Genomic DNA, 57,671 nt, shown 5'->3' with positions numbered 1-57,671 from the left:
GAAGTGTTCAGCGCCGGATTGACCGGCGCCGCGCAGCAGCGCTCGGTGGACTTCGCCGACCTGCCGGCGGAAATGGTGGCTGCCATCGCCGTGCACAAGACGGCCGCGGCCGACCAACTGGAAGGCGGCGTGGGAGGCTCGGTCGACCTGCGGACGCGCCGCCCCTTCGATTTTGGCGGCCGCCTGCTGAACGCCACCGCGCGCCAGGTGCGCGGCGACCTGGCCGGCGGCAGCGCTCCCCAGTTCAGCGTGCTGGGCAGCGGGCGGTGGCGGCTGGGTGGCGGCGAGTTCGGCGCCTTGCTCGGCCTGTCGAGCCAGCGCCGCGCCTGGCGCGAAGACCAGAAGTCCAGCGGCAACCCGGTCCTGCGCAGCGACCTGGTGCCGGGCGAGAGCGTGGTCGCGCCCAACGGTGGCACGGAAGGGGCCAGCCGGGGCCGCCGCCGGCGTGAAGCGGGCAACTTCGCCCTGCAATGGCGCCCGCGGCCGGACCTGGAACTGTATGCTGAAGGCAGCTTTGCCCAGTTCAAGACCCTGCAGGATTCCTACCAGGTGAGCGCGAGCGCCGCGCCCGGCGTCGTGCCCGGCAGCGTGTCTCTGTTCCCCGGCACGCCCTACCTGCAGGGCGTGACCTGGATTAACTCTTCGCTCAGCGTTCTCAGCTTTGCGCGTGACACCGTTAACCGCGACCGCCAACTGGCTGTCGGGGGCGCTTGGCGCAGCGGCAACCTGGCCGTGAAGGGCGATATCAGCCGCACCAGCGGCTACCAGAACCTGGTCTTTTCCGGGGCGACCCTGGGCGCCACGGTCCCGCAGTTCAGCCAGGATTGGCGCAGCGGGATTCCCGCCACGTCCTACGTCTTTGCCGCCGCCGATCCGGGGCGCTATCGCTACGTCAACATGCTGTACACCCTGCGCCCCTTCAACGGCGCACTGGATGCGGCACGCGTCGATGTGGAATGGACCCGTCCGGGCAGCTTTCTGCATGCATTGGTGGCCGGCATGCGCGTGGCGCGGCGCAGTGCCGATAACGGCAGCGGCGTCATCGCCGCCACAGCCGCAGCCAATGTGCCGCCCGGCGGCCTGACCGATACCTTGGTGGCCAGTCCGGCGGGAACCCTGTTCCCGGGGCAGGGCGCGGCCAGCCTGGACGGCTACCTGGCCGCCAGCCTGGCGCTGGCGCGCGACCCAATGGGGCTGCGCAGCCAACTGCGCGTCACGGCCCCCGTACCCAGCAGCGGCGCGCCGGGCATCTGGTCGTTCAGCGAGCGCAATACCGCAGCCTGGCTGATGGGCAGTTTCCGCGTCGCCAGCCTGCCGCTGGACGGCAATGTCGGCGTGCGCGCCGTGCGCGTGCACGGCGAAGGGCGCGGCATGCGGCTGGCGCTGGGCGGCGGCTTTGCCCCGGTGGTGATGGACAGCAGCGGCACCGACTGGCTGCCCAGCGCCAACCTGCGCTACCGCCCGGATGCCGACAGCGCCTGGCGCGCCGCGGCGTCGCGCACCATGGCCCGGCCCACCTTCGACCAACTGCAGCCTTCGCTGACGCTGTTTCGCAACGTCATCAACCCGGCCGGCAGCACGGGCACCGCGGGCAACCCGGCCCTGGGGCCATTGCGCTCGCGCAACCTCGACCTGGCATGGGAGCGCTACCTGCCCGGCCAGGGCATGCTGACGGCCACCGTGTTCTGGAAGTGGGTGGACGGGTTTGTCCTCAGCCGCACCGCGCCGGAAAGCTACGACGGCGTGAGCTATCAGGTGACCCGGCCGCAGAATGCCAACCCGGGCCGCGCCAAGGGTGCGGAACTGTCGTACCAGCAGTTTTTCGACGGCTTGCCCGATGCCTTGCGAGGCCTGGGTGTGCAAATCAACTACACTCTGGTCGACAGCGCCACCCCAAGCGCTGCTGTGGGCGCCAACATTCCGCTGCAAAACCTGTCGCGCCAGAGTGCAAATGCCGTGCTGATGTACGAACAGGGACCCTGGTCCGCGCGTGCCGCCTACAACTGGCGCTCGCGTTTCCTGGCAGGCACGTCCACCATTGCCGGCATGGGCACCTTGCCGCAATACGTGGAAGGTTATGGCTGGCTTGACGCTTCGCTGCGCTACCGGCTCAGCGAACGCTGGTCGCTGGCGCTGGAAGGCAGCAACCTGCTGAATACCGTGCGCCGTGGTTATTACAGCGTACCGGAGCGCCACCAGTCCAGCTGGATGAACGACCGCCAACTGGCGGTCAGCGCAACGATGCGTTTCGACTGACCCAGGGCGCGGGCGTGCTATTGTAGCGGACGCACGGTCGCGGGTAATCTTCGCAATGTGAAACGAGCCAGCAGGCAGGACGCTGGCTCGTTTCCATTCCGATCCAAGTCGCGGCAAACACCGCCGTTGCACCGCCGGAAATTGGTTTTGCCGCCATCAAGACCAGTTCCCAGGTTGCGGCCATGTGTCGATGGCGGCCCTTTGGGCAAAAGGCCCACCCAGGAACCCGCCGCACTATCAGTCGGCCAGGAGCCGATGGCAGTGCGGCAGGAACCCTTCCTTCCGCCTGGGCGGCGGCCAAAGGCCGGGAAAGTCAGCGCGTGGTGTAGCGCAGCGCTGGCAGCGCAGGCGAGGCTGCGGATGCGGCAGTTGGGGCGGCGAACTGGAATGCGCTGACGGACTGCGCCAGGAGGATAGCCTGCTGCTGCAACACGTCCGATGCGGCGGCAACCTCCTCCACGACGGCGGCATTTTGCTGCGTCGCCTGGTCCATCTCGGCAATGGCCTGGTTGATCTGCTCAATGCCGCTGCTTTGTTCCTGGCTGGCGGACATGATTTCAGCCATGATGTGGGTGACACGGTTGACGCTGGCCACGACATCGTCCATTGTCGAGCCGGCTTCGGCGACCAGTTTGTTCCCGTTTGCCACTTACGCGACGGAGTTGTCGATCAAGTGCTTGATTTCCTTGGCGGCAGTGGCCGAGCGTTGCGCCAGGTTCCGCACTTCGGAGGCCACCACGGCAAAGCCGCGGCCCTGTTCGCCGGCGCGCGCGGCCTCCACGGCGGCGTTCAGCACCAGGATATTGGTCTGGAAGGCGATGCCGTCGATGACGGCGATGATGTCCACGATTTTCCGCGACGATGCCTGGATCGACGCCATCGTCTCGACCACTTGCGTCACGACGGCGCCACCTTGGGCGGCAACGTCGGACGCGGACTGGGCCAACATATTGCCCTGGCGCGCGCTGTCGGCATTCTGTTTAACCGTCGCCGTCAACTGGCCCATCGACGCCGCAGTTTCCTGCAGGGCGGCGGCCTGCTGTTCGGTGCGCGATGAGAGATCCAGGTTGCTCGCGGCAATCCCGCCCGACGAGCTGGTAATCGCGTCGCTGCCGGCGCGCACCTAGCGCACGATGTGCAGCAGATTATCGCGCATCGTCTTCATGGCAAAGAGCAGGCTGGCGCCGTCGCCTTCCCGCGTCCGCACGGACCTGGCCAGGTCGCCGGCGGCGATCCGCTGCGCGATTTCCGCCGCATGCTCCGGCTCGCCACCGATGGAACGCTCGATATTGCGGATCACTAAAGTGATGATGCCGGTCAGCGCAATGCCGGCCACGATGAGCAGGATGCCAGCCTGCCAGAGGTCGCGTTGGAATGCATCGCTCAGGTCATCGAGGTAGACGCCGGTCATGAAGGTCCAGTCCCAGGGCTTGTAGGTGAGGATGTATGCCCCCTTGGGATACAGCTGCGTCTGGTCCGGATGGCCGGGTTTCGGCCACACGTATTCGAGCCAGCCTTCGCCCGCTCCCTTGGCGATGGCGGCGACGTTCGCAAAGATAAGCTGCCCTTGCTGATCCTTGAACCCGGACAAGTCCTTGCCCGTCAATTCGGTCTTGATGGGATGCATCAGCATCGTCGGGTGCGAGTCGAGGACGGCGAAATAGCCGTCTTGCCCGTAGCGCATGGCCTTCAGCCTGGCCAGCGCCTGTCGTTTGGCTTCGGCCAGCGGCAAGGCGCCCGCGTCCGCGAGGCTGGCAAACTCCTTCACGGTCGACATGCCAACGTCGGTGGCAAACTTCAGCGCGATCTGGCGCTCTTCGAAACGGCGCGCCTTGTTATGGTAAATGCCGACCGTGGTGACGCTTAACAGGCACAGCCAACTGATGATCAATGGAATGAAGAGTTTTTGGCGGAAAGTGAATTTCATAATGGTGAGCTGAGCGTCAGGCGATCAGTCCGATGTCGGGGCTGGCCATCAATTGCGCGATATCGACCAGGATCAGCATGCGTTCATCGACCATGCCCAGGCCGGTCACATAGGCGATGTCGAGCGCACTGCCCATGGGCGGCGCAGGCTTGATCTGCTCCAGCGCCAGGGTGGTCACGTCCGAGACGCTGTCCACCACCATGCCCATGGTGCGGCCCGCCACGTTCAGGATGATCACCACCGTGAACTGGTCGTAGCTTGGCGTGCCGAGGTTGAGCTTGATACGCATGTCGAGGATGGGCACGATGATGCCGCGCAGGTTGACCACGCCCTTGATATAGTCCGGTGCGTTGGCGATCCGGGTTACCGTGTCGTAGCCGCGCAGTTCCTGCACTTTCTGGATATCGATACCATATTCCTCCTGGCCGAGGGTGAAAGCGAGGAATTCGAGCTGCCGGGATGGCGTCCCTGCAGACGCCGGTGCATCGCTTTCCGCCGGCATTAAACTGATTGTCACACTATGTCCTTTCGGTGAGCCTTGATTGACGGCAGCCGCTTGCAAGGGCGACCGCGCTGGCACCCAAGGTAGCGCTTTTTTTTTTCGCGGGTAATCAGCCGATCTTGATTTGTGCGTAGGGATTTCCCGATCGTCGCGGCCGCCCGCACCCGGTACCCCATGCCTGCGCGGATCCCTACCGGATTATCAGGATCGCCTGATACCGCGCCGCCGCAGAGTTGGCGATGATGTCGCTTGTTCGAATTCCTTCTTTCCGCTGTTCAAATCATCGTGGCAAACTTCCCAAAGCTGCTCCTGGCGCTGTTCGGCGTGCTCACCCTTGGTGTCTACTGTAGCGCTGGTGCCAGCGTGCCCACCCCTATCGAAGCTTGGCGTAGCCAGGTGGCGCAGACTCGTCAACTGGCGGAAAACGATGTGCCGCGTTCGTATGAAAGGGCGCGCCAGTTGCTGGCCGCGATTCCGTCCGGCGCGGCGCCGGCGGACCGGATCCGGGCCCTGAACCTGCTGGCGCGCACCGAAGCGAACATGGCGCGGACGGCTGATGCGGAGCAGCATGCCCGCCAGGCCCTGAAGCTGGCCGCTGGTGCGGGCGACCGCGTGGGCCAGGCGGAAGCGGAACTGAATCTCTTCTTCACTTCCGTCTACTCGGCCCGCATTGAGGGCATGCTGGCGGCGGCCAAGCACAGCGTCGAATTGCTGAAGGGCGTCAACCGTCCCGACCTGCTTGGCGAAGCCCTGCTGCGCATGGCGATGATGTACCAGCGCTACGACATGATGCAGCAGGCCATGGAAATGGCGATGCAGTCGATGGACATTGCGCGCAGCAGCCGCGACCCGCATGCGCTGGCGTATGCCAACCAGGGGCTGGCCTTTGCCTACCGCTCCGGTGGCCACTTCGAGTTGGCGGCGCAGCATTACGCCAGCATGCGCGAACAGGCCCGGCTGGCCGGCTCGAAGCTGATCGAAGCGGAGGCGATCGCGGGGCTGGCCTCGGAACAGGTCCGCCAGGGCGACCTGCGTGCGGGTGAGCGGCTGGCGCGCGAGGCGCTTACCCTGGTGCGCACCACCGGTGCGCCGTTCAATCAGAATGGGCCGGCCTATACCTTGGCCGACCTGTTGCGGCGTCAGGGGCGCTATCCGGCGGCGCAGGCGATCCTGGATGAAATGCTGGAGCTTAACGAGCGCCACGGGAATCCGCTGAGCCAATGGTATGCCCTGGTTGCGCGCAGCAACAATTTCCTGGACATGGGCAACCTGCCGGCCGCGCGCGCGGACGCGGAGCGCAGCTATGCTCTGGCCAAGCAGATCGGGATTTCCCTGTATCTCGGCGAGAGCACCAAGTGCCTGGCGGCCATCGCCGCGGCCAGCGGCGATCACGCCCGCGCTTACGCGCTGACGCAGAAGGCCATCGAGATGGCGGCCAGCGCCAATCGCAGCAAGATCGGCACGCAGGCCCTGGAACTAGCCGAACGCTATAAAGTGGAGAGCAAGCAGCGCGAAATCGATGACTTGCTCCACCGCAACCGCGCGCAGAGCGACGAGCTGCGCCTGCGCATGCTGCAACAGGGCTGGCTGTGGACTGTGGCTGGCGGCAGCGGCATCGGCCTGGCGGGGCTGGCCTACTTCCTGCTGCGGCTGCGCCGTTCCAAGCGCGAGATCGACCAATTGAACGCCAGCCTGGAGCTGCGCGTACAAGAGCGCACGGCCGAGTTGCGCCAGCAGACCCGCTACATGCGCACGTTGTTCGACCTGCTGCCGGTCTGGGTCTGGCTCAAGGATACGGATGGACGCTACCTGTCGGCCAACCAGCCCAGTGCGGAGGCCTACGGCCAGTCGGTCGAGGCGATGATCGGCCAGTCCGACCACGACCTGTGGCCGCATTTGCGGGCCGACCTCCTGCGCGCGGACGAACTGGACGTGATGATGAGCCGCAAGCGCAGGCTCGTTGAGCGCGAGGAGCTGCTGCCCGGCGCCACTGAAGCGACTTGGATGCAAACCTACCATGCGCCGGTGTTCGACGAAGACGGCACGGTGCTGGGTACGGTGGGGGTGGCGCGCGACATCAGCGACATCCGGCGCAGCCTGCAGGTGGAAGCGGCGCGCGCGCGCGTTCACGAATGCATGGCACAGGGCCGCGCCTTGGGCGAGGTGCTGGCCCTGGTTGCGGCCTACGTCGAAACGGCCAACCCGGCGCTGCGCTGCATGATTTCGCGCCTGGATGGCGGCGACGGTGGCCAGCCGGACGTGAGCGAGCGCCCGAAGGACTGGTGGGAGTTGGTGTGCAACCCGGCGGGCGAAGTGCTGGGCCGTATCGCGATCGGCCGCGCCGTGCCCGGTACGCCGTCCGCCGAAGAGCTGGAACTGGTCGCACATGCCTGCGACTTGGCCGCCATCGCCATCGACCGCAAGCGCATCGAGGAGCAGTTGCAGCACCATGCGGCTTACGACGCCCTGACCGGCCTGCCCAACCGACGCATGTTCGGCGAGTGCTTGCGCGCCGAGATGGCGCGTGCCGAGCGCTGCGGCAGTGCGCTGGCCGTGATGTTTGTCGACCTGGATCATTTCAAGGAAGTCAACGATTCCCTCGGCCACCATATCGGTGACAGCCTGCTGGTGGAAGTGGCGCACCGCATCCGCCAGTTGGTGCGCGCATCGGACGTGGTGGCGCGGCTGGGGGGCGACGAGTTCGTGGTGATCCTGCCCGATTGCGGGGATGAGTTGCAGCAGGGCCGCGTCGCGCAAGGTGTGCTCGATGCCGTGCGCAAGCCGATCGAGCTGGACGGCCAGACCTTGTATGTCTCGGCCAGCCTGGGCATCGCCAATTATCCGGCCGACGCCGACAGCATCGACCAGTTGATCACTTATGCCGACCGCGCCATGTATGCGGCCAAGGAGGAGGGGCGCAACGGCTTCCGCTTCTTCACGCTACCCATGTACCAGCAAGCCAAATCGCGCATGCTGCTGGCCAACGACCTGCGCCTGGCGCTGTACCGGGGCCAGTTCCAGGTCTGGCTGCAACCGATCGTCGATCTTGTCAGCGGGCAGGTGGCCAAGGCCGAGGCGCTGTTGCGCTGGATGCATCCCGAGCACGGCATGGTGCCGCCCGACGTGTTCATTCCCATCGCGGAAGAGACGGGCATCATCGTCGAGATCGGCGACTGGGTGTTCCGCCAAGCCGCCGCCGCGGCCAAGCGCTGGCTGGACCAGCGCGGCGGGAAGCCGTGCCAGGTCAGCATCAACGTTTCGCCGCGCCAGTTCAGCCATGGTGTCCCGGTCGACAGCTGGATCGGAATCCTGCGGCAGCTGGACTTGCCGGCGCAATGCGTGGTGATCGAAATCACGGAAGGCATGCTGTTGAGCGACCGCGCTGGCATTATGGACGAGCTGGCACGCCTGCGCCAGGCCGGCATGGAGCTCGCGCTGGACGACTTCGGCACCGGTTATTCAGCCATGGCCTACTTGAAGAAATTCAACATCGATTACCTGAAGATCGATCGCTCCTTCGTGCGGGACCTGGACACCGATGCCAGCGACCGCGCCATCGCCGAAGCCATCGTGGTCATGGCCCGCAAGCTGGGCCTGAAGACCATCGCCGAGGGCGTGGAGACGGCGGAGCAGCGCAACCTGCTGGCGTCGGTGGGCTGCGACATGGTGCAGGGTTACTTGTACGCCAAGCCCGTGTCGACCGCCGAATTCCTGGCGGCGCAATCAGGTCTTTCCGCATGAGGGGCGGCGTGCCTGCCCTGAGCCATGCGGCAGCCCGCCTGCGGTATTTCATGCGCGCGATCCGGCTGCTGGCGCTGGCATGGATCCTGGGCATGACGGCGGCGCCGGCGCGCGCGCAGCAAGTGCCCTTGCGCTATTTCACCCAGCAGGATGGCCTGGGCAACATAGCGCTGAACACGCTGGTGCAAGACCGCACCGGATTCCTATGGATAGGCACCGAGAACGGTGTGTTCCGCTACGACGGCGCGGAGTTTAAGCGCTATGGCCAGGAGTCGGGCTTGCGGGGCGCCTATGTCAGCGACATGCTGGTTGACGCGGCAGGGCTGCTCTGGGTCGCCACCCCGGAAGGCTTGTACCGCCGCGCGGGGGAGCGCATGGTTCCGGTCCTGCACGACGGGCGGCGCCTGCCAGTCAGGCCGGGCAGCCACTTGGCGGCGCGCGCTGACGGCACCTTGCTGGCCGTCAGCGGCAGGCGCCTGCTCCAGGTGCGGCAGATGAAGGAAGCATTTGCCGTCAGCCCCTATTTTTCGGCCGGACTACTGGAGCGCCATGCGGAACTTGCAGATATCGAGGGCGTGTGGGACGATGGCGGCGGCACCATCTGGCTGGGCTGCGGCAAGGCGCTGTGTGCCGTCGGCGCCGACGGGGTGAAAGTATGGGGCAGCGCCGCCGGGGTTCCCGCCGACGCCTGGCTGCGGATGGCGCGTGGCCCGGACGGCACGCTGTGGGCGCGCGGCGCACACCGCATCATTGGGCTGCACGCCGGCGCGGCGCGCTTCGTCGACCGCACGCCGCCCGGCAATGTCCTGTCCAAGACCGGCACGATCGGAGCCCTGGCCTTCGACCCCGACGGCAACCTGGTCAGCGGCACCGACCGCGGACTGGCCCGCCGGCGTCAGGGGCGCTGGCAACTGCTCGACGAGCGCCACGGATTGCGGGCGGGGGGCGGTATCGGCGCCGTGCTGGTCGACCGCGACCAGGGCATTTGGCTGGCGACACGCGGCCAGGGCCTGATCCGTTGGCTGGGAGACGCCAACTGGGAAAACTGGACGACAGCGCAGGGCTTGCCCGATAGCGTGGTGCTCTCGTTCGCGCATGAGGCGAACGGCGAGGTGATCATCGGCACGCGCTCGGGCCTGGCCGCGCTCGACGCTGGTGGCGCGCGCCTGACGCGGACGGACCCGCATGCCACCCATCAGTGGTCCACCATGGTGTACGACCGCGGCGGAACCTTGTGGGGGGCAACATATACCGGCGAACTGCTGCGCAAGCGCGCGGGCGGGGCGGCGCAGCTTCACCAGCAGGGGTTGCCGCCGGTGATGCGCGCCCTGGTTGACCGTGATGGCCGGCTGTGGCTGGCGACTACCGGCGGCGTGTGGCTGCTGCCGCAACCCGGGCAAGGCGGCCGCGCGCGCCACCCGGATGACGCCCCGGACGAGCTGCGCCGGTCTTACTTCCGCGAGATTTGCCAAGGCGCCGACGGCGCGCTATGGTTCCTGTCCGAACACGTGCTGTGGCGCAGGCACCAGCGGCGCTGGCTCAGCTATCGCCTGTCGGCGCAGGATGGTGCCGTGTTCGAGGCGCTGGCCTGCGGCAAGGACGGCGAGTTCTGGCTGGCGAGCGGCAACGGCGGCTTGTGGCGGGCGCGCCTGGGGCCCCATGGCCTCAGCACGGAACCGGTGCCATCGCCGATGTTGCGCGGGAAAAACCTGTTTTCCCTGCTGCTGGATCGGCGCGGCTGGCTCTGGGGGGGGACCGATGCTGGCATCGTGGTGTGGAACGGCGCCCAATGGCGCCAGTTCCACAGCCACGACGGCCTGGCATGGGACGACCTGAATGAACGCGCCATCGACGAGGCCCCGGACGGCACGATCTGGATCGCCACCAGCAATGGCGCCTCGCATATTGCCCGTCCCGAGCGCCTGTTCGCGCCGCACAAGGTGGCGCCGCTCATCGAAGAGGCCAGCCGCGATGGCAGGGTGCTGGCGCTGGCGCCGGACCTCGCCCTGCCGTGGTCGTCGGGCGCCCTGCAGTTCAAGTTGGCCAGCCTGAGCTTCCAGTACCGGGACAGCCTGCGCTACCGTTACCGGTTGGCGGGCCTGGAGCAGGACTGGTCGACCACGGTGGTGCCGGACATTCGCTATGCGGCCCTGGCGCCGGGGCGCTACCGCCTGCAGTACCTGGTCGAGAACACGGGAACCGGCGCCCGTTCGGCGGTGGCGGAACTGGCGCTCAGGATCAGGCCGCCCTGGTGGCGGACGCCCGCCTTCATCTTGGCATGCGGGCTGTGCGCGCTGGCGGCGCTGGTGCTGGCGCACCGCTACCGCCTGCGCCGGCTGACCGCGCGCAACGCCCGGATGGAACAACTGGTGCGCGCCCGAACGAGCGAGCTGGAGCAGCGCACCCGCGAGCTGGAACTGTCGCGCGAAGCGTTGCGCCTGCGCGCCATGCAGGATGGCCTGACCAAGGCCTGGAATCGCACGGCCATGACGGAGCTGATCGAAAGCGAGCGCAGCAAGGCCATGCGCGATGGTAGTTCCTTCCTGCTGGTGTTGCTGGACCTGGACCACTTCAAACAGGTCAATGACAGCTACGGACACCCGGCGGGCGACCGCGTGCTACAGGAGGTGGTCGCGCGCCTGAGCGCGGGTGTGCGCGGCTATGACCAAGTCGGCCGCTTTGGCGGCGAGGAGTTCATCCTGTTGCTGCCGGAGCTGGCGCGCGCCAGCGGCCAGGCGCGGCTGGAATCCTTGCGCGCCGCGATCGCCGCCCATCCCGTCTCCATCGCGGACGGCTTGTCCATCGCCGTCACGGCCAGCTTCGGCGTGGCTGCCTTCGATCCGCGCGAGCAGGTTTCCATTGCCGAGCTGGTGGCGCGCGCCGATGCCGCGCTCTACCTTGCCAAGGGCCAGGGGCGCAACCGAGTGGTGTTTGCGGCCGGCACACCAAGCTAGTGGCGCGTTCGGGATTTCCTGACGACGGTCAGTACTTCCCTAGCATGGAATCATCCCGCCCTGATGCCGCGAGCGGGGAGTTAATGCAAGAATGCTCGTTTGAGTAAGCAAAGGAATTTTCATGACAGGAGCAGTATCGGATCCGGCCCGCAGCGCCGGACGGAAAAGGTCCTCACGCCGCCAGGGAGAATGCCCGTGTTCAGGAATCTGAAGCTTGCCGGCAAGCTGGCGCTGGGCTTCGGCAGCGTGGTCCTGTTGACGCTCATGGTCGCCCTGCAGGGCTTGGGCAGCACTGGCCAGGTGGTCGGGATGCTCGACCATCTCTACAACAATGCGCTGACGCCGATCAAGGATGTCGCCAACGCCAATATGCAGGCGATTTACCATAACCGCGGACTCTACGAGCTGGCCGACGAGCCGGGCGCGGGCGAGCGCGCCAAGATCAGTGCCAGCCTCGGCGGCAATGTCAAGGCATTGAACTCCTTGCTCGGAAAATACCGGAAAACTCTGCTGACGCAAGCTGAAAAGGACTTGTTGGCGCAGTTCGACAAGGTATGGCCGGCATATGCGGCGGTGGCGCAGCAGGTGCTGCTCCTGCTGGAGGAGGACAAGCACAAGGAGGCAAAGGAACTCCTGAACGGCCGCGCGGCGGCAAGCTTCCAGGCGGCGGACGACGCGCTGAGCGCATTGGTCGACATTAACGACAAGCTGGCGCAGCAGGCCTATGCCGACAGCAGGGCCGTGGCGTCCAGCGCGAAAATGACTGCGCTGGCGCTGGCACTGGCGGGCATGGTGGTTAGCGCCATGCTGGGCTACTGGATTATCCGTTCGATTGCGCGCCCGATACAGGCGGCCGTCGCCGTGGCGCGCACGGTCGCCGCCGGCGACCTGAGCAGCTGCATCGAGGTGTCCGGCCAAGACGAGGCGGGCCAGTTGCTGGCGGCGCTGCGCGACATGAACGGCGCCCTGGTGCAGATCGTGGGCAGGGTACGTGGCGGCACGGACCTGATCGCATCGGCCGCGCACCAGATCGCCATGGGCAATGCCGACTTGTCCTCGCGCACCGAGGAACAGGCTTCATCGCTGGAGGAGGCCGCTTCCTCCATGGAGGAGATGACCGCCACCGTGCGCCACAACGCCGACAGTGCGCGGCAGGCCAGCCTACTGGCGCAGGCAGCCTCCGAGGTCGCTGCGCAAGGCGGCGCCGTGGTCGGCGAAGTCGTGGGCACGATGATTGGGATTAATGCGTCCGCGCGCAAGGTGGTGGACATCATCGGCGTCATTGACGGCATCGCATTCCAGACCAACATCTTGGCGCTGAACGCGGCTGTCGAGGCGGCCCGGGCGGGCGAACAGGGGCGGGGCTTTGCCGTCGTCGCAGCCGAGGTGCGCAGCCTGGCGCAGCGCTCGGCCGCCGCAGCGAAGGAAATCAAAGTGCTCATCGACAATTCGGTGGCGAAAGTGGATGCGGGTAGCAAGCTGGTCGATGAGGCCGGCCTGACCATGCGGCAAGTGGTGCAGAGTATCGGCCAGGTGCGCGACATCATCGGGGAAATCAGCTCGGCAAGCCAGGAACAGACTGCTGGCATCGAGCAGATTAGCCAGGCGGTCGCAGCGATGGACCAGGTGACGCAGCAGAATGCGGCCCTGGTCGAAGAGTCGGCCGCTGCCTCCGGGGCGCTGCAGGTGCAGGCCAATGCGTTGCTGGAAGCCGTGGCGGTGTTCACGACCGGAGAAAACGCCGCGGCGCACCCGGCACCGCCGCCCAAGGCCCCTGCCACGCCCCGCAAGGCAGTGCCGCAGCGCCCGATGCTGGCGACCACCACCGGCGCAAATGAAGAATGGGAGGCATTTTGAACTCGAATCTACGATTTGCCGGTGGCGATCTTCTTCAGTGCATCGACGCCAGGAACGGCAGCCTCCGGGCCGGGATCGACTGATGGGAGACGTATGAAACTTCGGATTGCATTGCTGGCGGTCTGCTCGCTGGCACAGGCGGCATGTGCGGCGGACGCCGATGTCACACCCTATCGCCCCTCGGTGTCGTCGCCGGCCCAATTGCCGGCGGCCGGCCAGCTTGAGCTTGAACTCGGCGGTCTGGCGGCGCGCCAGGCGGAAGGGCACCGCTACAGCCTGCCCTTCACGCTCAAGTACGCCTTCAGCGAGGAGTGGGGGGTGCTGCTGGGCGGCGAGGCCTGGGTCTCGGCAGTGGAGGGGGGGGCGCGCCGTGGGCGCAGCCTTGGCGATACCAGCGTCGCGCTCAAGCGCGCCGTCGCCGTGCGCGAAGGGACCGCCCTCGGTCTCGAGCTGAGCATGAAGCTGCCCACGGCGCAAGGCAGCAATAAGGCGGACTACGGTGTCAACGGCATCCTGAGCCAGGACCTGTGCGGTTTCCACTTGGATGCCAACCTGAACCTGGTGCGCATGGGCGCGGCCGATGCCGCTGCAGGCAGCGTGCAGCGTGGCGCCTCGCTGGCGGCATCGCATGTGCTGGCTGCGGGCTATTCCGCCGTGGTCGAATGGGGGGGCATGCGGCGGCATGGCGTGCGCAGTACGGCGCAGTTGCTGGTGGCCGTGTCGCACAGTGTGAGCGGCAAGCTCGTCATCGATGCTGGGTTGGCCAAGGGACTGACGTCGGCGACGCCGGCATGGTCCATGTTTACTGGCGTGGCGGTCGCGTTGCCCAGGTAACGCCTTCAGTCCAAAAGCAGGGAGAGTGCAATGATACAGACGAGAAAAACGAAGCATGACGTGGCCGTGCACAAGACGGGGCACGCACAATACCTGACCTTCTTGCTGAGCGGCGAAATGTTCGCCATCGGCATCCTGTCGGTCCGGGAGATCATCGAGTATGGTGGCCTGACCAGCGTACCCATGATGCCCGCCAGCGTGCGCGGCGTCATCAACCTGCGCGGCGCCGTGGTGCCAGTGCTGGACATGGCGGTGCGCTTCGGCATACCGGTGAACGACGTGACCCGGCGCAGCTGCATCGTGATCGTCGACATTGAATGGGATGGGACGCAGCAGGTCGTCGGGCTGGTGGTGGACGCGGTCAATGCCGTGCTCGATATCGACGCCGCCGCCATCGAGCCCGCGCCCGCCTTCGGCGCGAAGCTCCCGACCGACTTCATCGAGGGCATGGGCAAGGTCAATGGCAAGTTCGTGATCCTGCTCAATGTCAGCCGCGTCCTGTCGGTCGATGACATCGCGGCGCTCGCCGGTGCTGCCCAGCACGCGGCGCACGAAGCGTAGCAAAACGGGACGGACAATTCAACCCGGCGGCCAGCGACAGAAAATTGGCCGCCGACATGATCGCACATACCTTAGGAAAGACAGTACCAGTGAAGAACTTAAAAATCGCAATCAAGCTTGGCCTTGGTTTCATGGCCGCCATCGTGATCACGGTGATCATCGGCTGGCTCGGCATCTCCAATGCGAAGAGCCTGTCTGGCATGCTCGGCAGCATGTACGAAAACAATCTGGTCCCCATCAGCGACGTGGCCAATGCCAATATGCAGGCGATCTATTTCGACCGCGCGCTTTATGACTACGTGATCGAGACCGAAAAATCGGGCATGGATACGATAGCGGTCAAGATGGAGAAGCATAAGGCCCAGATGGGCCGCCTGCTGGAGAAGTACCGTAAGACCTTTCTCACAGACAAAGAAAAGGAGTTGCTGAGGAAGCTCGACGACGCCTGGCCACCCTACGAAGAATCTGCCCGCAAGGTCATGGCGCTCAGCTACGCGGACCGCAACAAGGACGCAATGGAGCTCATGAACGGCGAAACCACCCAGCGCTTCCAGGCGGCGGATGACCTGTTGTCGGAAATCGTCGATCTCAATGTGGAGCTTGGCAAGAAGGCCCATCTCGACGGCGCCGCGGTCGCCGCGCAAAGCCAGCAGGTGACGGTGGCATCGATCGCCGGCGCCGCGCTGCTAGCCGTGCTCATCGCCATCTTCATTGTGCGCGCCATTACCGGCCCTTTGCGTCAGGCCGTAGCGGCTGCCGACAGCCTGGCGCAGGGTGACCTGACGGTAAGGATCGAGACAAGCGCGCGGGATGAAACCGGCCAGCTGCTGCAGGCCATGCAAAACATGATCGGCAAGCTGTCGCAGGTGGTATCCGAAGTCAATAATGGCGCCCAGATGCTGGCCGGCGCTTCCGAGGAAGTCAGCACCACCGCGCAATCGCTGTCGCAGGCCGCCAGCGAACAGGCCGCCGGCGTGGAGGAAACCAGCGCCTCGCTGGAGCAGATGACGACCTCGATCGCGCAGAATACTGAGAACGCGCGGGTCACCGATGGCATGGCCAGCAAGTCCGCCGTGGAAGCTGCCGAAGGCGGCGATGCGGTGAAAGCCACGGTGGAGGCGATGCAGCAGATCGCGAAAAAGATCATGATCATCGACGATATCGCCTATCAGACCAACCTGCTGGCGCTGAACGCCGCCATCGAGGCGGCGCGCGCGGGCGAACACGGCAAGGGCTTTGCCGTGGTGGCGGCGGAAGTGCGCAAGCTGGCCGAACGCAGCCAGGTGGCGGCGCAGGAAATCGGCGAGGTGGCGTCGAGCAGTGTCGGCCTGGCCGAGCGGGCCGGCCAATTGCTCGGCACCATGGTGCCGAATATCCGCAAGACGTCCGATCTGGTGCAGGAAATCGCCGCCGCCTCGCAGGAACAGTCGGCCGGCGTCAACCAGATCAACGCGGCGGTTAGCCAGATGAACCAGACCACCCAGCAGAACGCCGCCGCCAGCGAGGAACTGGCGGCCACGTCGGAAGAGATGAGTAGCCAGGCCGAACAGTTGCAGCGCGCCATGTCCTTCTTCAAGCTCGATGCGGCACTTGCCACGGCGCCGGCTCAAACTGGACGCAAGCCGGCGGCCCAGGGCAAGAAGCAGCGTTCCATTCCGTTCACTGCGCTTCCGCCTGCCAGCGCATTCAGAACCGATGGCCTGGACGAGGCGCAGTTCACGCAATTTTGAGGCCGGGGCCCGCTTCGCCCTTGTGCGGCCGGGTGGCGCCCCCCCCTTAAACTGCTTGTTGTAAATTCAAAAAACTTCCATCCGGGCAAGTAAAATTAGGGATTTCCCTATTGGCATGTCAGGATGAATCTGTCATTCTGCAAGCTAGTGAGCGGGAGGACCGGCATGGCATGGAAGATCGGCAAGCTGGCGGCAAGGATGGCCTGTTCCGGCATGCTGCTGGGCTGGGCGCTGGCCGTGCCGGTGCACGCCCTGCCCCTGGCCGAATGGCGCATCGAGGCGCAGGCCGCGCGTATGCTGGCCGAGAACGATACGGCGCAAGCCGCCGCCCATGCAGCCCGTCTGGCGGTCGGCCTGCCGGCCACGGCGCCGGCGGCCGACCGTGCCCGCCTTCTGAACCTGCGTGCCCGCATTGCCCTGTACCGGGCCGAGACCGAACTGGCGGGGGGACTGGCCGACGAGGCGCTGGCGCTGGCCGAGCGCAGCGGCGACCGCGTCGGCCAGGCCGAGGCCAACCTGGTGATCGCCTTAAATACCGTCAACCAGGGCCGCTTCGACCGCCTGGCCGCCGTCACCAGCAATGCCGTCAAGGTACTGGAGGGGGTGGACCGCCCCGAGCTGCTGGCCGAAGCCATGCTGCGCCAGGCCATGACCTACACCCGCTTTGGCAAGTTGGAGGAATCGGTCGATGCCTGCCTGCGCGCGCTGGAACTGGCGCGCCGCAGCGGCAACGCGCTGGCCCAGGCCTACGGCCACCAGTGCGTGGCCAGTTCCTTCAACTCGGGCGACAATTATGGCGAATCGCTGGAGCACTACCGCCAGATGCAGGTGCAGGCCAGGGCCGCCAAGTCGCGCCTGCTGGAAGCGTTGGCCATGAGCGGCCAGGGCGGCGTGATTGCGGCCCAGGGCGACGTGCCGCGCGGCGCCGCCTTGATTGCCCAGGCCGGTGCCCTGTACCGGGCTATTGGCCTGCCGTTCTACCTGACCGCCAACCTGTATGCCGAGGCTAGCCAGGCGCGCCTGCAGGGCGAGCGCGAGCGCGCTATTGCCCTGCTGGACGAGGTGGAGCGCACCTACCGCCGCCTGCCCAACAATACCGGCCTGTGGTGGACGCTGACGGCGCGCGCGGGCGACAAGGCGGTGCTGAACCGGTTGGCACAAGCCGAGGACGACTTGCAACAGGCGCTGGCCATCGCGCACGAGCTGAACCTGCCGCTCTACCTGAGTGAAACGCAGCGCCAGCTGGGCCAGCTCGATGCGCGCCGCGGCGACTACCGGCGCGCTTACGAGCATTCGCTGGCGGCGGCCGACATGAGCGCCCAGGCCAACCGCAAAAAGATATCCACCCGTGTTCTGGAGCTGGCCGAACGCTACCAGCAGGAAGCGCGCCAACGCGAAATCGACGAGATGAGCCGGCGCAACGCGCGGCAGCAGGCCGAACTGCGCGAGCATGCCTTGCGGCAGCTTTGGCTGGGGACCGTGCTGGGCGCCATCCTGCTGGTGCTGGCGGCACTCGCCTTTTTCCTGCTGCGCCTGCGCCGCTCGCATCATATGCTGGCCGGCGCCAACAGCGGCCTGCGCCTGTCGCAGGAAGCGCTACAGCGCCAGACCGGCATCCTGCAATCGGTGCTCGACAGTATGGGCGACGGCGTGCTGGTGGCCGATGGGCAGGGCCGCCTGGTGCTGGCTAATCCGGCGAACGAGCGCATCGTCGGCAAGGTGGATGAGATGGCCTGGCCGCGCGCGCGCCGCTTCTACAAGCCCGACCGCAGCTCCATCTACCCGGAATCAGAGCTGCCACTGGCGCGCGCCCTGCGCGGTGAGGCCGGCGAGGGCGGAATCAGCGCTGAAATCCTGCTGGGCGGCGACGGTCTGCCGGCGCCGGGGCGCTGGCTGTATATGACGGCGCGGCCGCTGGCGGGGGCGCAGGAGGGGGCGGTGGCCGTGATTTCCGACATCACGGAACGTAAGCGTGCCGAAGAGGAAATTCGCCTCCTGAACACCGGCCTGGAAGCGATGGTGCAGCAGCGCACCGCCCAACTGCGGCAGCAGACGCGCTACCTGCGCGTGCTGATCGACACCATTCCCTGGTGGGTCTGGTTCAAGGACACAGGCAGCCGCTACCTGGCCGTCAATCGCGCCACGGCGGCCATCTTAGGTACCGGCATAGAGGCGATGGTGGGTAAGACCGATTTCGACGTCAAGCCGCCCGAGGTGGCCCAGGCGTTCCGCGATGACGACCTGAAGGTGATGACCAGCGGCCGGGCACAAACGGTGGAGGAAGTGCAGCAGGGCCCGCATGGCCCGCTGTGGGTGGAGATTTTCAAGGTGCCGGTGACCGACGAAGACGGCAGCGTGCTGGGCACGGTCGGCCTGGCGCGCGACATCAGCGCGCGCAAGGCGGCGGAAGCGGTGCGCGATGCCGCTCTGCTGGAAGCGCAGCGCCTGGCCGGCATGCGCAGCGAATTCCTGGCCCAGATGAGCCATGAACTGCGCACGCCACTGAACGCGGTGCTGGGTTTTGTCCAGTTGCTGTTGCGCGATGGCGGACTGGACGAGCGCCAGCTCGCCAGCGTGAAGAGCATCGGCGACAGTGGCGAGCACCTGCTTGGCCTGATCAACGAGGTGCTCGATTCGGCCAAGCTGGAGGCGAGCAAGCTGCAATTGTTCCCGCAACGCGTCGCGCTGGGCGCGCTACTGGACACCATCGCCGCCATGGTGCGCGTGAATGCGGTGGAACGGGGCCTGGACTTCGCCTGCGAGGCCGGGGCCGGCGTGCCGGCGGAGTTGGTGGTGGACGAGCAGCGCCTGCGCCAGGTGTTGCTCAACCTGCTGTCCAATGCCATCAAATTCACCGATCGGGGGGCGGTGCGGCTGCAGGTGATGGCGGTGGCGCCGGGGCGGCTGCGTTTTGCCGTGCAGAACAGCGGCGTCGGCATCGACCCGGGTCAGCTGAAATCGATCTTCGAACCCTTCGAACAGGTGGACGAGGCGCAGCGCCGCTGCGGTGGCACCGGCCTGGGCCTGGCCATCAGCCGCCAACTGGTGCGCCTGATGGGCAGTGAAATCCAGGTTGAGAGCCAGCGCGGGGGGGGCAGCCTGTTTTGGTTCGAACTGGAAGTGAGCGCGGTCGATGCCGGGCAAGCGGACGTCGCGCCGGCACCGGCCGCCGCGGTACCTGCAATGCCGCTGCAGTTACCGCCGCAGGAGCTGGCAACCTTGCTGCATCTGGTCAGGATAGGCAACATGCGCGCCATCCTGGCCCATGCCGACCACTTGGGCGCCCTCGATGCGCTTTACCTGCCACTGGCCGAACAACTGCGCCGCTTGGCGCGTGACTATCAGTCGAAGGCCTTGTGCAGCCTGGTCGAGGGCTTGCGCCATACGGATGCCGCGTGATGGCGGAACAAGAAAATCAGGATTTCCTGATAGGCGCCGCCTTGCCGCTCTGTCATCCTGCACTGTGGAATTCAATCGGGATGGGCATGGACGGGTGGGGCTGTGGGCGCCGGGCTTGGTGGCTGGCGTGTTTCTTGGTCTGGGGCTGGTGGCCGCTGGCTGGTGCCGCCTCGCTGGCCGACTGGCGTGCCAGCATGGAGCGAGCGGCCCTGCTGGCCGAGAACGACGTGCAGCGCGCCGGCGTGGCGGCGCGGCAACTTGCCGCCGGCCAGCCGGCTGGCGCCACGCCAGCCGACCGCATTCGCCTGCTCAACGTGCGCGCCCGCGTCATTCATTATGCGGGCGAGACCGAAGCGGCCGGGCGGATGGCGGAGGCAGCACTGGCGCTGGCTCGGCAGCACGGCGACCGCGTTGGGCAGGCCGAAGCGTATCTGGTGCTGGCCCAGAACATTGTCAACCAAGGCTCCTTCGAGCGCCTGGCCGGCGTCACAACCGAAGCGGTCAAGGTGCTGGAAGGGGTGGATCGGCCCGATTTGCTGGGCGACGCACTGCTGCGCTTGGGGATGATGTACAGCCGTTTCGGCAAGCCGGACGAGATGATCGACACCTGCTCGCGGGCGATGGAGCTGGCGCGCCGCAGCCGCAACGCCTGGGCCCTGGCCTATGGCCACTATTGCATGGCCAACGCCTATAGCAACAGCGACAATAACCAGCCGGCGCTGGAACAGTTCCACCTGATGCGGGTGCAAGCGAGGCGGGTGGGCTCGCGCCTGCTGGAAGGGCAGGCCGTGCGCGGCCTGGCGCAACTGCTGAGTGCTCAGGATCGCCAGGCTGCGGCGGTCGCCGCGCGCCAGGCCAGCACCATCTTCCGCGAGGTCGGTGCGCCCTTCTATCTGGCCGCCAGCGTGTTTGCCGAAGCCTACCAGGCCAAGCAACGCGGCGCACACGTGCAGTCGCTGGCCTTGCTGAACGAGGTGGCAGCCATTTACACGCGCCACCCGAACAACACCGGCATGTGGTGGGCGCTGACCGCGCGCAGCGCCGCCTACCAGGCACTGCAGCGAGGGGCGCTGGCCGAGCAGGACTTGTTGCATGCGCTGGCGCTGGCTGAGACCCTCGGCTTGCCGCTCTACCTGAGTGAAAGCCAGCGCCTGCTGGCCGCGCTGGAGGCCGGGCGCGGCGCCTACCGCAAGGCCTACGAACGTTCGCTGGCGGCGGCTGAGATGACGGCGCAGGCGAACCGCAAGAAGATTTCGACTCGGGTGCTGGAACTGACCAAGCGCTACCAGCAGGAAGCGCGCCTGCGCGAGATCGCCGACCTGACGCGGCGCAATGCGCAGCAGCGCATCGAACTGCGCGAGGGGGCGCTGCGCCAGGGCTGGCTGTGGACGGTGCTGGGCGTCATCGGGCTGGTGCTGGCGGTGCTGGCCTTCTTCCTGCAGCGCTTGCGCCGCTCGCACCGCATGCTGGCCGAGGCGAACGGAGGCCTGGAACAATCGCAACAGGCGCTGCGTCGCCAGACTGGCATCCTGCAGTCGGTGCTGGACAGCATGGGCGACGGTGTGGTGGTGGCCGACGGCGGCGGCCAGCTGGTGCTGGCCAATCCGGCCGCCGAGCGCATCGTCGGCATCACGCACGCGGTGGACGGCATGGCCTGGCCGCAGGACCGGCGCTTCTTCCAGCCCGACCGCAGCACCGGCTACCCGGAACATGCGATGCCGCTGGCGCGCGCGCTGCGGCGCGAAATGGACGAGAGCGGCGCGCTCGACGCCGAGATTTTCATGACCGGCGCCGGGCTGCCAGCCGCGGGACGCTGGTTGCACATGACGGCACGGCCGCTGGCAGGCCAGTTGGCCGGCGCGGTGGCGGTGATCTCCGACATCACGCAGCGCAAGCGCGCGGAGGAGGAAATCCGGGCACTGAACGCCAACCTGGAAGGCATGGTGCAGCAGCGCACGGCGCAGTTGCGGCAGCAGACGCGCTATCTGCGCGTGCTGATCGACACCATCCCCTGGTGGGTCTGGTTCAAGGATACCGACAGCCGCTACGTGGCCGTCAACCTGTCGGCGGCGCGCATGTTGGGCTTGGCGGTGCAGGACGTGACGGGCAAGACCGACTTTGACTTCCGGCGTCCGGAGGTGGCGCAAGCCCTCCGCGAGGACGACCTGAAGGTGATGGGCAGCGGCCATCAGCAGACGGTGGAGGAGTTACGGCCCTGGCCGGACGGTCCGCAGTGGATTGAGGTGTTCAAGGCGCCGGTCGTGGATGAGGACGGCACGGTGTTGGGTACGGTGGGCCTGGCGCGCGACATCAGTGCACGCAAGGAAACCGAGGCGGCGCGCGATGCGGCCCTGCTGGAAGCCCAGCGCCTGGCCAGCCTGCGCAGCGAATTCATGGCGCGCATGAGCCATGAGTTGCGCACACCGCTCAACGCGGTGTTGGGATTTGTGCAGCTGCTGCAGCGGGACGGCGGGCTGAGCGCGCAGCAGCGCTCCAGCGTCGATGGCATCGGGCACAGCGGCGAGCATTTGCTGGGCCTGATCAACGACGTGCTCGATTCGGCCCGGCTGGAAGCTTGCAAGCTGCAGCTGTTTCCGCAGCGCGTGGCGATGGCCAGCTTGCTGGAGAGGATGGCGGCCATGGTGCACCTGCGGGCGGCTGAGCGGGGCCTGGACTTTGCTTGCGAGGTGGGACCCGGCGTGCCGGGGGCGCTGCTGGTGGACCAGCAGCGCTTGCGCCAGGTGCTGCTCAACCTGCTGTCCAATGCCATCAAGTTCACCGACCAGGGGGCGGTGCGGCTGATGGTGTCGGCGGCGGCGCCGGGGCGGTTGCGCTTCGCCGTGCAGGACAGCGGTGTCGGCATCGAGCCGGGCCAGCTGGAAACCATCTTCCAACCCTTCGAGCAGGTGGGCGAGGCGCAGCGCCGCTTCGGCGGTACCGGCCTGGGCCTGGCCATCAGCCGCCAACTGGTGCGCCTGATGGGCAGCGAGATCCAGGTCGAGAGCCAGCCCGGCGTGGGCAGCATGTTCTGGTTCGAGCTGGAAGCCATGGCCGACGCGGCCGTGCTGGCTGAAGTGGCGGCGCCGGCCAAGCCGCCGCCGGCCGTCCTAGTGCCGCTGCCGGCGGACGAACTGGCGGAATTGATGAAACTGGTGCGCATCGGGAATATGCGCACCATCCTGGCGCATACTGAGCACTTACAGCGGCTCGATGTGCGCTACCAGCCCTTTGTCGACCAGCTCAGCAGCCTGGCGCGCAGCTACCAGACGCGCGCCTTGCGCCAGCTGGTCGAACGGTATTGGCAGCCGATATTGCCAGAGCAAGGAGAATGAGATGATCCGTGTATTGATCGCCGACGACCACGCTATCGTGCGTGAAGGCTTGCGCCAGCTCTTCGCCTTGTGCGGCGACCTGTGTGTGGCGGCAGAGGCCGTCAATGGGGGCCAAGTGCTGGCCCAAGTGCGCGACGGCAACGTTGACCTGGTCTTGCTGGACATGTCCATGCCCGGCGTGAGCGGGGTCGACCTGATCAAGCGCCTGCGCCTGCAACGGGACGGCCTGCCACTGCTGGTGCTGAGCATGCATAATGAATTACAGATCGCGCGCCGCGCGCTGTCGGCCGGCGCCAACGGCTACTTGACCAAGGACTGCGGCGCCGCAATGCTGACTATGGCCATCCGCAGGGTGGCCGGCGGCGGGCGCTTCATCGACCCGCGCATCGTCGAGCGCATGGTGTTTGCCGGCGAGGAGGATGGTGTCGGCGCCCCGCATGAGCAGCTGTCGACGCGCGAACAGCGAATTCTTGGCCTGCTGGGACAAGGGCGCACCGTCAATGAAATTGCCGCCGAACTGTCCATCAGCAACAAGACCGTCAGCACCCACAAGGCGCGCCTGATGCAAAAGATGAGCTTTGCCAATAATGCCGAGCTCATGCGCTATGTCTTCACGCACGAAGTGGTCGGCTGAGCCGGTCAGCATTTTTTGATTGCCGCCCGCGCCATCCTGACCCGAAAATCAGTCCGGCCCGATACGCATTGCGCCGCCGGCTGCTGCTGCGCGAGGCCCGGAATGGCTGCAGCGGCGGGGGTGTTGTCAGGATTTCCTGATGGCGGGCGGGTAATCCTGATGTCATTTTCAAGATGGCCTGATTCCAGGACCGTGCGCCAACTGGCATGCTGGAGCAAATGAGGATGAACACCATGTCACAAAGTGCATTGCAGCAGGCAGAAGAGCAGGACGGCGTCGCGCTGGCGCGCCGTCTGCACTCGTGCGACGAGGGGCTGCTCCAGGGCCAACCTGGCGAGGGCGCGCTGCATCATGTGGCGCGCGCCTACCAGGACGTGGTGGAGCATGCCAAGGACGCCATCTTCTTGCTCGACATCACTGCCGCCGGCGCCGTCTTTGTCATGGTCAACGGCGCGTTCGAGCGCGCCATTGGCGTGCACCGCACGGCGCTGTGCGGGCGCAGTGTCGAGCAGGTGCTGGCGCCCGACCTGCGCGCGGAATCCATGCAGCACTTGCGGCGCTGCGTGGCCACCGGCATGCCGACGAGTTACCTGGGCAACCTGCAGTGGCAGGGGCGTCGGCGCAGCTTCCAGCTCACCATGGTGCCGGTGTTCAACCAGCAGGGCGCGATTTGCCGCGTGGCCGGAATTGCGCACGACGTTACTGTGAGCAAGGCGGCCGAAGCGGCGCTGCGCGCGCGCGACGAGGAAATGACGGCGCTGGTGGAGCAGTCGCCCGACCATGTCCTGCGCATTGACCGCCAGGGCCGCGTGATCTTCGTCAATCCCGCCATGCTGCGCTGCATGGCGTTGCAACGCCACCAAGTGTGCGGGCGGCCGGTGGAAGCACTGCTGGCCGAGCGTGATCCTGCTTCTCGCGAGCGCTATATGCGCACGCTGTGGCAGGTGATCGCCACCGGCCGCCAGCAGGAGCTGGACATGGTCGGCGTGCCTGGGGCCGACGAGCGGTGCCGCTACGAACACGTGCACCTGGTGCCGGAACTGGACCAGGACGGCCTGGTACGCAATGTGATCTCCATTGGGCGCGACTTTACCGAGCAAAAGGAGCTGGAACACCAGCTGCACCTGCGCGAAGCGACCTTTCGCGAGCTGGTGGAGAATTCGCCGGACACCATCTGCCGCTATGACCGTGGCCTGCGCCGCGTGTATGCCAACCCGGCCCTGCTCGGCATGCTGGGTGCCGGCGCCATCGGCGTCACGCCCGGCGAGTTGCCGGGCGGGCCGGATGCCGGCGACTATGAGCGCGTCCTGGGCCAGGTCTTCGCCGACGGCCGCGAGCGCGACCTGGAGTTGCGCTGGACGGCGCATGGCAGGGCGCTGTGCTTCCAGGTCCGCATGCGCCCGGAACTGGATGTCGGCGGGCGCGTGAGCCACGTGTTGGCAGTCGGGCGCGACATCACGGAAATTGACGAGTACCGCCGCACGATCCACCGCCAGGCCTTCTACGACGCGCTGACCGGCTTGCCCAACCGCACCTTGCTGAGCGAGCGGATCGACCAGGCGATCGCCGCGCCCGTCGGCCAGTACCGCAGCTTCGGCTTGATGGTGATGGACCTGGATCATTTCAAGGAAGTTAACGACACCCTCGGCCATGCCGCCGGCGACCAGCTGCTGCGCGAAGTGGGGCGCCGCTTGCAGGCCTGCGCGCGCGGCGAGGATACAGTGGCGCGCCTGGGCGGCGACGAATTTGCCATGTTGCTGCAGGTGCCGCGTGCCGGGCTGGCGCATGTCGCCGAGAAATTCCTGGCGGCCCTCAACGAGCCGGTTGTGGTGGAGGGGCGCGAACTGTTTGTTCCGGGCAGCATCGGCATTGCCGTCTACCCGGACGACAGCTGGGACATCGCCACTCTGTATAAGCACGCCGATTCGGCCATGTACCACGCCAAGCGCCTGGGCCGCAACCACTACCAGTTCTATGTCCAGGAGCTGACGGCGAAGGCGGCCGAGCGGCTGGAGACGGAAGCGGCGCTGCGCAAGGCCCTGCGGCACGGCGAGCTGGAGCTATATTACCAGCCGCAGGTCGAACTGCGTACCGGGCGCACGGTCGGCGCCGAAGCCCTGCTGCGCTGGAACCGCCCCGGCCACGGCGTAGTGGCGCCGCAGCAGTTCATCGGCATCGCGGAAGCGTCCGGCCTGATCGTCGACATCGGCGATTGGGTGCTGGCGGCCGCCTGCTCCACCGTGGCCGGCTGGAACCTCAGCCGCGTCGAACCGCTGCGGCTGTCGGTCAACCTGTCGCCGCGCCAGTTCCTGCGCAACGACTTGGTGGGGACGGTGCGGCGCCAACTGCAACTGACCGGCTGCCAGCCGGCTTGGCTCAAGCTGGAGATCACGGAAAGCCTGCTGCTGGACGGAGACCGGAGCGTGGGCGGCATGCTGGATGAGTTGCATAGCATAGGCCTGGCGATTTCGATCGACGATTTCGGCACAGGCTATTCGGCCCTCAGCTACCTGCACCGCTTCCCGGTCAGCCAGATCAAGATCGACCGCTCCTTCGTGGGCGACGTGCCCGGCGATCGCAGCAAGTGCGAACTGGTCAAGGCAATGCTGTCGATCGCCGGCGCGCTGCGCCTGGAAACCGTGGCCGAAGGCGTAGAGACGGAGCACCAGGCCGACTACCTGGCCGAACATGGCTGCTGCCATGCCCAGGGCTACCTGTTCGGCAAGCCTATGCCGCAGGAAGCCTTCGGCCGGTTGTTGCTGGCAGCCGGCAGCGTGGGTTAGTATGACAAACCGCCCCGGAGCAGAACCCATGACTACCCCTTCTCCAGTCACCGTGCTGATTGTCGACGATACGCCCGCCAATGTGCGTGTCCTGGCCGAATACCTCGGCGGCCTTGGTTTCAATGTGACTGCGGCCCAGGATGGCGAAGAGGGGCTGGAGCGCGCGCGCTACGGCCGCCCGGACCTGGTGCTGCTGGACGCCATGATGCCGGGCTGGGACGGATTCGAGACGTGTCGCCGGCTTAAAGCCGATCCGGCCACCTGCGCCATCCCGGTGATCTTCATGACCGCGCTGTCCGATATCGGCGACAAGGTGCGCGCCTACGAGGCGGGCGGCGTGGACTACATCACCAAGCCATTCCACGCCGAGGAAGTGCTGGCGCGGGTCAACACCCATCTGGCGCTGCGCCATATGCAGCGCCAAATGGAAGAGCGCAATGTGGCGCTGGAGCGCGAAATCGACGAACGCCAACGCGCCCAGCAAGTTCTGGCGGAGCGTTCTCGCGAGCTGGCGCGCTCCAACGCGGAGTTGGAGCGCATGGCCTACATCGCCTCGCACGACCTGCAGGAGCCGCTGCGCATGGTGACCAGCTATGTGCAATTGCTGGAGCGCCGCTATATGGGCCAGCTGGATGCCGATGCGCATGAATTTATCGGCTTCGCGGTCGACGGCGCGCGCCGCATGCAGGCGCTGATCGACGACCTGCTGACCATCTCCCGGGTCGACACCAAGGGACGCCCGTTGACGCCCGTCGCGCTGGGCGAAGTGCTGGGCACCGCCCTGTGTTCGCTGCGCATCTGCATCGAGGACCGGCATGCCGAAATTCACGCCGGACCATTGCCTGCGGTGCTCGGCGACGCGGCGCAACTGACTCAGGTGTTCCAGAACCTGCTGTCGAATGCCGTCAAATTCTGCCAGGCCAGCCTGCCGCGGGTCGACATTTCCGCTGAGCGGGACGGTGCGCGCTGGCGCATCTGCGTGCGCGACAACGGCATCGGCGTGCCGGAAGAATACCGCGAGCGCATCTTCGGCATGTTCCAGCGCCTGTATGGAAGGGGGGAATATGCCGGCACCGGCATCGGCCTTGCCATCTGCCAGAAGGTGGTGGAGCGGCACGGCGGCACCATATGGGTCGAGGCGGCCGAGGGCGGCGGCTCGGTCTTCAGCTTCACCCTACAGCCGGTCGTGCTGGAGGGGGCATGAGCTGCGCCGCCGAAGCACTGGAAATCCTGGTGGTGGATGATAGCCCGGGCGCGGTACGCCTGATCGCCGAAGCCCTGCGCGACACCGGCCTGGCCCATCGGCTGCATGTGGCCGACGACGGCGAGACGGCGCTCGACTTCTTGCGCCGCCGCCCGCCCTACTGCGGCGTGCAGCGGCCCGGCCTGGTCCTGCTGGACCTGAACCTGCCGCGTAAGCATGGTTGCGAAGTGCTGGACGAGATCCGGCGCGACCCGCAACTGCGTGCCATCCCGGTAGTCGTACTGAGCACCTCGCACGCCGAGAGCGATGTGGCGCGCTGCCAGGCGCTCGATGCCAGTTGTTACATGGTCAAACCGATGGACTATGAAGGCTTCGTGGCCGTGCTCACGGGCCTGAAGCGTTTCTGGGAGTAAACAATGGAACGTGCACTGGTGCGCATCCTGCTGGTCGAAGACAACCGCGGCGACGCGCGCCTGCTGGAACAAATGCTGCACGACGCCCGCGCCCTGCGCTGGGAGCTGGACTGGGCTGACAGCCTGGAGCAGGGCATTGCCCGCCTGGAGCGGGGCGGCGTCGACCTGGTCATGCTCGACCTGGACCTGCCGGGCAGCAGCGGCATCGAAACTGTGCGGCGGCTGCGCGCCAGCGGCGCACCGCTGCCGGCCCTGATCGTGCTCAGCGGCCTGGACGACGAGGACGTCGCGCTGCAGGCCGTGCAGGCCGGTGCGGAGGACTACTTGGTCAAGGGCGAGGTTGACGGACGGCTGCTGGCGCGCGCCATACGTTACGCGCTGGAGCGCAGCCAGTCCAAGGCTGCGCTGCGCCGGGCGCATGACGAATTGGAAGCGCGCGTGGTGGAGCGCACCGCCGAACTGCGCAAGCGCGAGCAGGAGTTTCGCACGCTGGCCGAGAATGCGCCAGACATGGTGATCCGCTACGACGCGGACTGCCGGCGCAGCTACGTCAATCCCGCTTTCGAGCGCGAGACCGGCAGCCCGGCCGGCGAGGCGCTGCTCATCGAGCCGAACAAGGTGACACGGTGGCAGTTCGAGACGGCGGTTGAGGATTACAAAGGCGTACTGCGCACGGTGATGGCCAGCGGCGCAGGCACCGAGGTCTTCGTGCGCAATCTGGCGGGGCCGGCCGGCGCGCGGGACTACGCCTTCCATCTGGTGCCGGAGCGGAATGCCGAGGGCCAGGTGGTCGGTGCACTGGCCATCGGCCGGAACATCACGGCGCTCAAGGAGAGCGAACGGCGCCTGAGCGAATCGCAGCTGCAGCTGCGCCAGATGGCGGCACGCAGCGAAGCGGTGCGTGAGGAGGAGCGCAAATACCTCACGCGCGAGATCCACGACGAACTGGGACAGTACCTGTCGGCCTTAAGGCTAGGGGTTTCGGTGCTGGAAATGCAGTTCGGTGCCGGTGCCCCGGCGCTGCTGGAACGCACGCGCGCGCTGACCCGGCTGGTCGACTCCACCATCCAGGTGGTGCGCAATATCGTCGGGCGCCTGCGGCCGGGGGCGCTTGATATGGGGATTGTGTCGGCCCTCGAGTGGCTGGCCGAGCAATTCCGTGAAAACAACGATGCCAAATGCCAACTGCACGTGGATGAATCGCGGATCCAGCTGGACGAAGGACGCGCCATCGAACTGTTTCGCATCGTGCAGGAGTCGCTCACCAATGTACGGCGCCATGCGCGCGCCACGCGGGTAGACATCGCCCTCGTGGCCGATGCCGAAAATTATGTGCTCGAAGTGCGCGACAATGGCTGCGGCTTCGACTTGCTCCAGCACAAGCACCAGTCCTTCGGCATCGTCGGCATCCGCGAGCGCGCCTTGAAGCTGGGCGGCGCGGTGGATATCGAAAGCGCTTCCGGACGCGGTACGCGGCTGCAGGTGCGATTCCCTGTTATGCCCATTGCCTGACAGCGGGGGCCGGCTTGGCAAACGGGGCAGGGGGGACGCGGTCGTCGCGCGTGGATGTGGTAAGCAGGACGCGCGGGTAGTGCTTGTCTTTGAACACGTTCTGGTATGGCGATTACTTGCTGATGTAAGCCCACCGCCGGGGATCGTCCGGGTGGTCGACGTGCTGCAGCGCGTGGGCCAGCATCCTGCCGCCTTGGTCGAGCAACTCACTCCACGCGTGTGGACGACCCTGTTCGCCCGCAATCCGCTGCGCTCCGATCTTTACCAGCGCGACGAACGCCAGTCACGTCAATAACGCCGGCTGGTTACCGCTTACGCTGGCAGGACAGAAGCGCGGAATCGAGGTGGCGCTGGGCAAGGCGAAAGAGGAGCTGCGCGTGATCGAGGGCTTGATCCAGAAGGGCCGCATCAAGCGCAGCCTACTGGAGCTGCGGGTCAAAAAGGCACTATCGCGGAAGCAACTGTCACGCTTCGTCGTCACCGCAATCGGCGCGAGCGAAGAGGCGCCAACGCTGGAATGGCACGTCGATGCCGCCTTGCGGCGCGAACTGGAGCGGACACGGCTGGGCAAGCGCGTGCTGCGCACGGATCGGCACAACTGGAGCACCGGACGCATCGTTTATGTGTAAAGCCAAGTCGGAGTAGACAAAAAATGACATGCCTTATGGACAAAAGAACTGCGAATGACCTTACACATCAAGATAAGACTTGGCCGATCGTTTTCGCCGGGATTGTTTCGCTGGCCGTAGCGATGGGCATCGGGCGGTTTGCCTTTACGCCCTTGATGCCCTTGATGCTTCGCGACGGCATCATCGACATTGCCACGGGGACCGATTGGGCGGTGGCCAACTATGTCGGCTATCTGCTCGGCACATTAAACGCGTCCCGATTCGGGAACATCGCGCGGCTCGGCATGCAGCTTGGGATGGCGGGGATCGCCGTTCTTACACTAGCGATCATGTTTGTAAATCCCAGTTTCCCCTTGGCCGGTTTGGTTCTGCGTGGAGCGGCGGGCGTTTTCAGTGCCTGGGTTATGGTGTGCACCTCTGCCTGGTGCCTCAACGCCCTCGCTGCCCTGAATGCTGCCAAGGTTGGCAGCTGGATCTATACCGGCGTCGGCTTGGGCATTACCCTGGCCGGCGTGCTGACTTGGCTTGGTGGACGGCAGTCGTCAACGACGCTCTGGCTTGAGCTGGGCATTTTGGCTTGCACGGGTGGCGTGCTGGCGACGGTCTGCATGCGGAAACGATCTCAAATTTTCGCAGTGCCGGCGTCGGTCAACAAGCAGCAAATCGCCACCAATGGCGGCCGGGGAAGTTGGTCACTGGTGATTTGCTACAGCATCTTCGGCCTCGGCTACATCATTCCGGCCACATTTCTTCCCACCATGGCTAAACAGCTGACATCGGATCCGCAGGTATTTGGGCTCGCGTGGCCGATTTTCGGACTGGCAGCGGCCTTGTCCGTCGCTGCGGTTTCGGGCTGGATGTCCAGTTGGCCGCGTGCGACATTGTGGGCGCTTGCGCAAGGCAGCATGGCANGGCGGGACAGATCATGGGACCGCTGATGGTTCGCGCGATTGGCTCGGACCGGATCGCCGGATGGGATGCCATTGGTTGGGCAAATGCCGTCGCCACAGTTTTGCTTGTCGGGTCGGCAGTATGGTTGTGGCGGATGGGCAGGGCAAAATCTCGATCCGCCGTGGCGGCCATAAATCTGCCCTGAAAAAAGTTGATCATGGGCTGTCCGCTCAGGGGGCGCCAGTTGCTTTGTAGTGGCGAGCGCCGCGCCCTGGATTGGTGCGGCGCAGTATGAAATTGTATTGCGTTGTCAGTCGTTGAGCCACAAAATCGTGGGATGAATCTCGCTTAGACGAGCTTACTCGACGTTTACGGCCGTGCCGGTCGAGTACGACACCCAACGGAGACAACGACATGACCATGCAGGCCGGCAGCGCCGACGCGTACCGCGTCCAGACGCTGCAACATTCCGAGCCCTTGAGTTCCCTGGATTTCGGCGGTTGGGACTTGGATTACACGCAACTCTCGGCGGGCAGGTACGTGGGCGAATCGCAGGAAGTGCGCCTCAATGACGGGCTGCAGCTTTGTTCCGGACAGTGGAACGCGACGCTCCATCAGTGCGGCGCCGCGCAGCCCAATTGCTATGTATTCGGCATACCATACGGTATGGGCGGCGAGGGGCGTTTCAACGGACAGCGCTGGTACGGGACCATCGCCGCGTTCCGGGGCGAGCATGAGTTCGACACCCTCGTCCCGCCCATGCAACTGCTGGTGGTGAGTGTTTCACGCAATGTCTTCGCCGAGTATCTAGCGACCGTCGAGCACGTTGCGGGACAGGAATGGCTGAAGCGGGGCGCGGTGCTGATGGCGGATCCGGTCCGCTTTTCCATCGCCCACGAGGCCTTCACCGCCCTGATCGGCATCTGCCGCAACGATGCCGGCTTGATGGCCTGCCCCCAGGCGAGGGCGGGCATGACGCAGACTGCACTGGAAATCCTTGCGCCCATGATGCTCGACACCTTGGCGCCGGCGCCAGCCGCTTTCGGCGGATTCAGCCGCACGCAGATCGTGCGCCGCGCGCGCGAGTTCGCGCTCGGCCATCTCGACGAGCCGCTGCAGATCATCGACGTCTGCCGGGCGCTCGGCGTCTCCCGCCGTGGATTGCAGTACAGTTTCCAGGATGTGTTGGACATCAATCCGGTCAGCTACCTGCGCCTGCTCAGGCTCAACGGGGCGCGGCGCGACCTCATCAATGCCGGCCAGAAATCGGTGCAGGTGCAGGAAGTCGTCGCGCGCTGGGGCTTCTGGCATTTCAGCCGCTTCAGCGCGGAATACAAAAAAATGTTCAATGAACTGCCCTCCGAGACCTTGCGCCGCGCGCGGCAATTCGCGGGACACTAACCGCCTGCGCCACGCTGTGTCTCCCTGACGCGCTTTCCCAAGCGCGGGCATTCCGGGCCCTCCGGCCGAAGTCGCCCGTCTCGTTCCCGTCCAGCCCGCTCCGTCTACGTCCCGGCATTCCCGCTTGATTTCCGACCGTGCCAATTTCGGCTAACGCTCGCCAGTCGGCGTGCGTAACCTAGCCCGTGTGCCATCTCGGCAATTGGAAAAGGAAAGCGACTGGTGACTGACATGGATTTGCTTGAACGTAGATATCGCCTGCTGGGCAAGGGTGCGCCCCTGTTCTACGACGCCCCCCTGCATATCGTGCGGGGCGACGGCGTCTGGTTGTATGACGCGGACGGGAAGCCCTATCTCGACGCGTACAACAATGTCCCGGTGGTCGGGCATTGCCATCCGAGGGTCGTCGAGGCGATCGCCCGCCAAGCCTCGACCCTGAACGTGCATACCCGCTACCTGCACGGCATCATCGTCGACTATGCGCAGCGGCTGACATCCACTTTCGACGCGTCCCTGGATATGGCCGTTTTCACGTGCACCGGCAGCGAGGCCAACGACCTTGCCCTGCGCATGGCGCGAACGCTGACCGGGGGCGAGGGAATACTCTGCACGAACAGCACCTACCACGGCAACACGGCGGCGGTCGACGAGTTGTCGACCATGTTCAACGGCGGCGTGCCCGGCAGCGCCCGCGTGCGTGCGATTCCCTTCCCCGATCATTACCGGCCCATCGGCGGCCTGGCGGGCGAAGCGCTGATTGATGCCTACGTTGCGCGGGCCGCCCAAGAGATCGAGGCGTTCAAGGCGTCGGGCATCGGCTTCGCCGGCATGCTGGTCTGCCCGATCTTCGCCAACGAAGGCCTGCCACTGGCGCCCCAGGGATACCTGGAACGGGTGGCAAGTCTGGTGCGGGACGCCGGTGGCCTGGTGATTTTCGATGAGGTCCAGTCGGGCTTCGGCCGAACCGGCAAGCTATGGGGCCAGGACTACGCCGGCGTGGTGCCGGACATCGTCACAATGGGCAAGCCCATGGGCAACGGTCACCCAATCGGCGGGGTCGTGTCCAGCGCCGGGATCGTCAATGCCTTCCGAGACAAGGTGATGTACTTCAATACCTTCGGCGGCAACCCGGTCTCCTGCGCCGCCGGTCTCGCGGTGCTGGCGGTCATCGAGGATGAGCAGCTGGAGGACAATGCCCGCCGGGTCGGCGTCCACCTCGCCGACGGGCTCGCCGCGCTTCAGCGGCGCTACGAGGTGATCGGGGACGTGCGCAGCAAGGGGCTGTTCTTCGGAGTCGAGCTGGTGCTGGACAGGAAGCGGAAAACCCCCGCAGCCGCGCAGGCAGCTCGTCTCGTGAACCTGATGAAGGAGCAGGGCGTGCTGATCAGCCGCCTCGGCCCCTTCGACAACGTCCTCAAGATTCGTCCACCACTGCCTTTCTCTACGCTGAATGCGGATCAATTGCTCGGCACGCTCGACGCCTGCCTGGCTGTGTTATAGGAGCACACGATGAGCGGATTTATCGAAACCAGCCAGGAAAAGGTCCTGGCCGATCTGCAGGCCCTGGCATTGTCCTCGCTGAAGGAATGGCGCATCGACTGCGGCCGGATCACCCTGATCAAGTTCCGCGAGAACGCCGTCTTCAAGGTCTCGGCTGCGGACGGCAGGCTGTACGCGATGCGCATGCACCGCGGCGGCTACCACTCCGACGATGAGTTGCGGTCCGAACTGCAATGGATGGCGGCGCTGCAGGATTGCGGCATTGCCGTGCCGACCGTGGTTCCAACAGCCGCCGGCGAGCTGTTCATCCGCGCCCAGCCGCGAACGGCGGAGGGGACGGTGCAGATCGATTTGTTCGAATGGATCGATGGGGTCCAACTCGGCACCGCCGAGAACGGACTGGGCGGTGACACCGCCGACATCGAGAAGACCTACCGCACCATTGGCAATATCGCGGCGCGGCTGCACAACCACGGCAGCGATTGGCGCCAGCCGGAGGGATTCCGGCGCCATGCGTGGGACGCGGAAGGCCTGGTCGGCGAGCAGCCCTTCTGGGGACGCTTCTGGGAACTGGACAGCCTGACCCCGGGCCAGCGTAGCCTGCTGCTCGCCGCCCGCGAGATCGTCCGCGCGGAGATGGCGGCCATGGCGCACTCGCCGGACCATGCCCCTTGCTACGGTCTCATCCACGCCGACTTTGTGCCGGAAAACCTGCTCGTCTCGGATGACAAGATCCGTCTGCTCGATTTCGACGATGCCGGCTTCGGCTGGCATTTATTCGAGATAGCAACCGCCCTCTATTTCATCCGAGACGATCCCAACTATGCGGTGGCCCGCGACGCGCTGATTGCCGGATACCGCGAACACCGGACACTACCGGATACCGTATTGGCCAAGCTTCCCGTCTTCTTGATGGCGCGCGGCTTCACCTATCTCGGCTGGGTCCACACCCGGAAGGACACGGACGCCGCCCGCCAGCTCGAGTCCTTTGTCACGGGACTGGCCTGCGACCTGGCCACTCGGTTCATCGAGTCGTACGGCGACACCGATAAACCAGGATCGCGCTCGACGATCGACGCGTAAGCCCAAAGGGAGAACGTCAATGAGCTTGAAACCAACAACGACGGCGGAAGCGCCGTTGGAGCGATCCACGCAGCCGCTGCAGTTCCAGTCGGCCACCGAAATACTGGGGCTGCTACGCGCCCGGAAAATCGGCGCCGTCGAGCTGCTGCAGCTGCATCTGGCCCGCGTCGAGAAGTACAACCCCGCCCTCAATGTGGTCATCGCCCAAGACGCCGAGGGCGCCCTTGCCGCCGCGCGCCTGGCGGACGACAAGCCGGCGTCGGATTTGCCGGTCCTGCACGGACTGCCGATGACGATCAAGGACACCTACGAGGTTACCGGCATGCCGGCCACTTGCGGCTTCCCCTTCCTCGCCGGTCATGTTCCGCGGCAGGACGCGGACGCCGTGGCGCGCCTGAAGAGCGCCGGGGCGATCGTCTTCGGCAAGACGAACGTGCCCACCGCCGCGTTCGACTGGCAGTCCTATAACCCGGTCTATGGCACGTCCAACAATCCATGGGACTTGAGCCGCACGCCCGGCGGCTCGTCCGGCGGATCGGCGGGCGCGGTCGCCGCCGGGCTCTCGGCGCTTGAGCTCGGCAGCGACATCGGTGGATCGATCCGCTGTCCCGCCCATTTCTGCGGCATCTATGGCCACAAGCCCAGCTACGGGGTGGTGCCGTTGCGAGGGCATATTCCGCCGATGCCGGGCGAATTGTTCAGCTACCAGCTAGGCGTGGGCGGCCCGCTGGCGCGCAGCGCGCACGATCTCGAGCTGGCCCTGGACGTGCTGGCATCCCCATCCATGCTGGACGCGACGGCATGGAGCGTCCGGATTCCCGCCAGCCGCCACGAGCGCCTGCAGGACTTCCGTGTCGCCCTGTGGGCCGACGACAGCACCTATGCGGTCGATACGCGCTGCCTGGACGCCATGGAGGCCTACGCGCAGGACTTGCGCCGTCTGGGCGTGACGGTGGACGTCGTGGCGCGGCCGGATATCGACCCTGCGGCATCCTATGACACTTTTTTCAAGACGCTGCTGCAACCCATGGGCGGCGGCATGTCCCCGCAGGCGGTGCGACAGTTCCTCGAGCGGGCGGCGGCGCTGCCGCCGGACAGCAATGGCTACATCGCGCGGACCGCGCGCGTCATGGCGGCGCGGCAGTACGAATCGTTTTCCGTCGCCGAGCAGCGTGAACGCCTGTTCCGGGGCTGGCGCGACTTCTTCACGCGCTACGATCTGGTGATCTGCCCCGTGATGCCTGGCGTGGCCTATCCGCACGATCATCGCGGCGAGGATGAAACCGATCCGATCAGCGCCGCCGAGACGCGCAGCATGATGGTCAATGGTGCGCCGCACCCGTACTGGGACGGCTTGCAGTGGCCGTCGCTGGCGGTGGTCGCCAACCTGCCGGCCACGGCGGTGCCCACCGGCCGCTTCATCGACGGCTTGCCGACCGGGGTGCAATTGATCGGCCCCTATCTGGAGGACCGCACCCCGCTGCGCTTCGCGCAACTGGTCGAACGTGCGCTGGGCGGTTTCACGGCGCCGGGCGGCTACACCACCGCATGAACCACGGCGCATGAAACGCGCGACACTTTGAAAGGAATAGGCAATGACTGAACGGAATGGCCGTACCCTCGTCTTCGGCGGGCAGGTGCTGACTCAAAACGAGCATCGGGAGATCCACGACGCGCTCGTGCTCGAGGGCGACACGGTGCTGGCGACCGGCTCGCTGGCGGACATGAAGGCCTTGGCCGGTGCGTCGGCCCGCGCGCTGGACGTGGACGGCGCCTGCGTGATGCCAGGCCTGATCGACAACCACCCGCATTTCTTGCACTACGGTAGCTTCGACGTGGCCTGCGTCAAGCTGTACGATGCCCGTGACCACGACGAGATCCGGGCGCGCATCCGCGAACGGGCCGCCGTTACCCCGCGCGGCGAATGGATCGTCACCACGCCCGTGGGCGAGCCGCATTATTTCATCCGCCGTTCCTGGCGCGACCTGTCCGAGGGGCGCCTGCCGAACCGCCAGGAGCTGGATGCCGCCGCGCCGGACCATCCCGTCTGGATCCAGGCCTACGCGCCGACCTTGCCCAACGTCTGCGCCATGAATTCGAAGGCGCTCCAGATGCTGGGGTTCACACGCGAGCTGCCGGATTTCATCGACGACGTGTTCGTCGAGAAGGACGCGCATGGCGAGCCGACAGGTATCTTCAGTGGCTATGTGACCAATTACTACAACAGCAGCCGCTTCTGGCTGACGCGCGTACTGGCGCAGGTGATGCGTCCGAGCGACGACCTGTGGTACGCCGGCGCGCTGGCTGGCCAGGTGACGGCGGCGCAGCGCGGCGTCACGGCAGCCTATGAGGGGCACGCGATGAATCCGGAGCACATCGCTGGCTACCAGCGCGTGCGGGATGCGGGCCGCCTGAGCATGCGCGTGCTGACGGCGCTGGAGGCGGCGCCGCTCGCGTTCGATTTCGGCATGGGGCTGACCGACGACGGGATACGGGCCAAATTCGCACTGGCGGCGAGCTTGACGCAGACCGTGGATCCCATGTTCCGCGTCAACGGCTTGACGCTCGGGGTCGGCGGACCCGCCTCCACCGGCCACATGCCGACCGACCGGACTTATAGCGACCCGTTTGGGCGTCCGACGCGCGGCACCTCGTTCATTTCCCGAGCCATCGAACGCGAGACCATCGAGTACTGTCTGCGCAACGATCTGCGTTTGAACCTCATGCCCACCAGCGGCCGGGATCACCGGCGCTTCCTCGAGAACCTCGCGCCGTTCCTGGCCGACTGGGACGTGGGCGCCAGGCAGTGGATCATGCAGCACAACATCTTCATCGACGACGCCACGATCAAGCGCTACGCGGAGCTGCAATTCCACTTCAGCGGCACCGCGAGTTTCTGCTTCGGCAAGGGCGATATGTACCGCCAACGCATGGGCGAGCAGGCGCTCAAGGAGCTCTCGCCGTTTGGCAAGATTTTTGCGTCCGGCGCCAACATTGGATTGGGCAGCGACTGGGGACCCGCCAGTCCGTTCGAGCATCTGGCGCTGGCGGAAACCGGCGAGTTCGCCGGCTCCGGCCACCGGCACAACGGACCGGGCTATGCCATTGGCAGGCAGCAGGCACTCGATGGTTGGACCATCAACAACGCGAAGCTGATGCAGTGGGAGGGGATCGGCGCGCTCAAGCCGGGTTACAAAGCCGACCTGGCCATCGTCGACCGCAATCCGCTGACATGCGGAATCGATGAGTTGCCTGGCACGCAGGTGCTGAGGACCGTACTGGGCGGAAGGGATGTCTTCGACGCCGGCGTCTTCCGCCGCCTGGACGATGCCGAACTGCCGCCCGAGCGGGTGACACCGCGTGCGCGCTCCGCGGCGCCGGGCCGGGCGGGCGCCCATGTCTGCGGCGCGCACTGCACTCACCCCGCCTAAGGTCAGTGCCCGGCGGCCATCCGCCGGGCCCGCAGACCAACACACTCAAGAGGTCAAGCCATGACAGTATCATCCCACCGCACGCTCATCCGCAGAGGGGCCGTGCTTACTCAAAACGCGGGGCACCCCGGTGGGAGAGCCGCACCACTTCATCCGCCGCTCCTGGATCCTGTGCGGGGCCACGGCCTGGCTGCTGGCCTACATCGTCGCGCACCTGGACGTGATCGTACTGCGCCGCCGCCATCCCGGCCTGGCGCGCCCCTACCACAGTCGCTGGCTGCCTTGGCCACAATGGTTCGGAATCGCAGCGATGGTGTATTGCCTATTCCACGTTTCGCCGGAGCCGGCGTTAGCCGGCGTGGTCGATCTGTACGCCGGCGCGGTCCTGGGACTGGTGGCCCTGGCGGCCATGGGGTGGGTGAGCTGGTTCAACGGCGTGGATTGTTCGGGCACGGTGCGCTTTGACAACGCGCCCCGCGCGCCGGGGCAAAGCGATTCTTTAACAACTGGAGGAATGTATGTTTAGTTTGGAAGGCAAGGTTGCGGTGGTGACGGGGGCGAGCCAGGGCATAGGCCAGGGGATCGCCGAGGTGTTCGCCCGGGCCGGCGCCCATGTGGTGGTGGCAGCGCGCAACGCCGCCAATGGCGCGCGGGTCGCCGCCGATATCGAGCGGACCGGCGGCCGCGCGCGCTGGCTGCAAGCTGACATCGGCACCGCCGAGGGCGCCGCGTGCCTGATCGAAACGGTGCTGGGCGAGTTCGGCGCGATCGATGTGCTGGTGCACAACGCCGGGGTCTTTCCGATGGCCACCATCGACGCGCTCACCGAGGCGGAGCTCGATGAAACGCTAGCGGTCAACCTGAAGGCCGCCTTCTGGCTGGCCAAGGCCGTGACGCCGTCGATGCGCAAGCGCGGAGGCGGGCGTCTGCTGTTCACCTCGTCGGTCACCGGGCCGCGGGTGGCGATGCCGATGCTGGCGCACTACGCCGCCAGCAAGGCCGGGCTGAACGGCTTCATCCGGGCGGCCTCCCTCGAATACGCGCGCGACGGCATCACCGTCAACGCGGTCGAGCCGGGCTACATCCGCACCCAGGCGATGGACAGGCTGGTCAGCGCCGAGGAGCAGGCGCAAATGGCCGAGCAGGTTCCCCTTGGGCGCCTCGGCCATCCGCACGATATCGCCCACGCGATGCTCTACCTGGCTAGCGACGAGGCGGTCTATGTCACCGGGCAGAGCATCGTGGTCGATGGCGGATCATGCACGCCGGAGAGCGAGGTTCAGCTGCAGGGCTTCTATGCGAGCCGGGCCGCCTAGTGGTCAGCGCGGCCAGCAAGCAAAGGAGACAGCGATGCTGAACCGCAACATGATCGTCGCCGATGCCCGGGACGGCATGCCGCTGGTGGAGGAGCAATTGGGGCGGCCCTGCCGGTGCTTCCCTACCGCGAGTCCAACGCCCCCTTCGGCGGCGTCAAGCGCTCCAGGCCGGGGGGAGTTCGGACGCCACGGCCTGCAGCAGTACACCTCGATCCAGACGCTCAAGATCATGAAGGGCTAGCGCCTTTCTGAACCGCCGGCGGCGTTTTCCGTGTCTCCTCCATCGTCGGCGTTGCCTTGGCCGTCCGTTCGCGGGCGGCTTTTTTTCGCCCGTGCGGAGGGGCGGGCCGCGGCGTGATCGCGGTGCCAATTTCGGCTAACGCCGACGGCGCCGCGGCTTGTAACCTGACAGTCATCAGGATCGCCGCAGTCGCTCAACGACGCTATGGCGTCCGGAACCGGGGGCAGCCGCTTCCGACCATAAAACAACCCATCAACGGAGGAATAGGGAGATGAAACGAAAGGCAGGGTTGCGGCCCGCAGCGTGGGCCGCTCGCAGTTCGACGCGAGCAAGGAACAGGCGTGGGTCTTTCTCCGGCCAGCGCCGCGTGCGCAAGCTGCCCAACGGGTGCTGCGATACCCCGTCGCTGACGATGGTGGGCGTGGTGAGTTTCGACGAGATCGAGACATGGAGGGGCCGGCTCGACCGTTTCGACTGGAAACTGGTGGGCAAAAAGGAACGCTTCATTCCTTACAACGGCAACCGGGCGCTGCAACCCAATACCGACGCGGAGATGCTGTCCGCGCACCACGACAATCCCGATCGCATGCGCTGGGAATTGCGCCGGGTTTGGTTGGTCGAGGCCACGCTGTGGCAGGGGCAGCGCCATCAGGCGCCGAAGAGCCGCTACTACTGCGACGAGGGCAGCTGGATCTGCGTGCTGGGCGACCGCTGGGATGCGCAGGCACAGCTGTGGAAGACCATCTACGCCAACACCTTCGTCGCCCCCGAGCCCCCGGGTCTGGTCCTGAACGGTTTCGGGTTCAACGATTTGCTGTCGGGTTCGGCCTTCGTGGGCTGTTTGTTGAACAGCAAGCAGGCCCAATACATCATCAAGCCGCGCTATGACGAGGGGGACATTCACGCCCGACGCCATAGCGGGCGAGGGCGTAGGGTGACGCGCATTGCGCGCCGTCCGGCGCGAACGGAAACTGGAGAATATTGATGAACTTTGTTATTTCGTATACGACTGGCGCGGGGTGGAGGACTGCGACGGCGGCGATGCTGCTCGCGGGTGTGACGACCGCAGGCGCCGCGCCGGTGGGCGATGCCATTGACCGGCCGGCGCTGATGTCGGCGCGCGCCGCACGCGCAGTCCTGCTCGGTGCAGCACAGGCGGGCGGCCGTGTGGTCGCGGTGGGGGAGCGCGGCATCGTGGTGCTGTCGGACGATGGTGGCGCCAAGTGGCGCCAAGCGCCCAGCCCGGTGAGCGTGGCGCTCACTGCGGTGCGCTTTGCCGACGCCACCCATGGCTATGCGGTGGGCCATGGCGGCACAGTGCTGGCCACCAGCGACGGCGGCGCAAGCTGGGAGCGCCGCCTTGATGGCCGCCGGGCGGCCCAGCTGGCGCTCGCTGCGGCTCGGGAGGGTGGAGATGCGGCGGCGCTGGCGGACGCCGAGCGCCTGGTCGCCGACGGCGCCGACAAGCCTTTCCTCGATGTGCTGGTGCTCGGCCCGCGGCAGGCCATCGCGGTGGGCGCGTATGGCCTGGCTTTCGCCACCGCCGACGGCGGCCTGACCTGGACCTCGTGGATGCGGCGGCTGGCCAATCCCAAGGGCCTGCATCTCTACGCGATCCGGGCCAGCGGCCAGCGCGTTCTCGTGGCCGGCGAGCAGGGCCTGCTGCGTTTATCCAACGACGGCGGGCAACGTTTCAGCTCGGTCGCCGCGCCGTATCGCGGCAGCTTCTTTACGGCCGAGTTGCCTGCGGATGAGGAGATCGTTGCTGCGGGCCTGCGCGGGAACGTCTGGCGCTCCATCGATGCCGGCGCTAACTGGAGCCAGCTGCCCATGCCCATGGCCGCGTCGATCACCGGCTCCGCCTTGCGCGCCGACGGCTCCCTGGTTCTGGTCGATCAGGCCGGCGCGGTGTTCGCGGGGCGCGGAGACCAACTCGCCCCGCTCAATGTCGAACCCATGCCATCCCTGAGCGGCATATTGCCGCTCAGGGATGGCGGACTGCTCGCGCTGGGCGTGCGGGGCACCATGACGGTGCGCATCGGAGGTGCCAAATGAAGCCTGATCTCAAGCGCGCGCCGGGCACCGGCTTCGATCCGCGGTCCGGATCCCTGCTTGAACGAGCGTTGTTCAATCACCGCGCCGTCGTGGTGCTCCTGTGCGCCATGCTGACCGGGTTACTCGGATGGCAGGCCACCAGGCTCGAGTTCAACGCGAGCTTCGAGAAGACCATTCCCACCCACCACCCATATATCCAGAACTTCCTGCGCTACCAGGGCGAGATCACGGGCCTGGGCAACGCGGTCCGGCTGGCGGTGGAAAACCCCAGGGGCGAAATCTACGACGCGGCCTACCTGGACACGCTGCGCCGGCTGTCGGACGAGGTCTTTCTGCTGCCCGCAGTCGACCGGGTGAAAATGAAGTCGCTGTGGACGCCTTCGACCCGCTGGGTAGGCGTGACCGAGGAGGGGCTGGAGGGGGGACCTGTGATCCCGGATGGCTATGACGGTTCCTCCGCGTCCCTGGAAAAATTGCGAGCCAACATAGCGCGCTCGGGCGAGATCGGCCAGATCGTCGCCCTCGACTCCAAGTCGACGGTGATTTACGTGCCGCTGCTGCAGTGGGACGCCGCCGGCCGGCCGCTCGACTACGCCGTCTTCGCCGAGCGGCTCGCGGCCCTGCGCGCGAAATACGAGGCCAAGGGCGTGGCAGTCCACGTCACCGGTTTCGCGCAGATCGTCGGCGACCTGATCGACGGCGTACGCGCGGTGCTTGTGTTCTTCGCGCTGGCCGTGGCCATCGCCACCGCCACGGTGTTCTGGTATACGCGTTGCGCGCGCTCGACGCTGTTGGTGGTCACGGCGTCGATGGTGGCGGTGGTCTGGCAGCTGGGCCTGCTGCCCACGCTCGGTTACGCGCTCGACCCGTATTCCATCCTGGTGCCCTTCCTGGTGTTCGCCATCGGCATGAGCCATGGCGCGCAGAAGATGAACGGCATCATGCAGGATATCGGCCGCGGCGTGGACAAGCTGGTCGCGGCGCGTTTCACTTTCCGGCGGCTCTTCCTGGCCGGCCTGACCGCGCTGCTCGCCGACGCCGTCGGTTTCGCCGTGCTGCTGGTGATCGACATCCAGGTCATCCGAGAGTTGGCCATCGCCGCCTCGATCGGCGTGGCCGTGCTGATCTTCACCAATCTGATCCTGTTGCCCATCCTGCTTTCCTACACCGGGGTGAACGCCGCGGCCGCCGAGCGAAGTCTCCGTGACGAGGTGGCCGATGCCGCCGGCGCCGACAAGCATCCGGTGTGGGCCTTCCTCGACCGCTTCACGCGGCGCGGCTGGGCAACGGCCGCGCTTGTGACCTGCGCCGCCCTGGGAGGCGGCGGTTTCCTGGCGAGCACCCAGCTGAAGATCGGCGACCTCGATCCGGGCGCTCCCGAGCTGCGGCCCGACAGCCGCTACAACCGCGATGTCGCCTTCATGAACGCCGCTTACGGCGCGTCGAGCGACGTGCTGGCGGTGATGGTGAAGACGCCCGAGGACCAGTGCGCGCAGTACACCACGCTCAACAAGGTGGACGCGCTGGAGTGGCAGTTGCGTCAGCTGGAGGGGGTTGAATCGACGGGCACGCTGGCCTTGCTCAACCGTCGCGTGCTCGCAGGCCTGAACGAAGGCAACCCCAAGTGGTACGAGTTCCTGCCCAACCAGGACATGCTCAACGCGGTCACGGCCGGTGCGCCGCGCGGGCTGTACAACGAATCCTGCAGCCTGCTCACGATGTACATCTACCTGCGCGATCACAAGGCCGAGACCCTGGAACGGGTGGTCGGCCACATCGAAGCCTTCGCCAGGGAGAACGACACCGGGGAGGTCAAGTTCCTCCTCGCCGCCGGCAGCGCCGGGATCGAGACGGCCACCAATATCGTGGTCAAGGACGCTTGGCGCCGGATGCTGTTCCTGGTCTACGGCGCGATCGTGCTGCTCGCCTTCGTCGCCTTCCGCTCCTGGCGCGCGGTCCTGGTGGCGGTACTGCCGTTGGTGTTGACCTCGGTGCTGGCCGAGGCTCTGATGGTGGCCCTGGGCATGGGTGTAAAGGTGGCCACCCTACCGGTCATCGCGCTGGGGGTCGGCATCGGCATCGACTATGCGCTTTACATCCTGTCGGTGACGCTGAACCAGATGCGCGAGGGCAAGAGCCTGTCGGAATCCTATTACCGGGCGCTGCTCTTCACCGGCAAGGTGGTGATGCTCACCGGGATGACGCTGGCGATCGGCGTGCTCACCTGGGTCGCCAGCCCGATCAAGTTTCAGGCGGACATGGGCTTGCTGTTAGCTTTCATGTTCCTGTGGAACATGCTTGGCGCCCTCGTCCTGCTCCCCGCGCTCGCTCATTTCCTGTTGAAGCCACCACGGCAGCCCGAGGCCGAGGCCGTATCGGGCGTGCCGGCCGCCGGCGCCGGCCGCCCCCGGGCGCTGGTCGAGGAAGGGCAAGCGTGAAGAGGCGCGCGCAAGCGGCAGGACGGCGCGCGACGCATTTCCTCAACAACGGATGAGCAAGGGAGTTCCGCTATGTGTGTGGCCTTGATATTCGCCGGCGCCCTAAGCGGCGCGGTGCTGACGGCGCTGTTAGGCGCCTGGCGGGCGCGGCGGCGCGCGATCGCCGCGCAAGCGCACGCCGCAGTGGAAACGGATCCGCGCCACATGCGCGGCGAAGGCGGCGGACGGCGCAGGGAGGGCGCCCAGACCGTTGCGCCCGCCCCGCGGGACACGGACGCCCCGGCGCCGCGCGAATACGGCGAGGCGCGCCGCGCCGCCGCCGAACTGCTGGTCTGCATCGAGCGGGGCATCGCCGATATGGCGGCGGCGAACGCGCTCGCCGCCGCCGGCGGCACCCGAGTGATGGAGGGGGGCGAACTGATGAGCAGTGTCGCGACGCATGTTGAAAGCCTGGGCGAGCGCATCCGCCGCGCCCAGGACGACCTCGGCACGCTGGAGCTACACTCCGGCCGGATTGCGGACATTGTCGCGACCATCAAAAAAATCTCCGACCAGACCAACTTGCTTTCGCTCAACGCCGCGATCGAGGCCGCTCGCGCGGGACAAAGTGGCCGTGGCTTCATGGTGGTCGCTGGCGAGGTGAGGAGACTCGCCGAGCAGGTCAAGCGGGCGAGCGAGCAAATCGGTGGCATCGCCGCCGATATCAAGCGCACCTCGGGCGAAGCCCAGGCGGCGATGGGCGAGGCCGCCCATACCGTCGGTGCCGGCCGCGAGGCCAGCCTGAGCGCCCAGTGCGCGATGGATGACATCCAGGCCGGGGCCAGGAACCGGGTGGAGGTGGTCGGCAAGATCACGCGGGGGTTCCATCGCCAGAGCGCGCTCGCCGCCGGCATCATTTCCGCGCTTGAGAGCGCGGATTAGTTGTTCAACCACTGGATGATGTCGAGTATGGGTGTTCCGAAAAATATCAAACTGCCCGTTCGCTTCCCGCGCGCCAGCCGACGAAAGGCGCAGCGCCCTCGCGAGTTGATAGAGGCGGCCACGACTCTATTCTCGGAAAAAGGAGTGATCGCAACGCGCATGGATGAAATCGCGGCAAAGGCCAAAGTCTCGAAGGGCTTGATCTACCGGTATTTCAAGAATAAGGAGGAATTGTTCCAGATGGTCTTCCAGGAAAATGTGGTGCCTGTACTGGAGCAATGCGAGCGGCTGGTTGAGCAATCGGAAAAGGCCGCGCCGGACCTGTTGCATGAATTGCTGCTTTACTGGTCTCGTGTGCTCGATGCCGAAGCCACGCCGGGAATTTTTCGTCTGGCTGTTTCCGACGCGTTTGACCACTCGAACCCGGTCAATGCCCATGGCCGAGAGCTGCGCCAGCGATGCCTCGTTTTGCTTGAGGGTGTCATCTCGCGGGGAATAGAGCAAGGCGCATTCCGGGCGTTCGACGCTCATCTTCTGTCGCACATAGTGCTGGCGCCGATTATTGTCCGGGAAACCGTGGTCGGTGCGGACAACGTTTCTCGCGCGGCATCCGGCGCATCGGATCACTTTTGGCGCGATTATTTGGATTTGATATTTCAAGGGCTGCTCACAGCAAAATAGGGCGCTGCGCCTGGTGCCGGCCAAGCCCGCTCTTCGCGGTTCAATTCGCCTGGACGGGTCCGGCGCGCACTCAATTCGCATGCCAGAACAAATCACAATCGCCTCATGGTGGGCCACACCGTGCTCTTGATATAGCTTGAAGATTTCGTCTTTGCTCGCTTTTCAAACAGCCTTTCGGCAGCTTGACATGGTGACGTTGCGTGCCGCGTCCCTGCCGGCGCAGACAGTGCCAATTTTGGCTAACGCCTGCCGTCCAGCATGCGTAACCTAACCATCGAGATTGCATAGGTGCCTCCGTCGACTGCATGGGCAGGGCGGGCGCCACGAGGCCGGTAAGCCTGGCAGCGCATTCTGGCGGCCCCGGCGAACGCAAAATGTCCACCAACACTATAGGAACAGCACCATGACTGAATCAACACCCCCACCCATCCATGAAGGGGTGGCGGCAACAATACGGAGGTTCGAGGAGGCGTTCAACGCTGGCGATCCGGCGCGTGCCGCCCGTGAGGTCTACACGAAGGACGCGTGGCTCCTGCCACCGGGAGGGCCGATGCTCATGGGGCGAGAGAATCTGGCCGCTTTCTGGGAGACCGCAGCACAGCAGATGGGAATAAGGCGAGTAAAAGTCTCGACGCTGGAACTGGAGCTGTATGGCGACCGGGCGCATGAGATCGGCCAGACGACTGCGACCTTGGCCGACGGGACCAATGTGGTAGCGAGGTATGTGATCGTGTGGAAGCAGGAGGACGGTGTATGGCGATGGCATATCGACATCTGGAACATGGGCTAGCGATGAGCCGGGCTGAACTTTCACCTCGTCTGCAGTCGCAGCGACAAAAGCGGACGGTTTAGTCCGAAGCCGATATTCAGGGATAGAGAACATGAAACGAAAGACTGGGTTGGCGCTGGCCTATGCCCCAGGAACAGTGTCGTTCTCGTGCGCCGGCAGGCCCGGCGCCGATGGACATGGGCACTGAACAACCACCATCGACAATGGAGAGAGATATGCTGAAATTCGACATGCTCATTAACGGCCACCCTGTGCGCGGCGAGCAGACCCTGGACGTGGTTAATCCGGCCACCGAAGAAGTGTTCGCCTGCGTGACGCTAGGCGATCCGTCTCACGTGAACCTGGCCGTTGCTGCGGCGCGCGTCGCCTTTCCAGCATGGAGCCGCACACTTGACGCCGAACGCAAGCAGGCACTGCATCGCCTGGCCGACGCGCTGGAAACCCATATGCCCGAGCTGATGGAACTGGTGACCAAGGAGAGCGGCAAGCCGCTCACCGGGCTCAACGGGGTGGGCTCGAGTATGGAGATCGGAGGGGCGATCGCATGGACGCGTGCCACTGCGGCCCTGGATTTGCCAGTCGAGGTAATCCAGAACAACGACGAGGCGCGCGTGGAGGTGCACCGCAAGCCGCTCGGTGTGGTTGGTTCCATCACCCCTTGGAACTGGCCGCTGATGATCGCCATCTGGCACGTCATGCCGGCTCTGCGTGCGGGCAACACGGTGGTGTTGAAGCCTTCCGAGTACACCCCGGTGGCAACACTACGCTTCGCCCAGCTCGCCAACGCCATCCTGCCCCCCGGCGTGCTCAACGTTGTCACCGGTGACGGTGAGGTAGGCGCCACGATCGCTGCGCATCCGGACATCGACAAGATCGTGTTTACCGGTTCCACTCCGACCGGTAGGCGGGTCATGGAGAAGGCTGCCGGCAACTTCAAGCGCCTCACTCTGGAACTCGGCGGTAACGACGCCGGCATCGTCCTGGCGGATGTCGACCCCAAGGCGATCGCACCGCGCCTCTTCGGCGCCGCCTTCCACAACAACGGCCAAACCTGCGCCTGCCTTAAGCGCCTCTACGTGCACGAAAGCATCTATGAGCCGCTGTGCGCCGAGCTCGCCCGGCTCGCCGGGGAGGCCGTGGTGGGCGATGGGCTTGCCGAGGCCACCCAGCTTGGACCGCTTCAGAACGCCCGCCAGCGCGCCATCGTCCGCGACTTGGTGGAGGATGCCCGCGAGCGCGGGGCGCGCATCGTGGCTGGCGGACACATGCGGCCGGGCAAGGGCTTCTTTTTCGCGCCCACGATCGTCGCCGATGCACGGGACGGCATGCCGTTGGTCGATCTGGAGCAGTTCGGACCGGCCCTGCCGGTGATCCGCTATTCCGATGTCGACGAAGTGATCGCGCGTGCCAACCGTAACCCCAACGGCTTGGGTGGCTCGATCTGGTCGGGCGACCTGGCTCGTGCCAAGGAGCTGGCGTTGCGCCTGGAGTGCGGCACGGCCTGGGTGAACGAGCACGGCGCGGTGCAGCCAGATGCGCCTTTCGGCGGGGTCAAGCAATCAGGGCTAGGGGTTGAGTTCGGGCGCTACGGTCTCGAAGAATACACGTCGATCCAAACGATCAAGATCGTGAAAGGCTAACTTCTTTTCCTACGCTGCCGGCGGAACTGCTCCGCTGTCTCCTTTTCCGCCGCCGGCGGCTTGCTTCGGTCGTCCGTTCGCGGACGGCCTTTTTTTTTACATCAGGCAACTCAGACACATTTGCCTTGCGAACGTTCAATCGCGCTCAATTGTTCCCACCGGCGCGATTCTCGGTATGCGCACCAGCCGAACAGATCGGCCACGCCGTAGAGACCGGCAAGGTGCGTTGTTCCGGGACTGTTCTGCAGCGCACCATGAACGGGCCTATCCCAAGCTGTCATGCACTGGATTGGCGCGGGCATCCAGAAAAAGGATTGCAATTTAAGTCGATTGGGCTGCAGAATCCTGGAACAAATCTCGCTTAGACGAGCCTGCACTTGATGCGTTCTGGCACCGCCAGTCCGAGTGCAAGGAAGAAGGAGACAGTGATATGAACCAACAAACAGAAGGCAACGCTGCAAACAGCGTTCAGCCGACACACCGCTCCTGGCCCTCATTCGACGGCTGGGACGTGGAATTCACGCAGCTGTCTGCTGGGACGTACGCGTGGGAGGCGCAGGAAGTGCAGCTTGACGGCGTGCAGATTTACACTGCAGCTGCGAATCGGACGACCAATCAATTCGGCGCGGCATGGCCCAATTCCCTGGTATTTGCCATACCGTGCAGGATCGAGCACGAAGGCAGGATCAATGGACAGCGTTGGTGCTATGACATCGCGGCATTTCGAGGCGAGACTGAGTTCAACTCACTCCTGTCACCGATAAAGTTATTGACGGTGGCTATTTCTCGCGACGTTGCTGCCGACTATTTGCAGACCGTTGAGCATGCATCGCTACACGATTGGCTAAAGCGCGGGATGCTGCTGATCAATGATCCAGCCCGCGCGGCCCTGGCAATTCAGGCTTTCACAGGACTGCTTGAAGGCAGTCGCACCGAACCGAGCCTGCTCGCTTATCCCCAGGCGCGCGCTGCGGCAAGACAGACGGCGATGGAGATACTGGCGCCCTTGATGCTCGACAACCTGGTCCCGCCTCCAGCTGCCTATAGGGAGTTCAGTCATACGCAACTTGTCCGGCGGGCTCGCGAATTCGCGCTCGCAAATATCGACCAGCCGTTGCAGATCATTGATGTCTGTCGAGCGCTCGGCGTCTCCCGACGTGCATTGCAGTACGGCTTCCAGGATGTACTGAATATCAATCCAGTCGCCTATTTGCGGCTGCTCCGGCTCAACGGCGCACACCGCGATCTGGCCAATGCCGGCGACAAGCCGGTGCAGGTGCAGGATGTCATTGCGCGTTGGGGCTTCTGGCATTTCAGCCGCTTCAGTGCGGAGTACAAAAAGATGTACAAGGAACTGCCTTCGGAGACCCTGCGCCATGCACTTGCAGGATAGGTTCGCATCAGGCCTGTGAGGACTTCGCATCTCCCTGGCTCTCGGCGCGCAAGCCGATTCCGAAGTGGTCAGAATTATCCGCTACGCTGTTTTCCTGATCCGTATCGCGAACTTCCTCGAACGTCCACATCGTCGTCGCAATTCCTTCGGGTTTCTCGCCGAGCGCGAGCACGCATTTCTCCGATGCTGCTGGCCAGATTTGAACAGCCGATGCCAATTTCGGCTAACCGCCAACGGCCATTGTTCGTAACATGGGATCCTTCATTCACAAGGAAGGAGCAATGACATGCACAACGGCCTGCTACAAGTTGATGGTGCGGACCTGTATTACGAGGTGCGGGGCAGCGGACCGGCGCTGCTGATGATCAGCGGTGCCGGGGGCGATGCCGGTTTTTACGAGGATGCGTCCAAGGAGCTTGCAGATGCCTTCACCGTCATTACCTACGATCGGCGGGGCAACTCCCGCAGTACCGGCCGTGTCTCCGTGCCGATGACCTTCGCCCAGCAGGCGTCCGACGCTCGGGCGCTCATCGACGCGCTCGCAGGCGGCCGGTCCCTGGTGTGCGGTTGCAGCGCTGGCGCAAGCATCGCCCTGACGCTGGCTGCGCAGCATCCGGAGGTGGTGGCAGGGCTCATCGCGCATGAGCCGCCTGCCGTGAGTGTGCTCCCTGATGCTGATCATTGGCAGAGTTTCTTCGCCTCGATCACCGAGCTTTACAAGAAGGATGGCGCCATGGCCGCCGTCATGCAGTTCGTCCAGACGGTACGGGGGGAGGGCAGCTATGAATGGCCAGAGGAACTGATGCAGCGATTCATGGGCAACGTGGAGCACATCTTTGCGGTGGAGTGGAACGCCATTGGCAGCTTCGTTCCGGACGAGCCTGCGCTCAAGGCCGCGACCTTCCCGATCATGCTTGCCGCAGGTGCTGAGAGCCGTGGTGCTTATTACGCCCGGACTGCCGCCGTGATTGCTCAGCGGATCGGAGCATCGTGGGGCGAGTTCCCCGGAATTCACTTGGAGTCCGTGGCGCGTCCTGCAATGTTCGCGGCGGCGGTTCGGGTTGTGGCGACAGAAATGCACAGCCGCGCGGCGGGCATCCCTGAACAATGGATGGCGGACCCTGTCTGAACGAAGCCAGGCCATGACTGTATTGGGCTCCGGAAGTTTTCCGGGCTCTCCATGCACTGCGTCAGTTATGCCTTCCTGCGCGTGATCGGCGCGTGCGCCTGCTCCCAGCAACATTCAACCTTTTCCAGCAGCAGGGAACTCCTCTGCTCCTTCTCGCCCTGAAAGGCACTGCCATGCCCGTACATCTTGATCTTGGCTCCATCGTCTCGCCGCTTCCCGACGTCTACGATCGCCTCCGCCTCGACGGAGCGTTCATTTACACCGCCGACCCCGAACGTCCTGTCATCCCGGAAGGCTCCTTGTTGATCGAACGCTCGCTCATCACCGCCGTTGGCACCCGTGCAGAGGTCGATGCGGTGGAAGCGTCCTTAGGAGAACCAAGGGGTCGTAGCCGCCATATCGATGCGTCCGGCACGATGGTAATGCCAGGACTGGTCAACAACCACTGGCACGAAGCGGGAATCTTGCGCGCCTTGCAAGGGCTGGGCATGGATCCCGATGACGCCGACACCGTGCCCGGTGACATGGCCAACGGTATGAACGTCGAGGCCGTGACGCTGCAGTTCAACGGCCTGTTCGACCTGGTGAAAGCAATGCCGCCGGAGTTCGCCCGGATCGCCGCGGTCCAGGCGTTCGCGACGCAGTTGCGGTCCGGTACGACCTGCGTGGCCGATTTCGGGTCGGTGAACCTGCCGGACGTGCTCGCACAGGCCGTGCTCGACACCGGCATTCGCGGAATCGTCTCCGTCTACGGAGTCGATGGGGAGTGCGCCCCCACCGAAAGCACCTTTATGCGGACCCGCGATACCCGACGCGATACTTGCAGACACGGAGCGTGTGCTTGCCAGGTACAACGATCACGAATCCGGCCGGTTGCGAGCGATGCCCTCCGTGCTCTGGGGGCCGAACGCGAGCGACGAACTGTTGCGGGGTGCTGCCGAGCTCGCGCGAAAGTACGACACCCCATGGGGCTTCCATCTCGCTACAGCGGCCAATGAGTCGGCGGGGTGCCGCAAGTACTTCGGTGTCCGCGCGGTAGAGCGTCTGCATCGGCTGGGGCTGCTGTCTCCGCGGCTGATCTCGGCACACACCGCATTCGCCGATGGTGATGAGTTCGAGTGGCTGGTGAATGCTGGTGTCCACCTGACGTACTCTCCACAGAGATATGGAACCACCGGTGAGTCGCCCATCACAGCAACCCGGCAAATTCTGCGCTTCCTCGAATCGAACGCGCCGGTATCCCTCAGTTCCGACGGCGACGCAGTCCCGGTTGGCAACATGCCGGAGTCAATGCGAATGGCATGGCTGGCCTGCAACGAGATGGCGGGAGACCCATCCATCATCACACCAATGCGGGCGCTTTCGATGGCGACCATGAAAGGAGCCGAGGCGCTGAGATGGTCGGCTGAGATCGGTTCTCTGACTGCAGGCAAGAAGGCTGACTTCTTCACGGTGCCGATCGACGACTGGCGCTACGTCGGTATGCGGCGGCCTTTGAACAGCTTCCTCGTCATGGGGGGATCCAGCGATATCAACATGGTGGCCGTCGACGGGCGCGTCTTGGTCGAGGGCGGCGTGTCGACCTTCATCGACGAAAGAGCGCTCTCCGCGGCCTTCCTGGACGCTTCCAAGGAATTCGCCCGCGTCATCGGCGAGGGCATGGCGCGAGTGCCGGGCTGACGCCCAGAGAATCAGCCCCGCCGGTGGATGGCGTTCGCAATGCTCAGCCCTATCCGGTGCCAAATTTGGCTAACGCCGCGTGGCTGCAGCCCGTAATCTGGTACTCATCAGGATTGCTCATGGGAACGCTTTCTGATGCCGATGATTACAACTCCGTAAGAAAAGGAACCGAAAACATGAAACGAAACACAGGCCTGCGCCCGCCGGCCTTCGCGATCATGGCAATGCTGGCGACTGGCGCCCAAGCGTTCGAGATCGACGCCGGCAACCCTGACGTCAAGCTACGCTGGGACAACACCGTCAAATACAGTGCCGCATGGCGAGTGAAGAAGGCTTCCGACAAGCTCACCGCTTCGGTCAATCAGGACGATGGTGACCGCAACTTCGACCGGGGAGTGATTTCCAATCGCGTCGACCTGTTCTCCGAACTTGATGTCACTTATCAGGGCTTCGGTGCCCGAGTTTCCGGCGCGGCGTGGTACGACACGATATACAACCGTCCCAACGACAACAATTCGCCCGGGACCGCGAACGCGTTCTCCGTGCCCTTCAACGAATTCACGACCGCGACCGAGAAGCTGCACGGGCGTAAGGCTGAACTGCTTGATGCCTTCGTGTTCGGAAAGATCAATCTCGGCTCATCGAAGGCGACGTTCCGCGTCGGCCGGCACACGCTGCTGTGGGGCGAGAGCTTGTTCTTTGGCGCCAATGGCATTGCCGGCGGACAGGCGCCAATCGATGTGGCTAAGGCCCTCTCGGTGCCCAACACCCAGTTCAAGGAACTGATCCGTCCCACGCCGCAGGCCTCCGGCCAGGTACAGATCAATCCCAACATCTCGATCGGCGCTTACTATCAGTGGCGTTGGGAGAAACACCGGCTGCCCGAGGCCGGCAGCTACTTTTCCAATATCGATCTTCTCGATCAGGGCGGCGAACGCCTGATCGCTGGTGGGCCGCTGGTCCCAGGCGGAGGGAACGCGGCGTTCTTCCATAGCGGCGATATCGAGGCGAAGAATTCGGGGCAGGGCGGGGTGCAGATGCGCTTGCGGAGCGGCGAGACCGATTATGGCTTCTATGCGCTCCGCTTCAACGACAAGTCGCCGCAGCTCTACGTGAGGCCGGGCGCGGTCAATCCGGTGCGCGGACAGGTTGGCGAATATTTATGGGTTTATCCGGAGAATATTCGTGCTTTCGGGGGAAGCTTCAGTCACACCTTTGGCGATTTCAACGTTGCCGGTGAAGTTTCGGTCCGCCGCAACACCCCGTTGGCAAGCGACGCGCAGGTCGATTTGACCGGCACCGCCGACAACGACAAGCGTTCGCTTTACGCCGTCGGCAACTCCCTGCACGCGCAGGTCTCGTGGCTCGCTACGCTCGGCCCCTCGTTCGTCTCGCGCGAGGCCGACTTCCTCGGCGAAATCGCCTGGAACCGCCGCACTGGCATCACCAGGAACGGTGGCGCGCTCAATCCCAACGCCGACCGCGACGCGCTCAATATCCGCATGAGCTATGAGCCGAGATACCGTCAGCTATTGCCCGGCCTCGATCTCTCGGTGCCAGTGGGCGTGGGCTACGGCATCGGCAACTCCTCGGTGGTCGGCGCCTTCAACGGCAACCATGTCGGCGACGTGAGCGTGGGCCTGAAGGGGAGCTATCTCGACGTCTGGCAGTTTAGTCTCAACTATTCGCATTTCCTTGGCCCCGAGGGCACCTTCCTCGATGCCGCCAACCACGGCTCGTACAAGCAAACGCTCAAGGACCGCGATTTCGTCTCGCTATCGGTCCACCGGACGTTCTAATCACAGGAGAAAAGACATGAACCGATTTGCAACCCCACTGCTGGTCGCGCAGCTCGCAGTCGGCCAGCTGGCGCTCGCGGCGGTCCCGGCCGAGGAAGCCGCGAAGCTCAAGAGCGGGCTCACTCCCTTGGGTGCCGAGAAGGCGGGCAACAAGGAGGGTAGCATTCCCGCATGGACCGGCGGCTATACCACGCCGATTCCCGGCGACAAGCCGGGCGGGCGCCGCGGCGATCCGTTCAAGGACGAGAAGCCGCTGTTCTCGATTACCGCGAAGAACATGGATCAGTACGTCGATAAGCTCACTGCGGGTACCAAGGCGATGCTGCAGAAGTATCCGGACAGTTTCCGGGTCGACGTCTACAAGACCCACCGCACTGCTGCGGCACCACAGTGGGTCTATGACAATACCTTTAAGAACGCCGTGCGCGCCAGGATGAATGGCGACTTCGTCGAAGGCGCCTACGGTGGCATCCCCTTCCCAATCCCGAAGTCGGGCGCCGAGGTGATGTCGAACCATTTGCTGCGCTGGCGCGGCACCTCGGTGAAGAGTCTGGGCAATCAATATCTGTTGACGGCCGACGGCAAGGCAGTCCTGGTGAGCGATATCAAATACGAAATCCAGATGCCATACTACTTCCAGGACAGCACGCCCGAGCAGTTCGCCAAGAGTACCGAATACTGGCTGGGACGCGCAGTAATCACCGCACCGTCGATCCGTGCAGGCGAGGCGATCGTGGCCCGCTGGCAACTCGACGCAAACAAGGATCAGACATGGGTGTATCTCACCGGCCAGCGCCGCGTGAGGAAGCTGCCCAACGGCTGCTGCGACACGCCGTCGCCGACCACGGCCGGGGTAATGAGCTTCGACGAGGTCGAGACCTTCAGCGGCCGGCTTGATCGCTTCGACTGGAAGCTCGTTGGTAAGCAGGAGATGTACATCCCCTACAACGGCAACCGCCTGCTTCAGCCCAAGACCGATGCGGAGGTGATGTCGGCACATCACCTCAAGCCCGACCACGCGCGCTGGGAGCTGCACCGCGTGTGGGTGGTCGAGGCGACGCTGCGCCAGGGGCAGCGCCACCAGGCTCACAAGAGCCGTTACTACTGCGACGAGGACAGCTGGGTCTGCGTGCTGGGCGATCGGTGGGACGCAAAGGGTCAGTTGTGGAAAACGATGTGGGCGCAGACCCTCGTCGCTCCCGAACTCCCGGGGGTCGCGATATACGCCTTCGGATTTAACGATCTGCTGTCTGGAACGGCCTTCGCGGCGGGCCTGTACAACAACAAAGCGTCCCACTACGTCGTCATGCCGCGCTATGAGGACAGCGTGTACACCCCCGATGCGCTGGCGGGCGAGGGCGTACGGTGACGATCACGCGGTATCCCATGATCCGGGGCCGGTATGGATGGAGTTCATCATGAATTTTGCTCTTTCAGCTTCGGCTTGCGGGCGTGGCGGCAACCGGCGATAGCCTTGGTGCTGATGGCGGCAGCGGCCGCCGACGCGACGCCGGTGGGCGATGCCTGTGACCGGCCGGCAGTGATATCACGGCATGCAGCGCGATCGGTTCTGCTCGGTGCGGCGCAGCTGGGCAGCCGCCTCGTTGCAGTCGGCGAGCGCGGCATCGCTCGGACGATGCCGGCGCGTGCGCTGGCGCCAGGCGCCTACCGCGGTGAGCGTGACTCTCACCGCGGTGCGTTTTTACGACGCCAGACATGGTGACGCGGTTGGCCATGGCGGCACCGTGCTCACCACTGCCGACGGCGGTGAGACATGGGCGCGCCGCCTCGACGGCCGGCGCATCGCACTACTTGCGCTCGCCGCGCCCAAGGGCCGCGGCGACGAGCCGGCCCTGCGTAATGCCGAGCGCCTGGTGACCCACGGCCCCGATAAGCCGTTGCTCGACGTGCTAATGCTCGATCCGCTGCACGCCGTTGCCGTGGGTGCCTACGGGCTCGCGTTTGCCACCGCCGATGGGGCAGACTTGGATCGCATGGATGGACCTCCTCGACAACACTAAAGCGATGCATCTGCATGCAATCCGCCGCCACGGCGACCGCATCCTGGTGGCTGGCGAGCAGGGCTTGGTAAGGCTGTCCGCCGACACCGGCAAGCGCTTCGCCGCGCTGGTCACACCGTACCGTGGCAGCTTTTTTACTGCGGAGCTGTTTTCCTGCGGCGAGATTGTCCTGGCCGGCTTGCGCGGCAATATCCGGCGTTCTGTCGACACCGGCGCGAACTGGACCCAGGTCGGTGCCGATGCCGGCCTCGATCACCGGCTCCGCCTTGCAGCCGGACGGCTCGCTGGTGCTCGCGAACCAAGCCGGTGCCGTGCTTGGCGATCGCGACGGGCGGTTCGTGTCGATCAACGCAGCGCCCTTGCCGCCATTGAACGGCGTGGTGCCCAAGCGCGGCGGTGGGCTGCTGGCCCTCAGCCTGCAGGGCACCGTCACGGCTAATAATGGAGATGTGAAGTGAAGTCCTTGCCAGATGCCGCCCTGAGGGTGGCCGCTGCCCAAACAGGATAGGCATTCGTAAACGCGAACCAGGCCATCTATCCGGCGCATACCATGTGCCGCTTGTTGGAAGTCTCCGCCAGCGGCTATTACGCGTGGTTGAAATGTGCGTGAAGCAGGCCGACACTGTGGGGTGGCCGCCACCTGACGGCCAGCGGCGCCACCCACCCCTGCTTCACGGGGTGAATAGGAGATTGATTTTCGACTGCTAATCTATCGACTGAAACGGGTAAACTCACTGCCCCCTATGCCGTTTGAGAGCCACAAGTCACCAGTCGTTTTATTCTGCTTCAGGTAATCCAGTTGGAGCGTTAGCGGGTCAGAACGGGTAGGTGGTCGCTTGTTCCAGTACGCTGACCCACTGGCTTTGCGTGAACTCGTGCACATTGGCCAGCCCGCCGAAGCGGCCGCCGTTGCCGGAGGCGCCCATGCCGCCGAAAGGCACCTGGAATTCATTGTTGACGGTCTGGTCGTTGATGTGGACCATGCCGCTGCGC

At 65.3% G+C, this 57,671-nt stretch carries 42 protein-coding genes and 2 pseudogenes (2 of these 44 running past the window's edge); 40 read left to right on the top strand and 4 right to left on the bottom strand.

Annotation, left to right across the window (positions count from 1 at the left end; all coding sequences use genetic code 11):
- Positions 1-2,256 carry the 3' portion of a TonB-dependent receptor gene (locus AC56DV_RS03570; RefSeq protein ID WP_496312921.1) on the top strand. 240 nt of this gene lie to the left of the window's left edge, so 2,256 of the gene's 2,496 nt are visible here — the last part of the coding sequence; its start codon lies beyond the left edge, outside the window; it ends in the stop codon at positions 2,254-2,256.
- A gap of 313 nt (positions 2,257-2,569) precedes the next feature.
- Here the strand turns inward: AC56DV_RS03570 and AC56DV_RS03565 are convergent.
- Positions 2,570-4,183: pseudogene (locus AC56DV_RS03565) on the bottom strand (methyl-accepting chemotaxis protein).
- A gap of 16 nt (positions 4,184-4,199) precedes the next feature.
- The gene (locus AC56DV_RS03560) at positions 4,200-4,685 is read right to left on the bottom strand and encodes a chemotaxis protein CheW (RefSeq protein WP_496312958.1); all 486 of its coding nucleotides are present in this window, start codon (positions 4,683-4,685) and stop codon (positions 4,200-4,202) included.
- 285 nt (positions 4,686-4,970) lie between these two features.
- On the opposite strand from AC56DV_RS03560, the gene AC56DV_RS03555 reads away from it, so the two are divergent.
- The 32 genes from AC56DV_RS03555 (at position 4,971) to AC56DV_RS03400 (ending at position 50,049) form a co-directional block, all read left to right on the top strand.
- Positions 4,971-8,426 carry a putative bifunctional diguanylate cyclase/phosphodiesterase gene (locus tag AC56DV_RS03555; RefSeq protein ID WP_496312920.1) on the top strand — a complete coding sequence of 1,152 codons (3,456 nt, stop codon included), beginning with the start codon at positions 4,971-4,973 and terminating at the stop codon, positions 8,424-8,426.
- Between the two features lie 8 nt (positions 8,427-8,434).
- Positions 8,435-11,380, top strand: coding sequence for a ligand-binding sensor domain-containing diguanylate cyclase (locus AC56DV_RS03550; RefSeq protein WP_496312919.1), 2,946 nt, complete (start codon positions 8,435-8,437; stop codon positions 11,378-11,380).
- Positions 11,381-11,569: 189 nt separating this feature from the next.
- Positions 11,570-13,237: a methyl-accepting chemotaxis protein gene (locus AC56DV_RS03545; protein WP_496312957.1), complete on the top strand. Its 1,668-nt coding sequence runs from the start codon at positions 11,570-11,572 to the stop codon at positions 13,235-13,237.
- Positions 13,238-13,330: 93 nt separating this feature from the next.
- Positions 13,331-14,071, top strand: a complete 741-nt coding sequence (locus tag AC56DV_RS03540) for a transporter (protein WP_496312918.1) — start codon at positions 13,331-13,333, stop codon at positions 14,069-14,071.
- Positions 14,072-14,101: 30 nt separating this feature from the next.
- Positions 14,102-14,632: a chemotaxis protein CheW gene (locus AC56DV_RS03535; RefSeq protein ID WP_496312917.1), complete on the top strand. Its 531-nt coding sequence runs from the start codon at positions 14,102-14,104 to the stop codon at positions 14,630-14,632.
- A gap of 56 nt (positions 14,633-14,688) precedes the next feature.
- Positions 14,689-16,362 (top strand): methyl-accepting chemotaxis protein, encoded by a 1,674-nt coding sequence (locus AC56DV_RS03530; RefSeq protein WP_496312916.1) that lies wholly within the window; start codon positions 14,689-14,691, stop codon positions 16,360-16,362.
- A 165-nt stretch (positions 16,363-16,527) separates the two neighbouring features.
- Positions 16,528-19,761 (top strand): PAS domain-containing protein, encoded by a 3,234-nt coding sequence (locus AC56DV_RS03525; protein ID WP_496312915.1) that lies wholly within the window; start codon positions 16,528-16,530, stop codon positions 19,759-19,761.
- A 134-nt stretch (positions 19,762-19,895) separates the two neighbouring features.
- A complete protein-coding gene (locus AC56DV_RS03520) occupies positions 19,896-23,093 on the top strand; it encodes an ATP-binding protein (protein WP_496312914.1) in 3,198 nt (1,065 codons plus the stop codon).
- Position 23,094: 1 nt separating this feature from the next.
- Entirely contained in the window at positions 23,095-23,727 is a 633-nt protein-coding gene (locus tag AC56DV_RS03515) for a response regulator (protein WP_496312913.1), read from the top strand.
- 233 nt (positions 23,728-23,960) lie between these two features.
- On the top strand, positions 23,961-26,510 hold the full coding sequence (locus AC56DV_RS03510) for a sensor domain-containing protein (RefSeq protein ID WP_496312912.1): 2,550 nt from the start codon (positions 23,961-23,963) through the stop codon (positions 26,508-26,510).
- 28 nt (positions 26,511-26,538) lie between these two features.
- Positions 26,539-27,714 (top strand): ATP-binding protein, encoded by a 1,176-nt coding sequence (locus AC56DV_RS03505; RefSeq protein ID WP_496312911.1) that lies wholly within the window; start codon positions 26,539-26,541, stop codon positions 27,712-27,714.
- Positions 27,711-28,127 (top strand): response regulator, encoded by a 417-nt coding sequence (locus tag AC56DV_RS03500; RefSeq protein WP_496312910.1) that lies wholly within the window; start codon positions 27,711-27,713, stop codon positions 28,125-28,127. The genes AC56DV_RS03505 and AC56DV_RS03500 overlap by 4 nt, the downstream gene beginning before the upstream one ends.
- Positions 28,128-28,130: 3 nt before the next feature.
- Positions 28,131-29,639: a hybrid sensor histidine kinase/response regulator gene (locus AC56DV_RS03495; protein WP_496312909.1), complete on the top strand. Its 1,509-nt coding sequence runs from the start codon at positions 28,131-28,133 to the stop codon at positions 29,637-29,639.
- A 79-nt stretch (positions 29,640-29,718) separates the two neighbouring features.
- On the top strand, positions 29,719-29,934 hold the full coding sequence (locus AC56DV_RS03490; RefSeq protein WP_496312961.1) for a hypothetical protein: 216 nt from the start codon (positions 29,719-29,721) through the stop codon (positions 29,932-29,934).
- Between the two features lie 49 nt (positions 29,935-29,983).
- Positions 29,984-30,268, top strand: coding sequence for a hypothetical protein (locus AC56DV_RS03485; RefSeq protein ID WP_496312908.1), 285 nt, complete (start codon positions 29,984-29,986; stop codon positions 30,266-30,268).
- The gene (locus AC56DV_RS03480; protein ID WP_496312907.1) at positions 30,157-31,206 is read left to right on the top strand and encodes a YbfB/YjiJ family MFS transporter; all 1,050 of its coding nucleotides are present in this window, start codon (positions 30,157-30,159) and stop codon (positions 31,204-31,206) included. Before AC56DV_RS03485 ends, AC56DV_RS03480 begins: the two co-directional genes overlap by 112 nt.
- 367 nt (positions 31,207-31,573) lie before the next feature.
- The gene (locus AC56DV_RS03475; RefSeq protein ID WP_496312906.1) at positions 31,574-32,560 is read left to right on the top strand and encodes a helix-turn-helix domain-containing protein; all 987 of its coding nucleotides are present in this window, start codon (positions 31,574-31,576) and stop codon (positions 32,558-32,560) included.
- A gap of 231 nt (positions 32,561-32,791) precedes the next feature.
- Positions 32,792-34,060, top strand: coding sequence for an aspartate aminotransferase family protein (locus tag AC56DV_RS03470; RefSeq protein WP_496312905.1), 1,269 nt, complete (start codon positions 32,792-32,794; stop codon positions 34,058-34,060).
- Between the two features lie 9 nt (positions 34,061-34,069).
- On the top strand, positions 34,070-35,143 hold the full coding sequence (locus AC56DV_RS03465) for a phosphotransferase enzyme family protein (protein WP_496312904.1): 1,074 nt from the start codon (positions 34,070-34,072) through the stop codon (positions 35,141-35,143).
- Between the two features lie 19 nt (positions 35,144-35,162).
- Positions 35,163-36,695 (top strand): amidase, encoded by a 1,533-nt coding sequence (locus tag AC56DV_RS03460; RefSeq protein WP_496312903.1) that lies wholly within the window; start codon positions 35,163-35,165, stop codon positions 36,693-36,695.
- 43 nt (positions 36,696-36,738) lie between these two features.
- A complete protein-coding gene (locus AC56DV_RS03455; protein ID WP_496312902.1) occupies positions 36,739-38,574 on the top strand; it encodes an amidohydrolase in 1,836 nt (611 codons plus the stop codon).
- 130 nt (positions 38,575-38,704) lie between these two features.
- Positions 38,705-39,100 carry a hypothetical protein gene (locus AC56DV_RS03450; protein WP_496312901.1) on the top strand — a complete coding sequence of 132 codons (396 nt, stop codon included), beginning with the start codon at positions 38,705-38,707 and terminating at the stop codon, positions 39,098-39,100.
- Positions 39,093-39,890 carry an SDR family oxidoreductase gene (locus tag AC56DV_RS03445; protein ID WP_496312900.1) on the top strand — a complete coding sequence of 266 codons (798 nt, stop codon included), beginning with the start codon at positions 39,093-39,095 and terminating at the stop codon, positions 39,888-39,890. The genes AC56DV_RS03450 and AC56DV_RS03445 overlap by 8 nt, the downstream gene beginning before the upstream one ends.
- 34 nt (positions 39,891-39,924) lie before the next feature.
- The gene (locus AC56DV_RS03440) at positions 39,925-40,131 is read left to right on the top strand and encodes a hypothetical protein (RefSeq protein WP_496312899.1); all 207 of its coding nucleotides are present in this window, start codon (positions 39,925-39,927) and stop codon (positions 40,129-40,131) included.
- A 271-nt stretch (positions 40,132-40,402) separates the two neighbouring features.
- Positions 40,403-41,116 carry a DUF1329 domain-containing protein gene (locus AC56DV_RS03435; protein WP_496312898.1) on the top strand — a complete coding sequence of 238 codons (714 nt, stop codon included), beginning with the start codon at positions 40,403-40,405 and terminating at the stop codon, positions 41,114-41,116.
- Positions 41,116-42,186, top strand: coding sequence for a WD40/YVTN/BNR-like repeat-containing protein (locus AC56DV_RS03430; RefSeq protein WP_496312897.1), 1,071 nt, complete (start codon positions 41,116-41,118; stop codon positions 42,184-42,186). The genes AC56DV_RS03435 and AC56DV_RS03430 overlap by 1 nt, the downstream gene beginning before the upstream one ends.
- A complete protein-coding gene (locus AC56DV_RS03425; RefSeq protein ID WP_496312896.1) occupies positions 42,183-44,624 on the top strand; it encodes an efflux RND transporter permease subunit in 2,442 nt (813 codons plus the stop codon). The genes AC56DV_RS03430 and AC56DV_RS03425 overlap by 4 nt, the downstream gene beginning before the upstream one ends.
- Before the next feature lie 72 nt (positions 44,625-44,696).
- Complete coding sequence (locus AC56DV_RS03420; protein WP_496312895.1) at positions 44,697-45,545, top strand: methyl-accepting chemotaxis protein; 849 nt, start codon at positions 44,697-44,699, stop codon at positions 45,543-45,545.
- Positions 45,546-45,572: 27 nt separating this feature from the next.
- A complete protein-coding gene (locus tag AC56DV_RS03415) occupies positions 45,573-46,226 on the top strand; it encodes a TetR/AcrR family transcriptional regulator (protein WP_496312894.1) in 654 nt (217 codons plus the stop codon).
- Positions 46,227-46,629: 403 nt separating this feature from the next.
- Positions 46,630-47,016, top strand: coding sequence for a YybH family protein (locus tag AC56DV_RS03410; protein ID WP_496312893.1), 387 nt, complete (start codon positions 46,630-46,632; stop codon positions 47,014-47,016).
- 215 nt (positions 47,017-47,231) lie between these two features.
- Complete coding sequence (locus AC56DV_RS03405; RefSeq protein ID WP_496312892.1) at positions 47,232-48,656, top strand: aldehyde dehydrogenase family protein; 1,425 nt, start codon at positions 47,232-47,234, stop codon at positions 48,654-48,656.
- A gap of 430 nt (positions 48,657-49,086) precedes the next feature.
- The gene (locus AC56DV_RS03400) at positions 49,087-50,049 is read left to right on the top strand and encodes a helix-turn-helix domain-containing protein (RefSeq protein WP_496312891.1); all 963 of its coding nucleotides are present in this window, start codon (positions 49,087-49,089) and stop codon (positions 50,047-50,049) included.
- A 7-nt stretch (positions 50,050-50,056) separates the two neighbouring features.
- On the opposite strand, the gene AC56DV_RS03395 is transcribed toward AC56DV_RS03400, so the two are convergent.
- Positions 50,057-50,221, bottom strand: coding sequence for a hypothetical protein (locus AC56DV_RS03395; RefSeq protein ID WP_496312890.1), 165 nt, complete (start codon positions 50,219-50,221; stop codon positions 50,057-50,059).
- A 114-nt stretch (positions 50,222-50,335) separates the two neighbouring features.
- Between AC56DV_RS03395 and AC56DV_RS03390 the strand changes: the two genes are divergently transcribed.
- The 7 genes and pseudogenes from AC56DV_RS03390 to AC56DV_RS03360 all read left to right on the top strand — a co-directional run bounded on the left by AC56DV_RS03390 (position 50,336) and on the right by AC56DV_RS03360 (position 57,117).
- On the top strand, positions 50,336-51,178 hold the full coding sequence (locus AC56DV_RS03390) for an alpha/beta fold hydrolase (protein ID WP_496312889.1): 843 nt from the start codon (positions 50,336-50,338) through the stop codon (positions 51,176-51,178).
- Positions 51,179-51,351: 173 nt separating this feature from the next.
- Positions 51,352-51,960, top strand: a pseudogene (locus tag AC56DV_RS03385) (amidohydrolase family protein); the annotation flags it as partial.
- Entirely contained in the window at positions 51,938-52,858 is a 921-nt protein-coding gene (locus AC56DV_RS03380; protein WP_496312888.1) for an amidohydrolase family protein, read from the top strand. The pseudogene AC56DV_RS03385 and the gene AC56DV_RS03380, both read left to right, overlap by 23 nt.
- A gap of 176 nt (positions 52,859-53,034) precedes the next feature.
- Positions 53,035-54,657 carry a DUF1302 domain-containing protein gene (locus AC56DV_RS03375; RefSeq protein ID WP_496312887.1) on the top strand — a complete coding sequence of 541 codons (1,623 nt, stop codon included), beginning with the start codon at positions 53,035-53,037 and terminating at the stop codon, positions 54,655-54,657.
- Positions 54,658-54,673: 16 nt separating this feature from the next.
- Positions 54,674-56,026: a DUF1329 domain-containing protein gene (locus tag AC56DV_RS03370; RefSeq protein ID WP_496312886.1), complete on the top strand. Its 1,353-nt coding sequence runs from the start codon at positions 54,674-54,676 to the stop codon at positions 56,024-56,026.
- A 184-nt stretch (positions 56,027-56,210) separates the two neighbouring features.
- The gene (locus AC56DV_RS03365; protein ID WP_496312885.1) at positions 56,211-56,678 is read left to right on the top strand and encodes a WD40/YVTN/BNR-like repeat-containing protein; all 468 of its coding nucleotides are present in this window, start codon (positions 56,211-56,213) and stop codon (positions 56,676-56,678) included.
- Positions 56,656-57,117 (top strand): WD40/YVTN/BNR-like repeat-containing protein, encoded by a 462-nt coding sequence (locus AC56DV_RS03360; RefSeq protein WP_496312884.1) that lies wholly within the window; start codon positions 56,656-56,658, stop codon positions 57,115-57,117. The genes AC56DV_RS03365 and AC56DV_RS03360 overlap by 23 nt, the downstream gene beginning before the upstream one ends.
- A 376-nt stretch (positions 57,118-57,493) precedes the next feature.
- Here the strand turns inward: AC56DV_RS03360 and AC56DV_RS03355 are convergent, their stop codons facing one another.
- Positions 57,494-57,671, bottom strand: partial view of a benzaldehyde dehydrogenase gene (locus tag AC56DV_RS03355; RefSeq protein WP_496312883.1) — the 3' end only. It continues 1,304 nt past the right edge of the window; 178 of the gene's 1,482 nt are visible here — the last part of the coding sequence; its start codon lies off the right edge, out of view; the stop codon is at positions 57,494-57,496.

It is taken from the genome of Massilia sp. BGA-UO-ETr-WB1 (genome assembly GCF_059567845.1).
This window is presented reverse-complemented; position numbering and strand designations above follow the sequence as displayed.

Bases quoted from the DNA above. Each gene is read 5' to 3' on its own strand.
- AC56DV_RS03560 (WP_496312958.1), bottom strand. From the start codon at position 4,685: ATGCCGGCGGAAAGCGATGCACCGGCGTCTGCAGGGACGCCATCCCGG.
- AC56DV_RS03545 (WP_496312957.1), top strand. From the start codon at position 11,570: ATGCCCGTGTTCAGGAATCTGAAGCTTGCCGGCAAGCTGGCGCTGGGC.
- AC56DV_RS03540 (WP_496312918.1), top strand. From the start codon at position 13,331: ATGAAACTTCGGATTGCATTGCTGGCGGTCTGCTCGCTGGCACAGGCG.
- AC56DV_RS03535 (WP_496312917.1), top strand. From the start codon at position 14,102: ATGATACAGACGAGAAAAACGAAGCATGACGTGGCCGTGCACAAGACG.
- AC56DV_RS03530 (WP_496312916.1), top strand. From the start codon at position 14,689: ATGATCGCACATACCTTAGGAAAGACAGTACCAGTGAAGAACTTAAAA.
- AC56DV_RS03525 (WP_496312915.1), top strand. From the start codon at position 16,528: ATGGCATGGAAGATCGGCAAGCTGGCGGCAAGGATGGCCTGTTCCGGC.
- AC56DV_RS03515 (WP_496312913.1), top strand. From the start codon at position 23,095: ATGATCCGTGTATTGATCGCCGACGACCACGCTATCGTGCGTGAAGGC.
- AC56DV_RS03510 (WP_496312912.1), top strand. From the start codon at position 23,961: ATGTCACAAAGTGCATTGCAGCAGGCAGAAGAGCAGGACGGCGTCGCG.
- AC56DV_RS03505 (WP_496312911.1), top strand. From the start codon at position 26,539: ATGACTACCCCTTCTCCAGTCACCGTGCTGATTGTCGACGATACGCCC.
- AC56DV_RS03500 (WP_496312910.1), top strand. From the start codon at position 27,711: ATGAGCTGCGCCGCCGAAGCACTGGAAATCCTGGTGGTGGATGATAGC.
- AC56DV_RS03495 (WP_496312909.1), top strand. From the start codon at position 28,131: ATGGAACGTGCACTGGTGCGCATCCTGCTGGTCGAAGACAACCGCGGC.
- AC56DV_RS03475 (WP_496312906.1), top strand. From the start codon at position 31,574: ATGACCATGCAGGCCGGCAGCGCCGACGCGTACCGCGTCCAGACGCTG.
- AC56DV_RS03470 (WP_496312905.1), top strand. From the start codon at position 32,792: ATGGATTTGCTTGAACGTAGATATCGCCTGCTGGGCAAGGGTGCGCCC.
- AC56DV_RS03465 (WP_496312904.1), top strand. From the start codon at position 34,070: ATGAGCGGATTTATCGAAACCAGCCAGGAAAAGGTCCTGGCCGATCTG.
- AC56DV_RS03460 (WP_496312903.1), top strand. From the start codon at position 35,163: ATGAGCTTGAAACCAACAACGACGGCGGAAGCGCCGTTGGAGCGATCC.
- AC56DV_RS03455 (WP_496312902.1), top strand. From the start codon at position 36,739: ATGACTGAACGGAATGGCCGTACCCTCGTCTTCGGCGGGCAGGTGCTG.
- AC56DV_RS03445 (WP_496312900.1), top strand. From the start codon at position 39,093: ATGTTTAGTTTGGAAGGCAAGGTTGCGGTGGTGACGGGGGCGAGCCAG.
- AC56DV_RS03440 (WP_496312899.1), top strand. From the start codon at position 39,925: ATGCTGAACCGCAACATGATCGTCGCCGATGCCCGGGACGGCATGCCG.
- AC56DV_RS03435 (WP_496312898.1), top strand. From the start codon at position 40,403: ATGAAACGAAAGGCAGGGTTGCGGCCCGCAGCGTGGGCCGCTCGCAGT.
- AC56DV_RS03430 (WP_496312897.1), top strand. From the start codon at position 41,116: ATGAACTTTGTTATTTCGTATACGACTGGCGCGGGGTGGAGGACTGCG.
- AC56DV_RS03425 (WP_496312896.1), top strand. From the start codon at position 42,183: ATGAAGCCTGATCTCAAGCGCGCGCCGGGCACCGGCTTCGATCCGCGG.
- AC56DV_RS03420 (WP_496312895.1), top strand. From the start codon at position 44,697: ATGTGTGTGGCCTTGATATTCGCCGGCGCCCTAAGCGGCGCGGTGCTG.
- AC56DV_RS03415 (WP_496312894.1), top strand. From the start codon at position 45,573: ATGGGTGTTCCGAAAAATATCAAACTGCCCGTTCGCTTCCCGCGCGCC.
- AC56DV_RS03410 (WP_496312893.1), top strand. From the start codon at position 46,630: ATGACTGAATCAACACCCCCACCCATCCATGAAGGGGTGGCGGCAACA.
- AC56DV_RS03405 (WP_496312892.1), top strand. From the start codon at position 47,232: ATGCTGAAATTCGACATGCTCATTAACGGCCACCCTGTGCGCGGCGAG.
- AC56DV_RS03400 (WP_496312891.1), top strand. From the start codon at position 49,087: ATGAACCAACAAACAGAAGGCAACGCTGCAAACAGCGTTCAGCCGACA.
- AC56DV_RS03390 (WP_496312889.1), top strand. From the start codon at position 50,336: ATGCACAACGGCCTGCTACAAGTTGATGGTGCGGACCTGTATTACGAG.
- AC56DV_RS03380 (WP_496312888.1), top strand. From the start codon at position 51,938: ATGGGGAGTGCGCCCCCACCGAAAGCACCTTTATGCGGACCCGCGATA.
- AC56DV_RS03375 (WP_496312887.1), top strand. From the start codon at position 53,035: ATGAAACGAAACACAGGCCTGCGCCCGCCGGCCTTCGCGATCATGGCA.
- AC56DV_RS03370 (WP_496312886.1), top strand. From the start codon at position 54,674: ATGAACCGATTTGCAACCCCACTGCTGGTCGCGCAGCTCGCAGTCGGC.
- AC56DV_RS03365 (WP_496312885.1), top strand. From the start codon at position 56,211: ATGCAGCGCGATCGGTTCTGCTCGGTGCGGCGCAGCTGGGCAGCCGCC.
- AC56DV_RS03360 (WP_496312884.1), top strand. From the start codon at position 56,656: ATGGACCTCCTCGACAACACTAAAGCGATGCATCTGCATGCAATCCGC.